The following is a 57,671-nucleotide window of genomic DNA, read 5'->3' on the forward strand; positions in this document are numbered from 1 at the left end:
CGTATGCTCACCATAAGCAATCCGCTCTCTTAATTTATCAAATTCATAGAAATGAGGATTTTGACTGTTTTTACAAGTAGAACAATTACAGGGGATTAACTTACTACACCTCAATCGGTTATAAGACTCATGGATCTTATCTAGTTCGTTAGTAACAATAGTCAACCAGTCTCGTTTATGTCTACCAGTAACTCTAATTTTAATTTCTGGCTGTTCGTAAGATTCAATTACTTCTGCTTTGGTGTTATCTTTGTTTAAAATAACACCACTTTTCCACACATATTGCTGCTGGTAAATCCACTTATGCATTACTACAATAAACCGAGTAATAATACCTTTCGGCATGAATTCATAGGTATAGCGGAGAATTAGATTGTCAGATTCATCCCAATCATACTTAGGTTGATTTAACGTTAGTAGTTGTGGCGCGATGTAGCTATCTTTCCTCCCAGGGATTAGATAGCAAAGTTGAAACTTGATCATCAATTGTAGCAGTTCATCCTGCATATAAGCATATTTTTCTTCCGACCAAATTTTTTCTAAATCAGCGCGGTTAAAGCAACCTAGATTGCGACTAACGTCATCGTTCTCCAGCACTTTATATACAGCATCAGTACCCCATTCCGGTTTGAGAATCACCGTTTTCTTTAACAGAGGGTCATCTTGAAAATGCAAACACACTCCCAGATCGTGTAGGTACCCGCTTAACTGTAATTTATCCTTGTATAAAGTAAACCCATTTTTTGAGCAGATCCTTAGATATTCCTCCAGACTGATGTGATTACGGCTATCTTCTTCTAAAGCTTCTCGGACTTGTTTCCATGTTCTAGGTAAAGCTGCTTCCTTGATGTGGGGGAGGTTGCTAATATCAAATTTAATTTGGGTAAGAATATCCTCTAAACCTCGGTTAGTCGCTAGGTTGGTTGCTAGGGTTTCTTTCAGATTGGTAAACTGTCCCCGTAAGGCGCACTCGTTTATTTCTCTATGACGATCTTGTTTCTCGTTCTTGATAATTAAGAGAGGACTGTTGTCGCTTAATAGTTCTACTATATTAAGCCAGTACTGGAAGTCTGTGTCTTCTTTCCTGGTATCTGCTACTAGGGTGTAAAGGGAACGTTTGGTCAGGAAGAATTGATGGGTGGCGTGATAAATTTCTTGTCCCCCAAAGTCCCAGATATTAACCCGAAATTCTCGACCGTTATCCAGTGGAAATTACCATTGGATAATGTCAATTCCTTCTGTAGATTTTTCGTTTTTCTGTAGTTGATAGTCTGGGTTTTCTATCTTTTTGGCTAGTGTTGTTTTTCCAGCACCTGGTTCACCGACAATCAGGAGTTTTGCTTCATAGATATAATCTTTTCCTTCTTTCAGCAGTTGTCGGAAATAAGCTCTGATTGCTTCAATACCATCTTCTGCAATTTCTATTGGTGGAGTTTCAAGGGGATTTCCGCTTAAATCAAGCTGGGTTAATTTGGTAAGCTTGGTGATGGAGTCTGGGACTGTTTTTAATTTATTATCGCTTAAATCAAGCTCGGTTAAGTTGGTAAGCTTGGTGAGGGATTCTGGGACTGTTGTTAATTTATTATCGCTTAAATCAAGCAGGTTTAAGTTGGTAAGCTTGGTGAGGGATTCTGGGACTGTTGTTAATTTATTATCGCTTAAATTAAGCTCGGTTAACCTAGATAGGTTTCCGATGGATTCTGGGACTGTTGTTAATTGATTATCGCTTAAATTAAGCTGGTTTAATTTGGTAAGCCTACTGATTGACTTTGGGACTGTTATTAATTTATTACTGCCCAAATCAAGCTGGGTTAAGTTAGTTAGCTTTCCGATGGATTCTGGAACTGTTGTTAATTGATTATCGCTTAAATCAAGCTGGGTTAATTTGGTAAGTTTAGTGATAGATTTTGGGACTGTTATTAATTGATTTTTACCAAAATCTAACTGGGTTAAGTTAGTTAGGTTTCCGATGGATTCTGGGACTGTTGTTAATTTATTATATTTTAAATTAAGCTGGGTTAAGTTAGTTAGGTTTCCGATGGATTCTGGGACTGTTGTTAATTTATTACCTGTTACATTAAATTGGGTTAAGTTAGTTAGGTTTCCGATGGATTCTGGGACTGTCGTTAATTTATTACCTGTTAAATTAAGCTGGGTTAAGTTAGTTAGGTTTCCAATGGATTCTGGGACTGTTGTTAAGTCATTAAAGCTTAAATTCAATACTTCCAACTGTGGTAAATTAAAAACTTCAGTTAGGATTTCAGTTAACTGTTCACCATCGTACGAAACCAAAGCCCTGCTTAAATCTAACTGTTTAAGCTGCTTCTCTTTTGCTTCTCTTATTCTATAAACAATATGTTTTGGTACAGCCATTTTTATCACTTATTAATTAGAAATTATAGCGGTTTTAAATAAATTATAGCGGTTTTAAATTAGGTGAGGTACAATTTTTTTTAAGAAACAGGGAGTAGGGAGCAGCGATGCAGCGCGGTCTTGGGGGTTTCCCCCATGAGCGACTGCATCAAGACGGGAGCAGGGAGCAGGTAAAAGGCAAGAGGCAAGAGGCAAGAGGCAAGAGGAACCCACCCCTAACCCCTCCCAGGAGGGGAAGGCAAGAGGCAAGAGGTAAAAAATCCTATGTACCTCATTAAAATAAAAACTGCTATACTTATCAAGTTCGTAGGGTGCGTTAGGGACGGGGGAGCGATGATTGTAGTGTTAGGATAATCCCTCCCGTAACGCACCATCCAAACGGCAAAAATGAGATGCACCCTTTCAAGAATACCAAATTTTAGCATATAACTAATGTCAGAAGTCACAATTAACTTACCTGAAGACGTTTTTAGTGCCCGTCGCCTTCCCCCAGAAGAATTTGTGCAGGAAATGCGGCTTGCTGCTGCTATCTACTGGTATCAAAAGCGGGAAATCTCGATGGAAAAAGCAGCCTCCGTCGCTGGGTTAAACCGTAGGGACTTTCTTGCCGCCCTAGCCCGGGAACAAATTGATGTCTTTGCTGTTGACTTTGACGATCTAGAGCGTGAGTTAAACCGTGGCTGAACTTCCTGCTATCAACACCTGCTCACAGATAAAAAAGTTATAATTTGGGCGTTGCGTCAGTCTTTGAATGAATAGGAGTAGAGTGGGCATCCTGCCCGCCCGAAAATAAGGAGGAAACTGGCAAGATGCCAGTTCTACACAAGATGCCAGTTCCACGTCTGATGCCCATTCCACCTGACTCTTAAAATCATTCCATTATTAAGCAACGCCATAATTTGAGTCGAGTAGTAACTCACTAAAACGAGATTTGTCTCTGAGTAATGCTGAGAACAAAATGTTGGTATCAACTATAACTGGTTGGTTTTGTCCAATCACAATTTACTACTTATCAAGTTTAGATTTCACCTTAGACCAAACCGTAGAGTCAATCTCATTAGCTAATTCAGCCGCCACCTCTTCTGTAAGTTGACTGCGCTGGCTGATTGACTTGAGTTCAAGATAGTTGAGGAGTTGGGTCAGTTGCTGATAATCAATTGCTGTCTTATCAATCTTGATGATGATCGTTTGGTCATCAACACTAAGATTGTAATAAGGATTGTTAGACATAAGTTATAATCCAATACAGTAGTATTGTAGTATATTCCATATAAGTAAGCATTAAGCTATCAGCTATCAGCTATCAGCTTATGCGCTAATTGAGGTACTTTGCGAACAGCTTTTGAATAAGCGATGCAGCAAGGGAACAGGTAAGCAAAAGTTTAATCTGAGTTACGTTACATCCATTAAGCCTGTGCCACAAAGCATCTCAAGTAGCGTGGCCTTTGGCCAAGGCCAAGGGTTTTCCCCAGACTTTCAATTTTATTTTAAGCTGAATGCTGATAGCTGATAGCTGAATGCTTACGCCGATTCAAACCGCTAAGAATTGCTGAATCACATCCTGGCTCAGTTCACTAGTCGCCCCTGATGCCACAATTCCACCCTTCTGCATGGCATAGTAGCGGTCAGCTTGTCGGACAAAATGTAGATGCTGCTCCACTAAGAGCACGGAAATCCCAGTGGTTTTAATAATCCGCCGCACAGCTGCTTCAATTTCTAAAATAATCGACGGTTGAATCCCTTCCGTGGGCTCGTCTAACACTAATAACTGAGGACGTCCCATTAATGCCCGTGCGATCGCTAATTGTTGCTGTTGTCCACCACTCAAGTCACCACCCATCCGGGACAACATTGATTTTAAGACTGGAAACAGCTCAAAGATACTGTCTAGGATGTCGTCTTCAGCCTTTCTACCCCCTCGACGTGCTTCTAAACCCAGCAACAAATTCTCTTTCACCGTTACCCGAGGGATAATCTCCCGCCCTTGGGGCACATAGCCAATCCCTAATCTGGCTCGTTTATCCGTCGATAGTTTGGTCAGCGGTTGACCAGCAAAGGTAATGGTGCCAGTGCGGGGTTTGAGTAATCCCATAATCGTTTTGAGTAGAGTAGTTTTGCCCACACCATTCCGTCCAATCAGGCAAACCATTTGTCCTGCTGGTACATTCAAATCTACATTTCTGAGAATGTGGCTTTCACCGTAGTAGACATTTAAATTGGAAATTTGCAGCATAAGAGTTTTTTAGAAGTTAGAAGTTAGAATTTAGAATTTAGAATTTAGAATTTAGAATTTAGAATTTAGAATTTAGAATTTAGAATTTAGAATTTAGAATTTAGAATCGGAAATCGGGAATCGGGAATCGGGAATCGGGAATCGCAAAAATCCCGATATAGTAGATTAACTCTTGCCTATTGCCTATTGCCTATTGCCTATTGCCTCTTGCCTCTTGCTTCTTGCCTCTTGCCTTCCCCTCCTGGGAGGGGTTAGGGGTGGGTTCCTCTTGCCTATTGCCTCTTGCCTCTTGCCTATTGCCTCTTGCCTTCCCCTCCTGGGAGGGGTTAGGGGTGGGTTCCTCTTGCCTATTGCCTCTTGCCTATTACCTATTGCCTTAAATGCTATAACACTTTACCCTTTACCCTTCTCCTACTTCTGCTTCCAAGCTTTTTACCACTTCTGCTGGCAGATCCAACAGCTGCACCAAGTTTTGGTAAGCCGCTGCTTCAGCATCGTTAATCTTTGGTTCGCTAGGTGTACGGGAACTTGATTTAATCACTTCATAAGCCAGCTTCACGATTAGTTTTCGTTCTTCAATAGTTTCTATTTCAGTAGTCAACTCTTCGATGGAAACATTAAGTGCTAAATAATTCTGTAACTCTTGTTGCAATTGTTGCTTTTGTTCTGCATCTGTAGCAAACACTTCGCTAAAGCGAGATATCATCACATCAATTTCTTCTGGTGCCATATTACCATCAGACCAAGCCATAGCAGACACAATCCGTAGCATTTTCATTTGCTCCGCTGTAATCGATGGCTTTTGTCCTAAATACACTTCAATCACGCGGGGGTCATTTTGGACTTGATCCATTGTGCCTTCACACAACACTGACCCCTGATGTAATACGGTTACTTGACTAGCAATCTGGCGCACAAATTCCATATCGTGTTCAATCACAATAATGGAATGACTCTTGGCTAGAGCTAACAGCAAATCTCCGACATTTTCTGTCTCTTCATCCGTTAAACCAGCCACCGGTTCATCTACTAGTAATAAATCCGGAGACTGAGCCACTAACATCCCAATTTCTAACCGCTGTTTTTCTCCATGGGAGAGTAACTCCGCCAGTAAATTCGCTTTTTCCACTAAACCAATGGTGTGCAGCAAACCTGCTACTGTCCGTTTTTCCCCGGGTAATGTACGTCCAAACAGGGTGGAAAACACATTCTTATCACGATTGCAGGCTAAATCTAAGTTTTCTCGAACCGTTAGATTTAGGTAGACTCGTGGTGTCTGAAATTTTCGACCAATGCCGAAGCGAGAGATTTGGTGTTCAGATAAGCCTCGCAAATCCTCTCCCTTAAACAACACCCGTCCCTCCGTTGGCTGTACTTTCCCAGTCACTACATCCAGAAACGTAGTTTTCCCAGCACCATTAGGACCAATCATCACTCGCAATTCCCCAGCATCCATACTAAAGTTAAACTGGTTAATTGCTTTGAAGCCATCAAAACTTACCGTTAGGTTATCAATTTCAAGAATTTTTGAGTTCATTTGTAGTTTGCTAATGGTTAATGACTTTAGAAGTTGTAAGCTATCAGCTATCAGCTATCAGCTATCAGCTATCAGCTATCAGCATATGCTTAGATGGGCTTTTCCCCAGACTTTCAATATCTCATGAATCTCGTATAAAATTCTCTCGTTTGCGTATCGGCGCACGCTACGCTGGGTTTATTTTAAGCTGTTCGCGTAGCGTGAGCTTTTAGCTCACGGCTGACAGCTGACAGCTGACGGCTGAATGCTCCCTGCTCCCTACTCCCTTGCTGTAATAACCATGCAATGGAAATCAAGACCAGCTTAATGACCAATCTCTTCTTTTTCCCGTTGGACTAGTGGGTCTTTTTCTAGGCTGGGATAAGTTGTTATCACTGGTTTTTCGGTACCAAAAAGCGATCGCATTTGTTCAATTCCCTCGTCTCGCAACCAGCCGACAATACCATTAGGCAGTACTGTCACTACAATTAGGAACAGCGCGCCCTGGAAAAATAGCCAAACTTCGGGAAATTGCTCACTCAACAAGGTTTGACCTAGTCGGACTAATAAAGTACCCAGAATTGCTCCGACTAGAGTTCCTCGTCCTCCCACAGCCACCCAAATCACCATCTCAATGGAAAACGCTACTTCCATATAGCTGGGGGTAACAATCCCTGATTGTACCGTATAAAGGGCTCCAGCCACTCCAGCGATTCCCCCAGAAACCGCAAATACCAGGACTTTGAATCCGGTAGGATCGTAGCCAGAGAAACGCACCCGATTCTCATCATCCCGTATGGCAATTAACAACCGACCAAAACGTCCACTGGTTAACCAACGGCACAATAAGTAGATCAGAACCACACACAGGATACTAATTTCGTAGAAAGCTAACTGAGCTTGTTTGGAACTTACTAACATCCCAAACAGGGTTTCTGTATCAGTTTTTAACCCATTAGTACCATTAATTAGCTTTTGCTGTCCATTGAAAAAATTGAATAAAACCAGCAGTGCGGCTTGGGTTAAAATCGAGAAATAAACCCCTTTAATCCGGTTACGAAATACCAGATAACCCAGCAATCCAGCCACGATACTGGGAATTAAAACAATAGCAATTAGGGTAAAAGGAAAGGAATAAAATGGTTGCCAGAAGAATGGCAGTTCCTTTACACCATAGAGGGTAAAGAATTCCGGTATTTCTCCTTCTGGTAATTGCAGTTTGAGGTGCATAGCAAAGGCATAGCCCCCCAACGCAAAAAATATACCATGTCCTAGACTCAGCAGTCCGGTATACCCCCAAATCAGGTCAATCCCAATCGCGACAATAGATAATGACAAAAAACGCCCCAACAGCTTGAGGCGAAAATCCGGCAAAATCACTGGCATTAATAACCCGAAAACTAGAGCAATTCCTACGATTGCTACTATTTCTATAATTAACTTTCGTCGCCGCTGCTTTTTAATGGCTTGTGTTCTAGATACATAGGTCATAATTTCTGAAAATAGCAACTATAGCATTTATCAATTTGGTGAGGTACTTTAGCAAAGGGAGTAGGGAACAGGGAATCGGGAGTAGGGAATCGGGAGTAGGGAATCGGGAGTAGGGAATCGGGAATAGGGAATCGGGGGAATAAAATTGACTGTACCTCATAAATGTTGAAAACGCTATAATTCCGCCGTGCGTCCTTTTTGTGGGAATATTCCTGAAGGTCTCACTTGTAAAAAAGTAATAATTAAAGCGAAGACCATAACTTTTGCCATACTGGTGGTCGCAAAGAAGGTAAAGAAGTCCGTTACCGGTTTAAGAAACTCTACTGGCATCAACATAAAGGCTATGCTTCCCGAACCAATAATATAGGTAAGTGTACCAATTGCTAGGGCGGCTATTATGCTTCCGAATAAGTTTCCGACACCGCCAACCACCACCACCATAAAGGTATCGACGATATAATTTTGACCAGTATTGGGACCGACAGAACCTAGTAATGTAATCGCACAACCTGCTACACCAGCTAAACCAGAACCTAGGGCAAATGTTAACGCATCTACCTTTTGTGTAGGGATACCTAAGCAAGCACTCATACTGCGATTTTGGGTAACAGCTCTAATTCGTAATCCCCAACTGGAGCGATTTAAGAACCAGTAGGTACCCAATAGACAAATAATCGTCAAAATAATGATAAAGATCCGGGCATAGGGCAATTGGAAGTTACCAATCGGAAATCCCCCTTGAAGCCATGCCGGTGCAGTCACGTCTACATTTCTGGCACTAAACCAAGGTCGAGTAATTCCCCGTTGACCCGTTTGTCCTAACAACACCCCAGTTACGATCGCAATTCCTAGAGATAAGAATACCATCAAAGCCATCGTCCAATTGCGAATTCTCTGCCAATCTAAACGACGGCTGAGAACCCACCTTGACCCAAAAAACAGCAGGCAAAATACCGCAATTCCAATCACCAATACCCAATTTACACTGCGGACAAACTGCCGCAATATCAAACTTACCCCCCAAGTAGCGAGAAGGGTTTCCAAGGGTCGCCCATATAGATAACGAATGACCCCCCTCTCCAATACCAGTCCTACCAACGCTGCCACCAGAAAAGCCATGGGCAGGGCAAATAAGATGTAGACATTAAACAACGAATCGCCAAAAAAGGCTTTAAAGGTATTTTGGACAACATACGTTGTATAAGCGCCCAACATCATTAACTCGCCATGAGCAAGATTAATCACGCCCATCAGTCCAAAGACAACAGCTAGTCCTAGGGCAGCGATCAGTAGCACGGAGCCAATACTAATCCCGTTAAAAATTCCTTCTAAAAGTGGCAGCACAATTGAATTAAATATGAATTATGAAGGATGAATTATGAAGGATGAATTATGAAGGATGAATTATGAAGGATGAATTATGAATGGTGAAAACTACTTGATTTTTATGTTTTTGAAGTTTATAGTAAGCACTCAATACTCAACTAACAAAACTCAATTTTAAATGCCTTAAGGCGCGCTTTCCAATGGCCGGGGAACCCGGCCTTGGGTCGCGCCTGTAGTTTACTTCATAGGTCATAATTCATCCTTGATCACTTATGCTTTCTCCTTTTTGTACTTCCCTCCCTTATTGGGATCGCTCCAGTCACACCCATACCCTTTCGTTTCTGCTACATATTGATTCCAGGGGATGGGAGGAACGGGTTTAGGTGTGGATGAGACAATTTTGAACTGACCATCGGCTTGGATTTCACCAATGCGCACTGTCTTAGAAATGTGATGATTTGGATACATCTCTACTGCTCCTTCTGGTGCGCCAAATTTTTGACCGATAGCAGCTTTGCGCACAGGCTCTAGGTCAGTAGTTCCAGCTTGCTCTACCGCCTGCTTCCATAGGTAAACCATAATGTAAGCCGCTTCCATGGGGTCGTTGGTTACCCGGTCTTCGCCATACTCGGCTTTGAAGGCTTCCACAAACTGCTTATTGTCGAGGCTATCAACAGATTGGAAGTAGTTCCAGGCGGCGTAGTGACCAATTAGAAATTCTGGACCAATCTGCCTGACTTCCTCTTCTGCAATACTCACCGACATCGTGGGATATTTGTCTGGAGTGAGTCCAGCACCCTTGAGTTGTTTAAAGAAGGCGACGTTACTATCCCCGTTGAGACTGTTGAAGATTACGCCACCATTTGGTAGGGCGGCTTTAATCTTAGAAATGATCGGGGTAACTTCTGTATTACCAAGGGGAAGGTAATCCTCGCCCACGGTCTCTCCACCAAGGGCTTTGAGTTGCTCCTTAATAATTGTGTTAGCGGTGCGAGGGAAAACATAATCCGAGCCCACTAAGAAAAACTTTTTGCCCTTGTTTTCCAGCAACCACTTTACCGCTGGCTCAATCTGCTGATTTGGTGCAGCACCTGTGTAGAAAATATTCTTGGAACACTCCTGCCCTTCGTACTGCACAGGATACCAAAGCATATGGTCTTTGGATTCAAACACTGGTAGCACAGCCTTACGGCTAGCCGATGTCCAGCAACCAAAAATAGTAACAACTTGATCCTTATCAATCAGTTTGGCAGCTTTCTCAGCAAAGGTTGGCCAGTCAGACGCACCATCCTCAACAATAGGCACAATTTTCTTGCCTAATACCCCCCCGGCTTCATTAATCTCCTTGATGGCAAGCTTTTCAGCTTCCACCACAGTGGTCTCACTAATTGCCATAGTACCGGTCAGGGAGTGGAGAATACCCACTTTGATCGTGTCTTCACCACTAGCATCTGAACTCTCGGTGGCTGTGGAGCAAGCCTTCAACAGAAGACTAGTTCCCAATGCCGCTGAGCTATAAAGCAGAAATTTACGTCGTCCTAATCCACTTACCATACTTTCGTACAATCCTCTACCAAATTTAGGCGTAGCCTCATTGAAAAAATTGCGAAGCTAGGGTGTGATATTAGACCTAGGATTGCAAGTAAACTGTTAATTAGGATACAAAAAAGCTAAACTTTCGATCAGTTCATGAAAACTTGACATTTTTTAACATTTTTTAACATTTTTTTGAATCAGATCTACCCATGCTGAGCACTATCTATTCACATTCTGTTAATGAACTCTTTACAGCCTGGATAAGCAAAACCTCCTTTACAAAAGCAAGAGAGAGCAGGCGAAGCCAGGACCGGTTACTATGGTTCAATAACCTCGAAAAAAGCCTATTTTTGCCTAAAAATATAATATTGCCGCCATTAGGCATCATCTATTCAAGCTTTATTGCTCAACTTCTAAACTTACGGTTGTCTTGTAACCTATTGTCTTGTAACTCAGTGTACAGATTGACCATAAGGTTGATGTATTAATAAACACTAACGACTCATGCGCTAACATTTGGCGAGATTTAAGCTTTGTCAGGGGAGGATTTCCAAGGATGTCACACTGGATGTCACCCGAACTCAGGGGCATCCAGAATCAACTGGATCAATCAATTCCTAGCCAGTGCGAGCATTCGGCAGAAAGTTTTTGTTGGCTATGCACTCTCCATTGGTTTGGCCATTTTGGGAACAACGACTGGATTAGGGATTGGCCAGCATTACCAAAAGTCAGCACTAGCTGAACTCACTCGTGCCCAAAAACAAGAACATCTGCTGAAGAATTTACAAATCGCGATTTTAGACCTACGTTCCTATCCCTACTTAGGTGCGCTTTCCGTGATGGCGAGCAATCCCTCGCCATCACGGGTCGCACCTCCTGTTGCTGTGCCCTTGGAAGACCTACAGCCGCTTCAAGAGAAAATTGACCAAGCTCAGCAACTGCTGTTGGAAGCGCAACGGTTTGTCAGAGAGTTTGATACCTGTTCTAAAACAAATACCAATCATTTACTGGATTTACTCAAGACCTACAGGATAATTATTGATTCCTACAACACTCTCATTCAATCCCTGTTGCCGGAAAGCGCACCTGATGATCAGCTTAAACTTGCCCAAAGGCAACTGTTGCCACAGAACAATCCTGAATTAACCACTGCCCTAGAACGCTTTTTTGAGCAGTCAGACCAGCTGATTAGAGCAGCTCAAGTCAAACAGCAGCAAGGGTTGAGCGCCCTTAACCGTGCTGATCAGTTGTGCTTTGGGATCATTGTCAGCAGTATGATCGCCTCAGTTGCGATCGCAATCCTATTAGCTATTCATACCAGTAATGCGATCGCACAGCGAATCAAAAGCCTGACTGAGATCACCGAACAGGTCAAACAGGAGTCTAACTTTACCCTGCAAGCACCAGTCACGACCCGAGATGAAGTGGGTGTGTTAGCCACTTCTCTCAATCAGCTGATTCACGGTATGGCTGACTACACCCAGGAACTCCAGCAAACGGAAATCCAGCTGATTCAAAACGAAAAAATGTCCAGTTTGGGTACTATGGTTGCTGGTATTGCCCATGAAATGAACAATCCGATTAACTTTATCTACGGCAATCTGTTCTTTGCCAGCGATTATATTGAGGATTTACTCTCTCTGGTGGAACTCTATCAGCAGTATTATCCCAACCCTGACCCAGAGATTAAAAATCGGCTCGAAGAGATTGATCTGGAATTTTTGGCCCAAGACTTGCCTAAAATCATCGCTTCCATGAAAGGCGGAGCTGAGCGCATTCGTGAAATTGTGCTTTCGATGAGGAATTTTTCCCGATTGGATGAAGCCGAGATCAAACCGGTTAACATCCATGAAGGAATTGACAATACCCTCGTTCTGCTCAGCAACCGCCTCAAGCCAGGGATTGAGGTGATCAAGCAGTATGGGGATTTACCTGTGGTGGATTGCTACCCAGCTCAACTGAATCAGGTATTTTTGAGTATCTTGGAAAATGCCCTTGATGCCATAGAACAGGATGCTACAGAACACAAGGCTATAGAACACAAGAGTGTCGAATCTTGCCCATCCCCAGTCTTCACCATTCGGATTCAAACGGAGCTAGTTGATCAAAACTGGGTAGTTATCCGAATCGCTGACAATGGCCCTGGGATTGCCGCAGCCATTAAAGACCGGATATTTGACCCATTTTTCACTACCAAAGACCCAGGCCAGGGAACTGGCTTGGGACTCGCCATTACCTACCAAATTATTACCCAGCATCGAGGAAAAATTGAGGTGGCTTCAGAACCAGGTCAGGGAGCCGAGTTTGTCATTAGTTTGCCAAGATAAAATCTGAAAACCTCAGGTGCGATTGACCCATTAAGAATTAAATTCGCCACAGGTCGCACCTTCTGCGACAAGGGTTAAGTAAAGGTAAGCTATCAGCTATCAGCCGTCAGCAGTCAGCTAATCAACGGTCGTAAACAAGAATCGGGGGTGCTGGTAGCACAGGCTTCTAGCTGGTGGCACAAGCTTCGACGCATCGGACCAAACCCATTAGCTGATAGCTGACGGCTGAATGCTTACAAGTAAAGAATTCCTATTACTTATAGGGTTTCGTGCGCAGTTGAGCCTAAGTCCTGACAGCGTACCATCAACAGTCAACTATATAAGTAATATTTTGTATCAAGGACTACAAACACCTGGTCAGAGGTTTGTTACTTTCATCCATTAGACTGATGACAGGTGTGAGTGAGAACAATGAATAAACAATTACGCGCGATGTTACTGATGAGTCCATTGATGTTGGTATCCCAATGGGCAGCATCCAAGGTCGCGATCGCACAAGAGGTTTCACCAAACCTTGACCCAGTAAACCTGGGGCAAATGCCTGCACAATCAAAGCAGGTGTCAGTTGATAAACTGATCAAACAGAGTAAACAAGAGTCAGCTTCCATGGGTCAAGTCACCAGTGTTTCCCAACTGCGTGATGTATCTCCTGGAGACTGGGCTTATGAAGCGCTACGGAGTTTGGTAGAGCGCTACGGTTGTATTGCAGGATATCCCAATCGCACCTTTCGCGGGAATCGCGCAACAACCCGGTATGAATTTGCCGCTGGTTTAAATGCTTGCTTGAACCAGATTGAGCGTTTAATTGCTGCGTCTACCGCCGATTTTATCACTCGTGAGGACTTAGAAACCCTGCAACGGCTGATTCAGGAGTTTGAATCAGAATTGGCTACTCTCGGTGCACGAGTGGATAACTTAGAAGGACGGGTGGCATTTTTAGAAGACCATCAGTTTTCTACCACCACCAAGCTAGAAGGGGAAGTGGTCTTCTCTATTGCCAACGCCTTTGGTGAAGACAGTGACAACCAAGTCGTGTTCCAAGACCGGGTACGTTTAGCGTTTGTCTCCAGCTTCACCGGTAAAGATGCCCTCTACACCCGTCTGGATGCCGGTAATGCAGCTACCTTTGATGGCACAGACCAAGGTGCCTTTACTTACAGCTTTGACAGCGGCAACGACCTGGGTATTGGTTGGCTAGCCTACTACTTCCCGATTGGGGATAATATTGATGTCTATCTGCCAGCTGCCTTTCCCCTTTGGCAAGATTTTGTCCCCACCATCAGCCCCTACCTGGATGACTTCACTGGCGCTAGCGGTGTTCTTTCCAGCTATGCTGAATCGAGCCCCATCTATAAAATTGGTTTAGGCGCAGGTGGTGGACTAGGCATCAACTTTAGCCTCGCCGATGCCGTAGTATTGAGTGCAGGTTACTTTGGTGGCAATTCCTTTGACCCCTCTGAAGGTCAGGGTTTATTCAACGGTGAGTTTTCTGCCTTAGGTCAGCTGACATTTTCCCCTAGCGACAGCTTTCAGTTAGCCTTCACTTACGTTCGTGCCTACTTCAATGACTTTGATGATGGCAACGCTATCTTTGATACGGGTGTTGGAACTGAAAACGCCAGGGCACCCTTTGGTGATGGAGGAGATGTCACAGCAAACACTAACTCCTACGGCGTAGAAGCCTCTTTTCAATTCTCTCCCAATTTAGTAATTAATGCCTATGGCGGCTACACCGATGCTGAACAAGCTTCTGGTGGCAACGGTGATGCTGAGATTTGGTACTACGGTCTAGGACTGGCATTACCAGACTTTGGCAAAGAAGGTAACTTACTTGGTATAGTTGCCGGTTCTGAGCCTTATGTTGGTGGTGATGATGATACCGCCATTCATGTTGAAGGCTTCTACAAGTATCAGGTAAATGATAATATCTCGATTACTCCCGGATTAATCTGGATTGCTGCTCCCTTTGGAGACAGTGATAACGAGGATGTCGTGATTGGTGCTCTTAGAACTACTTTCAAATTCTAAGACCTGATCCCAAGTCCGGTTAATCACTTATAATACTGTAGAACCCATGGCTTTTCATGACTTGAAAATTGAAAATTGAAAATTGTTAACTTTCAAGTCACGAAAAGCCAAAAATTATAAGAAGTTAACCGGGCTCGGTATTAGCAAATTATTAGTAATATCATGTCCGCTTGAATACTTATACTAGGGGCGAAAGCAAGGCATTTGGCATTTGGCACCCACCCCTAACCCCTCCCAGGAGGGGAATGGCAGAAGTAAAGGAGTAAGGTTTCAAGGGATAAAGTTTTTTATAACTAATTATCCGAACCTGATATAAGCATATGCTAATAGCTAATAACTGAGAGCTGATAGCTGATAGCTGATAGCTTACAATTATTGAGACGTCTTAAGATTTTTTTCAGTTTGTTTAAACTTGTTTAAGCCGCTTCAGCTAGCTAAAGATTGTCGCTATCGCGTGGATGAAATCGATTACTACTCCAGTCCCTCAGATATGTGGATAGCATTGCCAGTAATGATTTAGAAATTGCTGTCAATGCTTGATCTTATCGAATTATTTATTGTTAATTTGCTTGAATTATTGTAACTAATAAGGTAGTGAGCGCTCACTGTCTCAGGAATTGCGATCAGAAATTGCGATCGCTTCTTTGTCCTCTATGCATAATCCTGGTCATTTGTCAATCAATACCGGGTATTAAGCTTTTTTAAGATTTTTGTTCTTGCTGTTTAAGCTGGTTACCCTTGGTTCTACTATAAATTAATAACTTAAATCCAGATCGACCTTTCCCCCTCATCCCCACTAAGCCGACTTGGCTAGTGTAGTCATACCTGATTATGGTTAGGGGGAAAGGGTAAGTTTGTAGCAACATGATCACAATAAAAAAACCGAGCCAGCAATTAATGTTGGTTCAACTTAACAAAAATAAACAAATTAATTATATCAATTCTGAAATAACTTCCCAATCTAAAAGTTGGAAACAGCTTAGGTGGTTAGATAATAACCTAACCCAGACTAACCTGGTCTGGCGGTTGTGGGTTATTTTGATGATAGTAGTTACTCATCATTTAAGCAATCCTAGACAATTCCAATCCTAAGGCTGAACAACTTTTCGGAAGCTTCTAGCTTAGACCATTGATTGATTAGAAAAAAATTTTAATTTTAGTCCTGGTGAGTTGTTAGCTTTCCAGGATTGGCTGGTAACTCAATAACTATAGCTCCAGTCAATTTGTTCGTTAACCGGTGCTCATTCTCTAACCAACATAATTTTAACGTGAACTATACAGCAATTTAGTGGGACAATGATGGCTATATATCAAGACCGGGAAGCCTTTATCCCTTACCGTCGAACCGATTTGATCGAACTTTGTCTTGAAGATGGAAAACTTGACCCTACCAACTCCCAGAAGTTTCGGGATTTTTGCGAAATTCTGTCAGCCTATTATCATTTTAACTTCCATGAAACCCTGGAGAATTTAAAGGATAACTTTGCTCCCTTTAATCCTGATGCTGACACCAAGTCGATCAAGGAACTGACTCCAGATCAGAAGAGTGAGAGGGAAACTAAATTGATATCGACCTTGACAACTCTCCTGAAAAGTGCAAATTACTTTTCCTTACCTAAAAATATCCTGGAACAGGCTGTGTCAGAACACTCATTGATTGAACTAAAGACTGAGATAGATTTTGATGACTTTGAGGAACTAGTTTGCTGGGGGGGCGACATGAGAGCTAAAAAGTAGACTGTATAAGCTTCATAGCTCTCATACCTCGTAAATAATTATCGAGCTTATGACGACTTAAACGCATCAAAGCATAAACTAATTCCCAACATTTATNGCCCAATCAAATAACCACTCAGCATGATCCACAGCTACATTGACACAGCCATGACTTACTGGAGTACCAAACTTACGATGCCAGTATGCCCCATGGATAGCATAGCCCCGGTGGTAATACATGGCATAAGGTACATTAGCCAGATCGTAATCTGCACCACGCATTCTGTCCTTGCGACGCTTGGATTGAATAGTGAATGTACCAGGATGGGTAGGTGTTGAATCTTTACCAAAAAATTTGGGTAATCGCGCCCCGTCCTTATAGGACAGCTTTTTGTGAAATTAAGACTTGACGTTTTTTTCGCATCGTGTTAAAATAAAAGCCTAGCGAAAAAAAATAATGTTCTAGATAAACATGATCTTAAAATAAGTAGATAATGTAAAAAATAAGCTAAGAGATCAGCTTATTGCATAATCAAATCTAACGATTTGGATATCTACGAAAACATAAGATCAAGAAAAAGTTTATCTAACTTGTTAACTAGATTAGGTACGGTGGGGCACACCGAAACCTAGGTCATAGACCAAATACGCTTGTGGAGTGGAGACCTCTATTTTTCCTGGCTCCGGCCTGGTTAAACAAGTCACCCCGTTGAAGCAAGAATCCCCGTCCTTCCAGGGCGGGGAGTGTCAACAGTGGAGACAATTATTGCATAAACCGGTTGTCTACCTTCCCAAGCAATCAGCCTTTGATTGGTTAGGTCTATCTCAATCCAGCGTTCCTCTGAATCTTGCAGTTCCATCACTCTGGTAGCGATTTGCTCACTTACAGGATTGGTCAACGCTGGTGTTGTCCAGACAGCCAAGGCGATTAGCATCAGTGGGAAACTGGCAAACAAGCTTCTTAACGGATTTAGCCAGTGGAAAAACATATAACCTTAGCAGTCAATCAAACAAATCACCCATATCATAGCCTCAACTTAGAGAATCAGGGGCTAATCGTTGCTTTAGCTGTTTTGCTCGTTTTGCGATCGCATTCCAATTCCCCTCATCAATCAGGGATTTAGGAAACAAATTCCCAGAAAGACCCACAGCGATCGCTCCGATATTAATCAATTCCTGAGCATTGTCTATGGTAACACCACCAGTAGGGATTAAAGGGATGTGACCGAGTGGCCCAAGTAAAGCTTTGATGTAACTAACACCACCGACCGCCTGAATCGGAAACACCTTAACACAGCTAGCACCAGCATCCCAAGCTGTCACAATTTCTGTCGGAGAAAGTGCTCCGGGAACCACTGGCACGTTAGCAGCTACCGCTGCTTTAATAACTGCTGTATCTACATGGGGACTAAAGATAAACTGCGCTCCAACATCAATTGCCTGATGTAACTGAGATTGGTTTAAGATCGTGCCAGTACCAATGATACAGTTGGGTAATTCTCTATGGAGCTGACTAATCAGCTCAGGAGCATCAGCGCTATTCCAGGTAATTTCAATTAACCGTATACCCCCAGTGGCTACCGTCTTAGCCATCTGCTCGCCTAGGGATTTCGAGGATGCTCGAATCACAGCAATTACTCGCTGTTGTTGTAATAGGTTTAACCAGTTATCAGTCCTCAATTCTAGTTACCATTAGTTAAGCTCAACACCCTCGTGCGTTCCCGTAGCGTGACCTACGGTCAAATCGCATCTGCATAACTAGCAACTTGGGTTAATAAAATTTATATGACTTTCATAGAAAATGAAAATACAAGATTGAGACATTATTTAGCAAGACTACATCGACGCACTCTGTGCTACTCTAAATCTGAACAAGCGATGCAGCAAGGTCTTGGGGGTCTCTCCACACTCGCGCATTGCATCAATAAAATCTTGCATTTATCAATTAGGCTTCTTATTTATTATTTAAATTATCATAAAATTCCCCTTTATAGTTAAATCATTTCGATATTCAGCAACGCCCAATTTTGAGACAGTGTTTTTAAGTTCACTGAGCAATTGCGCTGTGAGGTAAGTTACGATGGTTTGATACTGGATTTAGGAAAGTTAATCTATGAGCCTCGTTTTGGAACGTGAGACACCACCTCTGCGAGAAGATGAAACCGGAGCGATTCGAGTTGGAAATTCAAGGGTTTTGCTAGAGACTGTTATTCGAGCGTTTCAAGATGGTGCATCCCCTGAGTCTATTGTGCATCGATACTCGACTCTATCTTTGTCCGATGTTTACAATACAATTGGCTACTACCTTCGACACCAAAATGCGGTAGAAACATACTTAAACCAGAGAGAGCAGTTAGCTGAATCAGTGCAGCAACGTTTGTCTAGTATCCAACCTGATCTCAGCTTAATTCGTACCCGTTTGCTATCTCAGCAGAATCAGTAGAAACGGTTATGCTGAGTTTGCTGAGCGATGAGAATTTCAACGGTGACATTGTTCGAGGGCTGTTTTTGCGTCAACCCAATCTTGACCTACTACGGATTCAAGATGTTGGCTTGCGAGAAGTAGATGATCCAGCGATTCTAGCTTGGGCAGCAATTAATGGACGTATCCTTATAACTCATGATCGTGCAACGATGCCAGATTTTGCCTACAACCGACTAGTTTCAGGAGAGTCGATGGCGGGCATCTTTGTCGTCAATGATCGAATGCCAATTCGACAGGCAATTGATGAATTACTACTACTGATCGATTGTAGTGAGCAAGCAGAATGGAAGGGTATTGTGCTGTATTTGCCTTTGTGACCAATAATTAGTCACTGTACAATACTGTACAATTTGCTAACTACTCGGAAATTTATGCTTAAAAGCCCGTGACGAGGATTGAACTCGTGACCTCACCCTTACCAAGGGTGTGCTCTACCACTGAGCCACACGGGCTAGATTTAAATGATTAGATTTACATTATTGGTTTGATTTAGCCTATTGTACTGTGGCAAAACCTAATCTGCCAACACTATAATTTCGCTTTTGATTTACCGACCTGCCAACCAGCTATTGTAATTAAACAATAATAGCAACCAGCAAATTTCATGCTGACTTATCAAAAGCATATTTAGGTTATATCCCAAACCATTGTGGTGGGCCGGGCTGGATTTGAACCAGCGTAGGCATAGCCAACGGATTTACAGTCCGCCCCCATTAACCACTCGGGCACCGACCCTTTTAGCTCACATTTATAAATGTTAGCACAGCTTTTAGGAATTGTCAATTTTTTAAGGAAATCGACCGGAATTAGCCAATGGTGTAAGCGTTGTGCAATGCCCACCAGATCAGAACGCTGATACTGCCCAAAACCAGAATTGCTGAAATAACAACGGCTGTGGGGCTATCAGCTCCTTTAAACTTCATGATGCCACGATTGAGGTCTGACATAGTTTGTCGCTCCTGTTTGAGTTATCAGGGATCTAACCAACAAGTCGATTATAGCCAGGGCTAAATCAGGGGGAAATTTACCGATTAACCTTGGTATACTCAGCTTTGAGCGGTTATACTCGGCTTTTAAAGTGATCTCACTACTGAAAACCTAGACAAAACTATAGGAAAAATTTATAAATTATATAGGATTTTCTTGTGAAAGTATTGCTATTAACCTTGGCAGTGCTAGTCAGTTCCTTGGTAGCCCTAGAGGTGGGTTTACGATGGCTGCTCGGCTTCGGTAATCCCCTTATTTATGTGGCAGATGAGGAAATTGGCTACTTGCTAGCCCCTAACCAAAGCACCAGACGGTTTGGCAACCGCATTGTCATTAATGAATATTCCATGCGCAGTGCCACCACTACTCCTAGCCCACCCCGATCCATGCTGCGGGTGTTCCTACTGGGGGATTCTGTTGCGAATGGGGCTTGGTGGACAGACCAAGACCAAACTATATCAGCACGGCTCCAATCTCAATTAGAACTATGGCTGACCAAAGACGTCTTACCAAGTCTAACCAAGGAGAAACCATTTGAAACAGTCGAAGTCCTTAATGCTTCTGCTAATTCTTGGGGACCACGAAATGAGTTAGCCTATCTACGACGCTTTGGCACCTTCAACGCCCATGTAGTGGTATTACTGATTAATACCGATGACTTGTTTGCTACAGCACCGACTTCTGTACAAGTGGGACGCGATCGCAATTATCCCAGCCAAAAACCCCTCTTAGCCATAGCCGAGATCTGGAGTCGCTATCTCCTGAGAGCACCAGCTATTCCTGAAATGGAAGCAGTCAGAGCAGAACCAGGAGACCGGGTTGGCTTTAATCTCAAGGCCATTGGGGAAATTAAGACCCTAACTGATGCTGCTGGAGCCAAGTTAGTGCTAGGGATGACCCCCCTACTCCGGGAAATTGGCACCAAAGGACCTCGTGACTATGAGTTAAAAGCCCGTAAACGCTTGAGTGACTTTACTCAAGAGCACAACATTACTTATCTTGATTTTTTAGAAGTATTCAATAACACCGAAACACCAGAAATACTTTACCGTGACCACATTCACCTTAGCCCCCAAGGAAATCAGAAAGTCAGTGAAGTTATATCAGCTCAGGTAGCTTCATCAGTGATCAAACTTTTCAGGTAAATGGAAAAAGGGACAGGGGAAAAGGTTGATAGCAAATCCAGATTAAAGACCCCCTGTTGAAGTCAGTCTGTCCAGGCCGACTTTGTACTCTTCCAGAAGGCTTGACCTACCTATAGCCGCGAGTTTTAGTTGTCAGGGCTAGAAGGGATTTATCAAAGCGGATTGGGCTGATTTGTTCCTTACCCCCTTAGGCTCTCCCTAATGTCGGTCAGTTACAAGTGCAACTGACCCCTACATCATCAACAACAAATCAACAACAAGTCACTAACACGGAACTGTCATGACGGAAGTATGGAGTTTATGATTCCCATTGTCTACGTTGTGCCAAACTTGACCATCAAGAGCCATCTGCTCAATCAAACTGGCCAAACGCAGTGCTTTTAGAGCTTGTTCACCTCCGACAGAAGGTTGATTACCACCCCGTACACAATTGACAAAGTGTTCTAACTCAGCATGGAGTGGTTCAATATTACTGGTATAAACCTTCTCAATCAAACCATCCTGTCGGTAAAGCACTTGACCATAGTCCGTCATATAATTGGCAGTGGTTTGCCGATGAATTAGAATCTCATTATTCAGGAAATCAGCTTCCGTCAGAGAATTTTTGCAATGGGCAGCGATGCGACGGATTTTTCGGTGTGTCACTTTACTTGCCGTGACCGTACCAACAATACCATTGGCAAACCCCAAGGTAGCAGTGACGTAATCTAAATACCCGGAATCAGAAGCACGGCTGCCACTAGCGGTTAACCTTGTCACAGGTGAGGCTACCAATTCTAGTAATAGATCTATATCATGAATCATGAGATCCAAAACCACCGAGACATCATTGGCTCGGTCAGAGTAAGGACTCATGCGATGAGCTTCCACAGCCAGCAATTGTTCTGTCTTCAGAACTTTGCTCAGTTCCTGGAAAGCTGGGTTAAAACGTTCAATATGTCCAACTTGGAGAATACATTGGGAATCTGCTGCTGCATTTACTAACGATTCTGCCTCAGCAATACTAGCGGCAATCGGTTTTTCAATTAAAATATGCACTCCAGCTTGTAGACAAGTCATCCCGACTTGATGATGTAGACGGGTCGGTACTGCAATGCAAACCGCCTCTACATAGGGAAGAAGATCGTGATAATCTTCAAAAAAGCGAACACGGTACTTACTGGCAATATTTAAACCACGCTCGACGTTAATGTCTGCCACACCCACAATTTCAACGTCTTTGAGAAGACTCAAAACTCGGGCATGATGTTGTCCCATATTGCCAACGCCAATCACACCGATTTTGATTGGCTGCGGTAAGTTGCGCTGGACTTGATGATCTCGATGTCTTTGATAAGTACTATTCTGCACTCTTTTTTGCTCCTCCACCACTGGTAATAAGTCGATTTACTTAATCTAAGTCGCCTTAAACCATCCAGATAGTACCACAGCAACTATAAATGTGAAGAATTTCAAAGCTTTGTCCATCCCACTCAGGCTAAAAGAACCTTTAAAACATGTGTTCTATACTTATTGTGGTTTGACGAAATATCGAACACTAACCCTATGTGTCAGTTTGTGGGTTGTCTGTTGACAGAGCAATGAAATTATTAATTGGTAGTTGTAGTAACAGTGCAAAACGTTTGATTAGGCATTATCCTGATGAGACTTGTGATATCTGGTTGGATCATGTCTAAGAAAGTAATTGTGTTGTTATCTGGAGGTTTAGACTCTGCTACAGTTTTGTATCAATCAGTAGGAGACGGTTATGAGTGTTATGCCCTTTCCTTTGATTATCAGCAGCGACATCGACGAGAACTCAAATCAGCCTACGCAATTGCTACTGCAGCAGGTGTTAAGGAACATCAGGTAGTCAGGTTTGACTTACGGCAGTGGGGAGGTTCAGCGTTAACCGATGATAACCTTGACCTACCCAAGGAGCGTAGTCTAGAGCAGATGTCTCAAGACATCCCCATAACCTATGTTCCAGCCCGTAACACGATTTTTCTGAGCTTTGGCTTATCCTATGCAGAAGCAATTGGTGCTGAGGGAGTCTATGTGGGTGTCAATGCCTTAGATTATTCTGGCTATCCAGATTGCCGTCCGGATTATATCCAAGCAATGCAGACAGCTTTTGATTTGGGGACGAAACAAGGTAGGGAGGGCAATGGAATTAAAATTGTCACTCCTCTGATTGACCTGAAAAAAACCGAAATTATCAAATTAGGCAATCAGCTGGGTGTTCCTTGGGAAAAAACCTGGTCATGCTACACAGGTAACGATCTAGCTTGTGGTGTTTGTGATGCTTGTCGGTTGCGATTGGCTGCCTTTGCTGAGTTGGGATTGGACGATCCACTTCCTTATCACAAAGGCTGAGTAAGCTGAGTAATCAGTGTGTTGCTAGAACAAGAGGGATTTTCATTCCTGTTGGATACTAGAAGAATTGATTTAGCCGATAGTTACGCCTGGCGTAGATACGGTAAACCCCTGTATCTGCCAGCAATAATTCTTGATCAATCACTAACTGGTAGCCTTTCCTTTGGAGTAAGTTTGTGATCTGCTTTAGTTTTATCCCTGCTGTAATCTGATCAACCTCCATGACAATTTGCTTAATTTTTTCCCAATCCTTCTCCTTGATGCCAGCCAAGATATCTAGCTGAGGTTGATCAGCATTAATTTTGAGTAAATCAATTTTTTCAATGTTCTGTTTATGAATAATACTAGATATAGTCTTTGAGTGCTTGGAAAGTCCAAAATTGAAGACTTTGGCATTCGAGCCATACAGTGATGCATTGATCTGCAACAGTTCAAAAACATCTGGTAAGGCTTCAAAGGAGAATAGTCTGGCATTTTTACAGATTTGCTGAGCAAACAGGGTGAACATACCGATGTTTGCCCCTATATCAAAAATACAATCCCCATCATGGATAGTTATGCCATGTTTAATGTAGGTCTGTTTTTCAAAAATTTTTTGATATAATTAATCAGTTTATTGTTCATTTTAATGAACAATAACTAAATTATTGAATAATTGGTAATCGTTATGATTAAATATAATAGCCTCGGCTTTAAGAATATCAAAATTGGTAGCTAAACCTAGGTTAGAGGGATTTGGTGATAATGGCTGATTGGCAGGAGATCTGATCCAGTCTTCAAAACTTGAGGAGATGACAGTACTCCCATTTTTAGGAGTAGATATTAGACTAGACTTATCAAATATTTGTTCAACATGTTGATTAGATTTTGATAAGTTTATTTTGGATGGAATATTTATATCTTCCATCCATAAGTTTAGAGATTTATTTAAAGGTTCTGCTGTCAGGGTAGCCGTTAGTTTAATAGTTATTTCAGATAGTTGATTTGCGTTTAATACCATAGGGATTTTCGTTAACTATATTGATTAAACTGCACAGTAAGATCACTAATTATGACTAGTTATCTCGACAGAGATATTACTGACTTACTTATATAGTAGTAAAGCACCCTGATTGAAATTTAGTTAATTATAGCAATTTTAAGCAATCTTAATTTAAATTTCATAAAAATTATAAAAATCAAGAAGACTCTGGCGATATTATTTACCCTGGATTTTATGTTAATCCTCTTCCGAATCTAATCATTTCGACATGAATTTATAGGGCAGTTTACTTAATAGTAAATAAACCTGTATCTATACAATATTGACTCATACATGTTAGTAATTGGTTGCCATTTTGGCAAAATTTTCGGTTATGAGGAAGGAGAGGCCGTGAGCCACGCTACGCGATTGACCTTAGGTCAAGCTAAGCGAACGGAGATTCTGGAGGAGCCAGAAAATCCCGATGACCAGCAATATGTGGATCAGTAAGGGTGAATAAAACGATAACGAATCATCATACTATGAAGATATTTACAGTAACTGGTTTAACTTTGAGTAGTTTTACAAAAATATGCGATCGCGTCCAATCAAAGCATGTCTTGTGAATCCAATGGTGTCCTTTAGCTCAACCTCCTCTGACCGAAATTAAAGTCAATCATTATGATTCCAAATACTGGGAGTGATTTTCGGGATACTCTGGGGGGTCAAACCGAGGTATATTTTATAACCTATAGGTTGCACTAAATTTAAGAGGTTGACGCTTGACGCTTGACGCTTGAGTGTCAGGGATAAACGGTCAAAAAAAATTAAACTAGTGACCTCAAACAATCCAAAACCGAACTAGATAAGGAACTAGATATAGTTAAGCATCTTCAATATCTCAATATCTCAATTGATTTAAAACTCCCGTTTAGGATACTTGTTTTATTTACCAATAAAGTATACAATAGTCAATGGAAATTAAGTCAATTTAAATTATAACTGTTGAAACTCTTCTTAATAACCAGGGTCACTGGTCTTTTCTTGCCACTAAACGTAACTAGTTGGTAACGAGTCAGCAGTCAGCTCTCGGCTGTGGAGCTTCTCAAGATAGGTGTCCACAATAGCTCATCTCTTCCTGCTCAGATAGGTACTACGGAATTATTCTGATCAGCAAATTCAGCACCATGTCACCCACAGAAGCGGTTGTCGGGCAAAAGCGATGCAGCGCAGCCATTGGGGAGCAAGTGCGGTCTTGGGGAGGCAGCGCGGTCTTGGGGAGGCAGCGCGGTCTTGGGGGTTTCCCCCATGAGCGACTGCCGTGGTCCCCCCGGAGACGAAACCTTAGACAGGCTCGCCTTTATGGTTGGTAGGTTATGCAAAAAAGGGTTAAAACTTGAGGCGCGACCCCGTAATTTAATTCGCCATAGGAAAGCGCGCCTCCATTGATTAAGGCGAGCCTGTCTTACGGTAACTTCAAACCATGAGCGACTGCCGTGGTTCCCTCTCTCGCGGTTTGCATCAACACAATGTCACCACAATCTAAGCAAAAATGTCACAAATAGTAATCATCAAGGGTACCGTCAAACATAAAACTTGCCACCATACTAGATATATCAGTAAGCCCACCTACAACAGTCTTTTTCCCCGAGCTAGACTGTTTTACCCATCAAGGTGTAAGCTTAGCGGGAACTGGCAAGGGGTTCAGTCATTCATGTATAAAAGGTACAATAATCCCGCCGATGGCGGAGTATAACGACGAGTAAAGTAGAAAAAGACACAATAAATGCAGATTTTCTTTCTGATCTGGTTGGGACAGCTAGTATCCCTTCTGGGGTCTAATCTTACCGAATTTGCTCTGGGCGTTTGGGCTTACCAGACTACTGGTTCAATCACCCAATTTGCCCTAATTTCTTTATTTATTCACCTACCCAATATTATTATCTCACCCATAGCTGGTACATTCGTAGACCGGTGGAATAGACGCTGGGCGATGATTCTCAGCGACTCCGTGGCAGGGGCTAGCACACTGGTGGTTATGGCTCTGGTGTTCTCGGGCAGGTTAGACATCTGGCACATTTACCTAGTCGTAGCAATCAGTTCAACGTTTAAGGCTTTCCAGTTGCCAGCCTATACAGCAGCTACGACTCAGCTGATGCCTCAAGAACATCTTAGCCGTGCTAATGGCATGATGCAAGCCTCTAGGGCAACTGCCAAGATTCTTGGACCGACCTTGGCGGGTGTGCTGCTGGAGACCATTCACTTGCAGGGAATTCTATTAATAGACTTCATCACATTCATCTTTGCCCTAGCGACATTGCTAAGCGTTCAGATTCCCCATCTCCAGTCTAGCCATCACACTCATCAAAAGCAAGCCCACTTCTCCCAACTGCGCCAAGATCTAGTATCAGGCTGGCGTTACATTGCCAAACGGCAAGGACTGCAAGGGTTGCTGATGTTCTTTGCCGTGGTCTACTTCACTATGGGTATTCTTCAGGTGTTGTTCTGGCCACTGGTGTTAAGCTTTGCCTCCAGTGCTGAACTTGGGGTCATTTTATCTATTGGCGGTTGTGGGATGCTTATTGGTAGCTTGGTCATGACTACCTGGGGAGGACCCAAGCCCAGGATATACGGTATTTTTAGCTTTGTAATCCTGCAAGGCTTGTTCTTACTTTTAGGTGGGTGCCGCGCTTCTGTGAACTTAGCTGCTCTTGGAGCGTTTGGTGTTTTATTTGCTCAACCCATTATCGTTAGCTGTAATCAAACTATCTGGCAGAACAAAGTCCCAGCTAATCTGCAAGGACGGGTCTTCGCCTTACAACTGGCCATCGAAAACTCCTTATTGATCCTTGCCCACATGCTAACCGGACCGTTAGTCGATCATGTTTTAGAACCGATGATGGCTACCGATGGACTGTTAGCAGGTAGTATTGGGCATATCATTGGAGTTGGTCCAGGGCGTGGGATGGGCTTGCTGTTGCTGTTGATGGGATTGCTGAACATCCTGGCAAGCTTTATCGCTTATCGATATCCACCCATACGGCGAGTGGAAAAGGAACTGCCGGATGCGATTCACCCTAACCTAGGTTTAACTACTTCGACTAGTGTTTGATCCCAAATTCGCTCCAAAAACCCCCGTTATGATTCCAGCATTCTTTCTCCTGTTCTCCTGAAGCTCCTGAAGCTCCTGAAGCTCCTCATGCTTTTTGCTTAAAAAGGGGGTAATTAACCCGGATTTGGTATGAAACGTTTCCTAACTCCTGGGATGGGCGAAGTATTTACATACAGATACTGATCATGGTTCAGGGGAAGATGGGGAAGATAGAGAAGATAGAATTGTTGTGCTCTTCCTCAATTCCCTCTCCTGATCACATTTGCCTTACCTGTTCTGACATGATTTATGCAACAATTGGGACGCATCGTCAATGCTTTGCCCCTAAAAATTAAACACGCTCTGAGTGGGATAATTCTATTCACCTATGAAAATTGCTATTATCACCTCTGGATTCTTGCCTGTCATTGATGGCGTAACAGTTAGTGGATTATCTAGGCTACAACGACTGAGTCAGTGGGGACACCAGGTGTTGTTATTTTGTCCTGAGTACAGTGCTTTAGAACATGTCTATCCCAATTGGCGAGATTATACTGGTCAAATCCTGCCTGGAGTGAGAATCATCAATTTACCGAGTACCTCATTCATGGACTTGGACTTTGAGCGTCAGGTGCGCAGGAGTTCCTATTCAATCCTCCTCCAGGAATTAAAAAAATTCCAGCCCGATATTATTCATGTTGATGAACCAGAAAGACTGTTTTTTGGATTTTTTCGAGTGCCTGGGGTGGCTTTTGCCAAAAAAGCTGGTATTCCCTGTGTGAGTTTTTTTAGGACTAATTTTATTGACTATGCCGAAGATTACTTTTCTCTACCGTCTCTGGTCGTCGCTGGAATTAAATTTATTTTTAAAACCATATTGATTTCAGTGTATAATTCTTATGATGTCACCCTAGTTTCTAGTCGGATTACCCATAAAAAAATTATCAATCTGGGCATTAAAAACACCCTACATGCCAATTTAGTTGGCTTTGATGCTAGTAAATTCTATCCTGGTTTACGGGAAGAACAGTTTTTCGAAAAGAACTATGATATTCCAGAGGTTGAGGGGAAAGTTAAGTTAATTTTTCTAGGTCGGTTAACTCCAGATAAGGGGTGGGAATTTACCCTAAATGCCTTTTCACGAGTTGTACAAGAGGTCAACAGTGACAAAATCGCACTGATCATTGCTGGTGATGGTTCGATGCGGGATGAGATTGCTACCCGCTTAAGCAAGTTAACACCTAATAGTTACTTACTGGGTAGAGTGCCACCGGAAAATGTTCCAGCTCTTTTGGTCAACAGTGATATTCATATCACAGCATCAGAAAAGGAGACTAGAGGGCTAACTATATTAGAAGCCTTCGCAGCTGGAATTCCTGTGCTCGCTCCTGAAGCAGGTGGGGTAGTGGAGAATATCCAAGACGGATGGAATGGTTTTTTGTTCACTCCCCAGAATCAGGAAGATTTCTGCGACAAGCTCAAAGTATTAATTGAGAACCCAGCGTTGCGACAGGAAATGGGTCGCAACGGTAGGGAGTGTGTTTCCCAGTATGGTTGGGATGAAAGGGTTCAGAATTTAGTTGGTATTTGGGAAAAGCAGATTGCCAAGAAAACCCACTGATATCAAGTCCAGTTAATTACTCAAGAGAATAGCCTATCGCTTTTTGGTAATGGGTAATGGGTAATGGGTAATGGATAATTGGTAATTGCCTATTACCAGCTAACGGATAGGATGAGTACTCCCATGGACTTGATCGGATTCAGTGGGGTTCTGTGTGTTTAAGGTTTAATAGTAGTCGGTTTCTGGCTGCGGCATTGGTACCATCTCAAAGTTGGATGGATCACGAAGATAACGAATGGCATCTTCTTCTAAGCGGTAGGTTATATAGGATTCAAGGGTATTTGTGTGTTTGAGGGCAGAAAGATAGCCATCGATATATAGCCGCAATTCATCGAAGCTATAACCTCGATTCCACAAATCGACTAGGGAGTCAGTAAGTTTTTGATAGCAGCGTATAGCTTGAGGATCTTGCAGCATAGTCTTAAGAAATTTTGAGTATCAACAGTAGCGGTATTGGCTCACTCAGTAGAAACTCGGATACGCCAACTTAACTTCAGTTTAGCAAAAGTAGCAAGTCCTCAATACTTTTCTCAATTATTTGTTATGTTACCTAGACTAAATTGCATCTTATATGCTATAATCTAAAATGGTCAGTTAAAATTAATGGTAAATTGAAATTTTACTATTGTCCTTATTGTCCCTCTGACCTGGTCCATTTGCTGCCACTAGGAAGTCGTATTGGAAGAACGCAAGCCAATATCGGGATCATAAGTAGCAGTTGTTACAGAATGTTGACCTGACCTTTGCTATGATTAAATCCCAACGGCTAAGGCTAAGAGGACTTTAATGTGCCGTGGGCTCAGTTAGAATTCAGATTATTGAAGGAAACCCTCATTTGCGATCGCTTCTAGGGTCGCACCTGAAGAAATCCGGTTATGGGGTGTACCAATCACAAAATCTTGAGCAAGCCAAGGAAGACTTTCACCATCGCCAACCCACTCTGGTTATCCTAGACTCTGATTTACCAGACAGCGATGGGGTTGAATTTTGCTGCTGGCTTCAGCAGCAGCGAAAATCTCTAATTTTAATGTTGTCTGCTCGTAATAGTGAAAGAGATATCGTCACTGGTCTTAAAGCTGGGGCAGACGATTACCTCACCAAGCCCTTTGGTATACAGGAATTTATGGCACGGGTGGAAGCCCTAATTCGTCGCCTCCGCATTACGGTAGCTCCCCTGTCTCTGGACTACGGTGATCTCAAAATTGATTTAGTCCAGCGTCGTGTCCGCTTCAAAGAAGAGTTTATTGACCTGACTCCACAAGAATTTAGTTTGCTCTATGTACTCGCCCAAGCAGAGGGAATGCCTTTGAGTCGCTCTGAATTATTGCGCCGCGCTTGGCCCAATGCTATTGACAATCCGCGCACCATCGATACCCACGTCCTTGCCCTACGCAAAAAAATAGAAACTGATCCTCGACAACCCAACATTATTCAAACGGTTCGCAATGTTGGCTATCGGTTTAATCAAGGCATAAACGAGAATAATCCAAAACTTGGGACAGAACTGGCAGCCCAAAAGATTTATTAATGGTTAATTAACCATTAACCATTAACCCTTAACCCTTAACCATTAAATCCTGATCAACCAGCGTCGCCGATACATCCCATAGAGAATCAACCACCACAACAGTACATTGACTATGGCAAAGATCAAAGAACCATTCATGGCTCCAGCCCACGACCGAAACAGATTTTCATAAATCCAAGTATAGGTACTCACAGCATTATCACCTGTCCCTACCTTAGTTCGATATAGGATGCGAACTACTAAACCAGATGCGACAAACAGAAAAATCGCATTTAACCCCATTACTTCTAACGGCCATCCCCATCTGCGAAATCCCCGCACTTCAATTAACTCATAACAAGCAGCTAGTAACAGCATCGACCAACCAGCAGAAAAGACTACATAGGAACTTGTCCATAACTGCTTGTTAATTGGGAACCAGAAATCCCAAACCCAGCCTAAACCAAGACAACCTACACCAAATAGTACTAATCCCAAACTAGTGCGGGACGGTATCGGTTGATGGCGTAGCCAGTCCCCAACGAAATAGCCAGCCAAGACAGTTACTACCGCTGGGAAGGTGCTAAACAGTCCTTCTGGATCAAATTGAGCTTGTTTATACAAATGGTTTGTTCCCAATACCATACGGTCGATATAGGCAGCAAAATTCCCTTCCGGTGTCAGATTACCAGCACCATAATCAGGAACTGGTACTAAAGACATCGCTGCCCAGTACCCTAGCAAAACTATTCCGGTCAGTACCCACAAACCCCGTCGTCTTAGATTTAGCACTGCTACAGCACTAAGGAAATAGGCAAGACTAATGCGCTGCAAGACACCCATAATCCGAATAGTATCCCAGTTGTAAGTCGGAAAACCATTGAGCAGTAAGCCTAGGGCAAATAGAATGGCACATCGCCTGCCAATACGCCAATACCCCTGGGATACGGATTGGTTGTTATTGGTGTACTTGACTAAGGAAAAAGCCATTGCTACACCAGCAATAAATAAAAAGGCAGGAAATACTAAGTCTGTGGGTGTAAAACCATGCCACTTAGCGTGAAGTAAGGGGGGATAGACATAAGACCAACTTCCGGGATTGTTGACTAGAATCATGCTAGCCATGGCAATACCTCGAAAGACATCAAGAGAGGTTAGACGCATGATAGGCAAGAGGCAATAGGCAATAGACAAGAGGCAATAGGCAATAGACAAGAGGCAATAGGCAATAGACAAGAGGCAATAGGCAAAATTAAAATAACCGTCAACTGTCAACAAATGATTAAGCCCACTCTTGAGATGCTTTAGCTTCTGCTTGTACTAATCTCTCTCGTAATTGTTGCCAATTAATCTGCTCAGCTGGACTGTCTTGGAGTAACTGAGTATCTTGCAAATACAATAGTCGATTACAAAATAACTCAGCCATATCTAGCTGGTGATTGACCATCAAAATTGTGATCTGCTCCTTTCGGGCTAAATCGGTAAATACCCTGATCACCTGAGAGGCTATACCAGCATCTAAGGCTGAGGTGGGCTCATCAAGTAACACTATCCTTGGTTGGACAACTAGTGCTCGTGCGATCGCAACCAATTGCCGTTGTCCCAAAGACAGTTGTAACTCTGTACGCTCTAACCACTCCGCTGGGATGCGCAGTCTCTCTCGAATCTCTTGTGTCCGTTGTGCGTTCGCGTAGCGTGGCCTACGGCCAATCGCTTTTTTTGGCAGCTGTTGCAATACCAACGGATAAGCTAGAGCCTCCTGAACGGTCATTCCTAACAATTTTGGTTCTTGAGGAACCAGCATGATCTGTCGCCGCAATTCTAGGACAGGGATATTCCGGATGTTCTGATTATCTAGGTAAATTGTTCCCTGGGTGGACTCACTTAATCGGTTCAACAGCCGCAACAGAGAGGTTTTACCAGCACCAGATGGTCCAATCACGCTGATGCGATCGCATGGGCTGACCTCGAAAGAAATATCAGTTAATATAGGTATTCCAGCTGCTTTAGCCCTGGTTGAGAGGGTCAGGCTTACCTGCTTTAGCTGCAACAGGGGATTAGTCAATCGCTTTGCTCCAATTAAAAATTATCAATGTTTTAGCTGAGAGCTCTCAGCTAATGGGCTACAGATGGTGCTACAGATAGTGCTTTTATAGCGCTACGCCCAAGTCAGCAAGGTTATTGCGTCAGAAGTCAAAAGTAAGGGATTACTTACGTTTCGGAGTTTAGGAATGTCAAACATCTTAATGGGTAGTGCTATAGTACCTCAAGTACCGTGCGCGTAGCCCATTAGCTGAGAGCTGAGAGCTGATAGCTGAATGCTTACATCAAACCCTGATTGATAGCTGTGGTTATGGTCCAGGCATCTACAAGTAATAGCAAGAGGGTGAATCCGAACAAAATTAGATACATCCAAGGCTGGGCTAGGGGACGAATATCGGTAGTATCTATCCCGGTATAGTTTTGTACTAACTTAACTAAGCGATTAAATCCCACTACTCGCATTGGCAGCAAGTAAGCTTGGTCATAAGACTGGCTAACGAAATAGTAAACAAGCCCTCCTTGACCTGTGGTGCGCATTTTTAAGTCTTTCACCTCTTTCCAGTGTAATTGCCAACCTTTGCGGAAGAATCGGGGCACCCAATTGGGATAAGCTACCTGAATTTTTTCGTCATCTACAATCACCTGTTCGCTTAAGGCACCATAGAGGGCGATAAATCCTAAGCTAATTCCTATCCACAGGATTATTGGCGATACCGGAGTCGATGATACTTTAGCTAAAAACGGTAATGGTATCAACAGCGCCCAATAAAATGTGATTAGGGTAATCCGAATTATAGGAGAGATGCGAAATACAGAAGGGCTATACTGTTTATTTTCAGGGTTATTTTCAGGTTTAGTTTCAGATGCTTTTTTTTGATTTGGTGACATAATGAAAATGGTTTAATCAGGGAATAGGTAATAGGGAGTAGGGAGTAGTAAAAAGGGCAGAAAAATTTTCAGAATTAATTTATTATACCTCAAGGTTTAATCCCTTAGCGACCATTCAAAAATTTTCAACGTCTTCTTTAGTTAAACCAGTTGTTGCCACGATTAAATCCAAATCAATCCCTCTTGCTTTCATAGCTTGGGCTATTTCTATAGCTTTCTCTGCTCTCCCCTGTAATTTTCCAGCTGCTTCTGCTCCTGCCAACAGGCTAATTTCATACCGTTTATTTTCCAGATATTTCTGATAAGCAACCCTTTCTGGTAATGGTAAATTATCAATCCTGAGCTTATCCTTGGCCTCGGCTAATCCTCTGGCTTGGAACTCTTCCTTGATTTCACTATTCTTTAGGAAATAGATCCATTCATCTAAATTGTTTCTAGTTACATTATCAAACTGGTTGACTCTCAAGATATAATATTCGGGAAATATCTGGTATACTTTCTCTAGTTTGAACAACTCTTTCTGGAGACTGGATAACCCTAAGGAGTCTTGATGATGACGACCTCGTAAATCTAGTTTCCCTTCATAGATGTAATCTTGTCCTTGCCCCAGGGTAAAGTAAACAATATTAATGGAGTAGACTTTTTTGAGTTTACTATAGGGCTCTCCTTTATCTAGATATTGCGTGAGCAGTGTGGAGACGCCAAATAGCATCCGGTGAAAGTAATCATTTTCGGAACTATTTTGGACTTCCACTAGCAGTAACTCTCCAGCACTATTGAGCGCTAGAATATCAACCCGATTCAGTTTATTGTCTTCGGTGAGCCGATTACTTTCGCCTTCTAAAATAGATTCAATAGTAATCTCTTCTCCTAGTAATTCGGTGATCAAGCCTTCTAGGACAACATAATTAGCTTTATCCCTCAGCAGTTTTTTGATCGCCCAGTCAAAGCGGATGTGTGTCTTGGCCATGATTAGTAGGGAGTAGGGAGTAGGGAGTAGGGAGTAGGGATTAGTATAGTTAACAAGCAGTGTTAACTCAAAAATTAATTGATTTTATTATAGGTGGAATTTACTTTATTGATTTTCCTAGTAACTCTACCGGTAACGCTAGTTGCTGCTTGGTTTAATAATCTTATCTACTGATCATGGGTAAATTTACTCTACCGATCAGATCAGCTCTGTTATTGATTTCCCCAGTAACTCTACCGGTAACGCTAGTTGCTGGTTGGTTTAATAATCTTATCTACTGATCATGGGTAAATTTACTCTACCGGTAACCTTAGGTATATTGCTGATTTACTCAGTAACTCTAGGAATAAGTATAGCTGTCGGTTAGTTTAATAATACACTCTACTGCTCATGGGTAAATTTACTCTACCGGTAACGTCAGGTCTGTTATTGATTTCCCTAGTAACTCTACTAGTAACGCTATTTGTCGATTGCTTTAATCATGCACATTAATTATAATTTAAAATTACCAATTAACATAAGCATTCAGCCGTTTTCCAAAGGCCAATGGCTGAATTAACCTCAAGTAGAGTGCCCATAGGGAATCAGATGATAGCTGATAGCACCTCAAGTAGCACCTCAAGTAGCGCATTATCTGAATGCTTACCAATTAACAATTAACAATTAACAATTACTAAAATAGCTATTAGGCACTAGAAGGATTAACCTAACACCTAACTCAGGGAGATGTGGAATTCACGGATATCATTTCCTCCGTAACCTGATAAAAATTCCGTAATTCTCTCTAGGCAATAACCACATCAATCAAGCAATCCTAGATCACAAGAGTAGTTTAATTAGGAGGAAAATCGGATGCGTTCGCGTAGCGTGACCTAGGGTCAATCGCTTATCTGAGTGCTCAGTACTGAAAGCTGAGTTATTTGTTATTAATGATTAGGGCTCTACCGAACTGATTGTATGCATAAAACCGCGCTTATTGCCCACTAAGTCTGATCGGGCGGGTAATTTATTAAAAATTATTCTTTCAAAAACTAAAACTCCTGCCATATCATGATTATCATAATTATTTTATAAACGTTTTACATAGCAACTTTCCTAGAGCCACGATTAGTTATTTATTCGGTGTTGCTGAACTAACTAATTTACTAACTAATTTATTGATATCAAGACTAGTTGGGTCAGTTACCAATTAGCTTTTCTCTTTAATTCATTCTGGCCAGTTATGAAGTCTTTATTCAATTATCTCCAAGGAATCAGATACCATTCCTCAGACTCTTCTGGAGCATCTGAGGTAAATTCTGATTGGCAGCCTTTAGGCTTTAACCTGATGGGCATAACTAACCTAGCTAAGGCTACTTTCCCGATCCTAGTGACAGGTTCTGCTTTGCTGGTGTCTACTCCTACTGAAGTAGCAGGGCAGGTTGGTATTGATGCGTCACTCGCCACAGGGCCAAGGCCATTTAGTTTGCGTTACAGCGCCCACGTGCCCGGTAATACCTGGTTAGGGTTTTCTGGTCGTTTGCCAAAGATTGATTCAATATTCGCCACCAGGCTACATGGCTCCTGAACAAGCCAAGGGTTATCCTAACCTCAGTAGTGATATATACGCAGTGGGAATGATTGGAATCCAAGCACTTACAGGAGAACTGCCCAACACCCTACAATGGGATGAAAATAACAAAATAATCTGGCGTAATAACCAAGTCAAGGTCAGTGATGAACTAGCAGCAGTTTTAGATAAAATGGTACACTACAATTATTCTGAGCCTTACTCCGGTGCAACTCAGGCACTAGAAGCACTTAAGGAGGTTAAAGAAAAACTACAGTCAACCATAATTAAGTCTCCTCCAAGGAATATACAAGCTTCACCGTTTAAATTTTCGGCAATTCAGATTGTTGGCGTTGGCATAGTTTTTATCTCTTCATTCTACGTGATTTTTTTTAATAATGTTAATTATTTTTTCTTAAAAAACCTAATTTGTCCTATTATGCCATCCGTGTCCAAGTGCGAGTTTTTGTAACACAAAGTATCCAATATGTCTCTATATTTGATTATTCATTCGTTTGAAGAGCCAGAAAAAAATTGGCGTTGCATAAATGCGGGATGATTTTATTTTAATAGTTTTGTGGAACGGGCATCTGGCTGTGGAACGGGCATCTTGATGGAACGGGCATCTTGATGGAATGGGCATCTGGCTGTGAAACGGGCATCTTGCCCGTTACAATTCCCAGGCGGGCAGGATGCCCACCCCACTGATATTTATCCTGCCCCTCAGCAATGCCATAAATTTGACATAACAACGGCTAATCGCTAATTTTCACCTATGATGTCTAATTACTAATTCCCAGCTTCACAGGACTTAATCAGTTTATTGAAATCTTCAGGAGGTTCCGCACCACCAGTAATTTCTAGACCAATACTTAGAAACTCTTCATAGGGGTATTTTTCTTGAATTTTATCAATGGTACACTGACAAAAAGCCTGAGCCTCTGAGCCCTTACTCCCAACACATTGCCCCATGTAAAAATTGACAAACTCTGGTGTATAGCCAATCTCAGAGTTTTGGAGGATAGTCTCAGCCTCTTCAGGGATAGTCAAGGGTTTTTGAGGAATAGTCTCAGCTTCTTCAGAAATAGTTCCAGGTTTTTGGAGGATAGTCTCAGGTTCTTGGGAATAACCCACGGTTGGGCTGACGAGAGCAAACAAACAGGCACTGATAATTGATAGCTGGTATCGTTTGATGTTCATGCTTTTTAACCTCTACAGAAATTAGCCCATTCGGACTATTTTAACGATTGCACACTATTAGGTTTCCCATCTTTTCTCTGAAAGAAACATTAGGCAAAAATATTGCAGGGAACATGCAAAACGGAACCATGTCACCTTTGTACATGTCACCTTTGTAATTATGTATATAGATCCCCCCTAACCCCCCTTAACAAGGGGGGAATTAGATTCAAAATTTACCCTTACTAAGGGAGATTGAGATTCAAAAGTCCCCCTTACTAAGGGGGATTTAGGGGGTTCTGAATCAGGGATTAACAAAACTGACATGCTCCCAGACAAAACAGATAATCAACAATTAACTGTTAGCAATTTCCAAAGGAATAAAAGACTAGCCAAGAAACACAATACCAGTTTTTAGCTTGTAGGGTAGGTCTAGATTAGATTATCTCAGTTGCTAGTTATCAGTGAGTAATTATCAAAAATTACCTCAAAATCCCTTCCACACACCAAATAGTAGTATTCCTAGATACTCAATTTTCGATTATTGGTATCAAAAGCTAAAAGTTATCAGGATAACGTAAGCTATCAGCTATCAGCGTGTCGCGTATCAGCTATCAGCCATTCGCGTAGCGTGGCCAACGGCCAAGGCCAACGGCTGAATGCTTACCTTTCAGCTTTTGAATAAAATAAGCTGACGGCTGACCGCTGACTGCTGAATGCTCACGGAATAACTAGCAACTTTCCTGAGATTACTTCGCCCACCCTACTTTAATTGGTATTTTTTTTAGATGCAAGTCCCTAATGACTACCAATAATCATCCCGACCAGTAGCACAAAGCCAATCCAGACATTTTGGCGAAAAATCTCTCCATAGACAGATGTGGGATGATTGGGCTTTCGTAGTCTAGTATAGTGCCAAATCCAGACTACTGTCGCTATCACTAGCGCTAACCAAAAGCCCAGTTGAAGATCCATGACAACTCCCAGGCCAGCAAGCAAGCTAGCAGTACCAGCAAAGAACACACCTACGGCATCAGCAGCATACTTACCGAAAAACAAGGCACTAGAGCGCACCCCAATCCTCTGGTCATCCTCCCGGTCTGGCATGGCATAGACTGTGTCAAATCCCAATGCCCACAGTACCGTTGCTCCCCAGAGTAACCAGGTAGCTGGTTCTAGAGTAGTAGTAATGGCACTCCAACTAATCAGTACAGCAAAACCCCAAGCAATGGCCATAACCAGTTGCGGTACAGGAAACACTCGCTTGGCAGATGGGTAAAACACAATTACTGGTACAGCGGCCACGCAAAGCCCAAAGGTGAAAGCATTAAGATACAGGGCAATCACCCCAGCGCAGACCATAGCAACTAAGGCAACTACTACACCAACTTTGACCGATAGGGCTTTGGATGCCAAAGGGCGTGAGCGAGTTCGCGCCACTTGGGAATCAATATTGTGATCCCAAACGTCATTAATTACACAGCCAGCAGCACTGGTGGCTAAGGTTCCAAGAATAATCACGCTAACCAGGGGAATCGGTGGTTTCCCTTGGGCTGCTAAAAAAACTGCCCACAGTGCTGGCACCATTAAAATCAATCGTCCAGTTGGCTTGTCCCATCGCAACAGTCGCATAATGGCTAGCCAGGTGGGTATGGGATTGGGGTTTGGCTGGGTAAGCATAGCAGGAATGGTGACTCGTTTGTTGGTAATTTTGTTTGTAGGTAATTTTCCGGATTGTTTCCTCGAATCAGAGGAATTTCACAATAGGAGATAGTGCCTATTTTTTGTTAGTCTCCTTAAAGATATCGTTATTGATAGGTTTCGGGTTGATATCTGTAAGCAGGATACATCAATATGGTTAACTCACTGACCCAAGACATTTTCCTACATGTTTCCACTCCTGACAAAGAGCAAGAGCGCATTATTGCTGCCATCGATATTGGTACCAATTCCATTCACATGGTGGTAGTGCGAATTGATCCCAAACTCCCGGCATTCACGATTATTGGTAAAGAAAAGGACACGGTCAGGTTAGGAAATTGCAACCCCCGGACCGGTGAGTTGACCCCCGAAGCCATGAACAGAGCGATCGCAACTCTACAACGCTGCAAGGAACTGGCAGCCAGCCTCAATGCTGAAAACATCGTTGCTGTAGCAACCAGTGCTGTGCGGGAAGCTCGGAATGGCCAGGCTTTTTTACAGCAGGTATATACAGAATTGGGTTTATTGGTCAACCTAATTTCTGGTCAGGAGGAAGCACGACGCATCTACCTAGGTGTGTTGTCGGCTATGGAATTCAACAACCAGCCCCATATCATTATTGATATTGGCGGTGGTTCAACGGAATTGATCCTCGGGGATAGTCACAACCCCCGTTCCCTAAGTAGCACAAAAATAGGAGCCGTTCGTCTTACAAAGGAGTTTGTAACTACAGACCCCATCAGCCAAAGTGAGTTTCTCTATTTGCAAGCCTATATCAGGGGAATGTTAGAGCGAGCTGTTGACGACATCCAGGGTAACTTGAAACTCAGTGAACAGCCTCGTTTAGTGGGGACATCTGGCACTATTGAGACCCTAGCCAAGATGCACGCCTATGAACATCTGGGTATGTTACCTAATCCCCTAACGGGTTATGAGCTGACTCGTCAAGATTTGGAAAAAATGCTCAAGCGCTTAGCTGCTATGAGTTTGGCTGAACGCTCAACCCTGCCAGAGATGTCCGAGAGGCGTTCAGAAATTATTGTTGCTGGCACAATCATTTTATTAGAAGCCATGAAGCTTCTGGGAATGGAGTCGATCATAATTTGTGGACGATCACTCCGGGAAGGCTTAATCGTTGACTGGATGCTTACCCATGGATTGATTGAAGACCGGCTACGCTACCAAGATGAGGTCAGGGAAAGGAGTGTAATCGCAGTGGCTGGGAAATATCAGGTCAACCTGGATTATAGTCAGCGGGTGGCTAACTTTGCCCTGAGCTTATTTGACCAAACCCAAGGAAAACTCCACAATTGGGGAACACAGGCACGGGAATTACTTTGGGCAGCAGCAGTTTTACACAACTGTGGCGTGTATATTAGTCATTCGTCCCACCACAAGCATTCTTATTACTTAATTCGCAATGCTGAACTGTTGGGCTTTCTGGAGCCAGAAATTGAAATCATTGCTAATCTGGCTCGTTACCATCGCAAGAGTCCTCCCAAGAAAAAGCATGAGAATTACAACAATCTGGCCAATCAAGAGCATCGGCTGTTGGTGAGTCAGCTCAGTGCTTTGTTACGGTTAGCTGTTGCTTTAGACCGTAGACATATTGGAGCAATTCGGCATGTTAAGTCGGATTATCGCTCCGATGATAAGGCACTTTATCTAGATCTAGTTCCCGCTTTGACCAATGATGATTGTGCTTTGGAACTGTGGAATTTGGATTATAAAAAATCGGTATTTGAAGAGGAATTTGGAGTTAAAGTGGTTGCGAGGTTAGCATCCAAGAGTAGTCAGCATTATTAAGCTATTAGCTCTCAGCCATTGAGACATTATCAATACATTATCAATAGGGTAAGCATTCAGCTATCAGCCTTGGCCTTGGCCTTTGGGTGATAGCTGAATGCTTACAACGCTATAATACCAATTGATATATAATAACAGACGTAATAACTAAATCCAATATAACTGTGTCCAAAAACTCATGTACTCGCATTCTTGATTGCTTGTATATCAGCACCTATAAAAATACCTTACCAATGCGTGTTGACATCTGGAACCAACTGAAATTGTCAACAGACCGCTTGCAATCTCTTCACGCCTGTGGCCAGGATATCTCCACCTTAAAGGAAAAAATTGCAGCTGGGTTCAAAATTCTCGAACCCATCGAACTCTACTGGAAATTTCCAGGGATAAATGCATTTCGACGATTGCAGCAGCACTTTGAGCGCCAGGAATATTCCCGACTTTCCTGGGAAGTGACTCAAATTATACGTTTGATGTCTAGCCGTGCTGAACTGTATGCCCAAGCATACATGGATCAGATTTTTGCAAGCGAACAGAAAGATGGACAGCAAATTATATCGGTCGATAAGTACAATCAAAACTCTAATCAACTCGATTTTACCGTCTTATTTTTCGAAGACGACATGACACCGGAAAAAGAAAAAGAATTACGCCAAAAACTGGCAGAAATAGCCTCGAAAACAGACAATTTTATTTATCAGCTCATCGTCATTTCTAACTTTGAGGATGCCCTAACAGCTTTGATGTTGAATCACAGCATTCAATGCTGTGTTATCGGCTACGACTTTCCCCTGCGTTCAAACAACTGTTTGTCACTGCTCGAAACATACATGAGTGGGTTAGAACAAGCTGAATTAGCTGGGGAATATTACCAACCGAGAGGTCTTACTTTAGGTGCGATTATACATAAGTTACGTCCAGAGTTGGATTTATACTTGTTGAGCGATGTATCCGTGGTTGATGTGGATGCTGATACGAATCAGAATTTCCGCCGCGTTTTCTACAATCAGGAAGACTATCTTGAAGTACACTTAAGTATTATTCAAGGCATCGAAAAACGTTACGAAACCCCTTTCTTCGATGCCTTAAGAAATTACAGCAAAGAACCCACAGGGGTATTTCATGCCATGCCCATTTCCCGGGGAAATTCCATCTTTAAGTCTGATTGGATTCAGGATATGGGAGAGTTCTACGGTCAAAATCTATTTTTAGCAGAAACTTCAGCAACCAGTGGAGGATTAGACTCATTACTACATCCTACTGGTCCCCTAAAGGAGGCTCAAAATTTAGCAGCGAAAAGCTTTGGTTCTAGGCAAACTTTTTTCGTGACTAATGGGACTTCAACTGCCAATAAAATTGTTTTGCAAGCAATTGTAAGCCCAGGTGATATTGTCTTGGTTGACCAGAATTGCCACAAATCTCACCATTACGGCATCGTCTTAGTAGGTGCTCAACCCCTTTACCTCAATGCCTATTCCCTCAAAGAATATAGTATCTATGGTGCTGTGCCTTTAAAGGAAATCAAGCAACAATTGCTCAAGTTCAAGCGGGAGGGGCAATTGGAGCAGGTGAAGATGCTGTTACTCACAAACTGTACCTTTGATGGCATTGTTTACAACGTTAAGGGAGTCATGGAAGAAATACTGGCAATCAAGCCAGATCTGGTTTTCCTCTGGGACGAAGCCTGGTTTGCCTTTGCTGGTTGCACCTCAACCTATCGAGAACGTACAGCAATGCAAGCTGCCACTGACCTTCATACTCGCTATCACAGTCCCCAATACCGAAAGGAGTATGCAGCCTTTAAGGAACAATTTGATCGGCTTGACCCAGAGGATGATGACACCTGGCTGAACCAGCACCTCTTACCCGATCCAGATCAAGTCAAGATTCGGGTGTACTCAACCCAATCAACACATAAATCTCTGTCTGGCATGCGTCAATCATCCATGATTCACATCTGGGACGAGGAGTTCAACCGTAGGTCGGAAATTGATTTTCTAGAGGCTTACATGACCCACACCACCACCTCCCCCAATTACCAAATTCTGGCTTCTCTGGATTTAGCGCGGCGACAAGTTGATTTGGAAGGCTTCAAATTGGTTCATTCCCAGATTGATATGGCAATGATAGTGCGGGAGAAGGTTAACACTCATCCATTGCTAGGAAAATACTTCAAGATACTTACTCCTGAAGAGTTGATTCCGGAAACCTATCGCCCATCAGGTCTGAAAAGTTACCAAACTCAGGAAGATCCAGAAGTAGAGTTCCAGTGTATCGAGCAAGCCTGGGAGGATGATGAATTTGTTCTCGACCCCACGCGGCTGACTTTGTACATTGGCAAGACAGGCATCGATGGCTATACTTTCCAAAATTCTGTACTGATGGAACAGTTTAATATTCAGGTTAACAAGGTTTCCCTCAATACGGTTTTATTAATGACTAATATCGGGACAACCTGGGGTTCGGTAACATATTTGCTTGATTGCCTGCATAAAATTGCTGAGGGGTTGGAGCAGGAATTGTGCCAATACAATCAAGTGGAAATCAAATTATTTGAAAACAAGCTGCAACAGCTAACACTGAATTTGCCTTCTTTGCCTCATTTCAGCGAGTTTTACTCCGGCTTCCGTTCTCACCCGGCAACTGGGCAAGGGAACCTACGGAGCGCCTACTTCCTGGGTTTGGACGAAGAAAAAATAGAATACCTCAAGCTAGACAATGAAATAGATGAGATAATGGCGTCTGGGCGAGAACTGGTTTCATCTACATTCATTATTCCTACCCCACCGGGTTGCCCGATTTTAGTTCCTGGTCAAGTTGTAACTGGGGCGATAGTCTTCCTAATGAAGCAGCTTGCTCCTGATGCCATTCACGGTTATCGACCTGACTTTGGATTGCCCGTGTTTGCTCAATATGTTTTGGACAGTCTCAATAAAACTACAGAATCTGCAATGACTAAAACAACAGCCTTCACTCATTTAGCTATAGCTGTTACGAACCTTAATGCCAGTATTGCTTTCTACGCTAAGTATGGTCAGATGTCAGTAGTGCGCTTGCGCGTAGAACCAGGGACAGTTTGGATGTCCGACAACATTAGACCCTTTGCCCTAGCTCTACTTGAGGAAGAAGAGGCCAAGCCGATCTTGCCCCCGAGTCATATTGGTATTGCTTGTGTCAGTTGCGAACAAGTGGATCAGCTCTGCAAACTTGCTCGCAAAGAGGGTTGTTTACTTGACGGACCTAAGGATTATGGTCCTCCAACTGGTTACGCAGCCTATCTAAGGGATCCTGATGGACACCATGTAGAAATTTCCTACGGTCAAGAGGCCGCTTTTGACATCCTCCCATCGTTAAATCAAAGATTATAACGTTCGCGTAGCGGCTCCAAAGGAGCTGGGATTCCTAAACCTCACGATTTGGTTTGGTGCTTCAATGCAACAGCCTCCACCCTAAGCGGGGTTTTATGGTCTTACGTTCGCGACCCAGACTATCCCCGCAAGTCCTGCGGTTCTCATGTGTCGAGTTTCAAGAAAAGTCTTGATGTAATGCATGATTCGAGGGTTGGCCTTCCATTGCCCTGTCATCTTTTCCCTAGAGACGAAACCTTAGGATAGTGGAGTCTTAATTAATAAATTTTTACCCTTCTCTGCATAACCTGCCAACCATAAAGACTCCACTATCCTTACGGTAACTTCAAAGTCTACCGATTTTGCTGCGCCGCCAGTTTACTGGACTTCGCTCGTATAGGCGCATCTGTTTCCAATCGGCAAAGCCGACGCTACGCGAACGTCTCGGGTGGGTCATTGACCACCCTCAATAAGCGCACATCTATCGTTAAAGACGCAATTCCTCTCTCGCTAACCCTACGGGTATAACGAGAGAGGAATTGCTCTTAAGGATGAGTCTAGATATACTCCGATACTTTTTAGCTACCAAAATCTACCAAAGGCAAATTCTGGCTCGCCAATGCAAGATGCTTTCACATCCAGGGGGTATCTCCCAAAGCTCTGACGGAATATCCCGCGAGCGCCATAAAAATGTCAACCCCAAAGTTGGTTCCACCGGGATAGAGAGCGCAACTATTAAACCCTTGGTTTTCGGCTTTAATTTAAGTTACATAATAATCCCTGTCGGTGTTACCCTAATTTAATTATAACAAATAATAAGAGTTTTTGCTGAGGGGGTGACATGAGCCCCAAAAAGCTTACTATATAAGGCTTTGATGCCAATGGTATCATGGAAGATACAGTCGGAAATTAACCCTCAATTCATTTTCTGGAAGCTCAAACCCTTATAACTACGTCCAATGTTTGCCCAAAACAGAATGTATATTTTTGTGAATTATCGGCTGAAATTTTTACCCAGTAAGGATTTCAGCTTGCATGTCACCCCCCCAGGAGTTTTTGGTAGACTCTGCGACATTTTCTCTAGCTGTTTACTAACCCTATACCGAGCTAGCTTAAGCAGCCACTTATATCATGTCCGGTTGAATACTTACACGCTTGCCCGAATCGAAGGCAGAGGGCAGAAGGCAGAAGGTAGAAGTAAAGGAGTAAGGTTTAATCGGTAATGGTGTTTTATCACTAATTATCCGGACATGATATTACAAAATATCATATTCCATCTTACCTTAAATCTAAGTGGTAATAGCTGAATGCTTATAAAAAGATTGACAGGTCAAGTCTTCCACTAGAAAGTTTACTGTCAATCTTTATGAATTTTATTTACACCGCTGGGGTTTGACGAAATCGTGTAAGCATTCAGCTATCAGCGTGTCGCGTATCAGCTAATGAGCTAAATCTCAGCGTCGAAGCCTGTGCCACGCACGCTAGGCGAACAGCTTTTGAAAAAAACAGGTAAGCATTGGAATAATGCTGAGTTACTTGGACTTTTAGCTGACGGCTGACGGCTGAGTGCTGAATGCTTACGAAATCGTTAGCCATAAAAATCCGCTGATCAAACCAGCAATTTATCGACTAACTGAACTAGGCTATTAACCCCAACACTAATTGAGATTAACTTTAAAGACTTTTTGCTTTTCTGATTCTGCTTTGGGCAAACTCAGGCTCAAGATGCCGTTATTGTAATCAGCTTTAACCTGATCGTGTTGAACCCGTGTTGGTAAGGGAATCACCCGCTGAAAGTTACCATAACGGAATTCTGAACGTGTCATCCCATTTTCTTCAGTACTAGTTTCAGACCGACGCTCACCACTAATAGACACGGCTTGCTCTGTCACCTGAATATCGAGATCTTTAGAATCTATCCCAGGAATCTCAAGCTTTAATTCCAGGGTTTCTGCTGTCTCCTGCAGTTCCGCCGCTGGCATAAAACTTGTTCCCTTCAGACCACGATCTTCAAATGGGGTGAATTCATCAAATAGCCGATTCATTTCCCGTTGTAAGTTAGTGAATTCTCGGAAAGGGTCCCAACGAATAAGTGCCATAATCGTTTGCCTCCGTCTAGTGACATATCCTTACGGTTTAGATCCACTTTTTTCACCCATACTGAGGATTGTTAACGGTTAGCGAAACGTCACCGCTTGGATGATTTGATTTAACCTGTTATCAATCTATCAACCCCGAAAAGGTCTTTGAGTTCGGTTCCCTTCCTAAACCACTAGGCTAATTCCCGTACAGATATAAATAATAGATAATTTGAATCTCAACCATATCCCCAATACCTCAGGGGAGTTTGAACAAATTTGAGTACGATTGTCCTTAGTTATCATTCAGGTTGTGGTAGCGGGCGCAGGCGTAGAGATCAAATAATGCTCCAACTAGGCTACAGGTAAAGGCAATCACTAATACTCCCTGAATGGGGGATCCACTACCAAAAATAGTCAGAAATTTCAATAGCTCAGTTGTGGCAGTAAGACCAAACCCTGTTAAGCCCGGAATGTATCCTATTATACCAAAACCGGCCAGTAAACCAATAACTAGTGCCACTGGAGCCATAAAGCTCAGAAGGATTGTTATTACCAAAGAACGGAGAAAGTTTGGCAAAATGCTCATAAAATTTAACCACATAAGCAGGTGAGTTAAAAGCCAGAGCCAAAGTATGACTTGGCACTTTCTACCTTAGGCGAAATCCCTGTCGATAACCGAAAATGTCAAAAATCTTAAATTTTCATTAAAAATCTTGGTAAAGGTCTGTGAATCTGGATCATAAAGCCGGGTTGTTGGTGGCTTGTTAAGGGCTACCGGTAGTCGGTTAAATTGATCGGCCTCAAGGTCCCTGGCTTGATATATCAGTGATTTCGGCTCAGTGACAGGGGACTTCCAACCCTAAAAGACCCTACCCAATTCCTGAGAAGCTGTGGATCAAAAGTTATCATTCCTGTTAAGATTCTTCGTTGATTGCGGACAGGTTAACTCGTCCCAGGACTCAAGTACGTGGGATGAGCTAGTACGTAACTCCCTTTCTTAATAACAAATCACTAATGACTAACGGCGATCGAATCAGTTACCAATTCCCAGACAACTTCATATGGGGAGTAGCCACCGCTTCCTATCAGATTGAAGGAGCAGTAAGTGAAGGAGGACGCAAACCTAGTGTGTGGGATACCTTCAGTGGTACCCCTGGAAAAATACTTAACGGTGATACCGGTGCTGTCGCTTGTGACCACTACCATCGCTACAAAGAAGATATAGAGCTGATGGTCAAACTAGGGATCAAGGATTATCGCTTTAGCATTGCTTGGCCTCGGATTATTCCTGACGGGCGTGGCAAAGTCAATCAGGAAGGGGTTGATTTCTATAAGCGCTTGGTGGATTGCTTGTTAGATCATGGCATTACTCCCCATGCCACTCTATTTCATTGGGACTCTCCCCAAGCCCTAGAAGACAAATACAAGTCTTGGCTTTCTCGCCAGATGGCGTTTGACTTTGCGGATTATGTTACCGCTGTGGTCACTCAATTAGGCGATCGCATTACCAATTGGATGACCATTAATGAGATCATGTGTTTTACTCACTTAGGCTATGGGGTTGACCAGGACCCGATCCATGCTCCCGGTAGGCGTGTTAAATCCATCAAACAGGTATGGCAAACCTCTCATCATGCCCTTTTAGCTCATGGTTTGGGCTGTCAAGCCATCCGTAGTGCTTCCCGGGTTCCCTGTTCTATCGCCTTTGTGGATAACTTGTCCGTCACGGTGCCAATCAATGAGTCACCGTACCATGTGGCAGCAGCAAAAAAGGCCTTCCCTTTATGTGGGCAAAATGGCGGTATCATTATCCCTGCTCTGACTGGTGCTTATAGTCCTGAATTACTGGAAGTGTTAGGAGACAATGCACCAGACATCGGACCATGTGACCTACAAATCATTCATCAGCCTCTGGATGGGATTTGTCTTAATATTTACACTGGTACCTATGTCCGGGCTGCTGACAATCCACAGGGGTACGAGTTCCTTGGTATGCCCAAAGGCTACCCTCGCATGCATCTGCCTTGGCTGAATATCCTACCAGATTCCCTTTATTGGGGGGTTCGTCATGTCAGTGAAACCCTGGGGCGTTCAGATTTGCCGATGTTTATCACTGAGAATGGCTGTGCAGCACAGGATGAATTGACTGCTAAGGGTGAGGTGATTGATACGGACAGGATTCTGTACCTCCGAGAGTACTTTAAAGCAGCCCATCGCGCTGTTAGTGAAGGGTATCCTCTTAATGGTTATTTCCTCTGGAGTCTGATGGATAACTTTGAGTGGTATTGGGGATATGATCGGCGCTTTGGGATTACTTATATTGATTACCCAACCCAACAGCGTATTCCTAAGGCGAGTTTTGAGTGGTATTCCGAGTGTATTCAAAATAATCGGGTGGTTTGATCATTAATCGGAAAAACCCGATAAAACCCAATGGGTATATTGGTAATCCGTTACTTTAACCCTAGCTATAGGGTTAAGGGGTAAGTCCTAGTCGCGATCGCGAAGCGTGACCATTCGCGTAGCGTGGCCAATAGGCCAAGGTCAATCGCATTTGATCTGGTAGCGATCGCTATTTTTGTTTGCCTATTTTTGTTTTCTATTAACAGAATATTAGAATTTTGTCAAGATTTATTTAATATAAGTTTTACTTATTTACATTATTTAATAACCTGACGGCAAATTACTCCGAAAACCCTTTACAAAACTTAGTATATTGCTTAATATAAATACATGAAGGCGCAAACAAGCCGGACGAACCTCGATAACTTCATATTCATACCCGCAATCATAAGAACATGACTACTGTATTACAACAGAGCAACACCTCTGTGTGGTCTCAGTTCTGCAATTGGGTCACCTCCACCAACAACCGCCTCTATGTAGGTTGGTTTGGTGTGTTAATGATCCCAACCCTGCTAGCTGCTACCACCTGCTTCATCATTGCTTTCATCGCTGCTCCTCCTGTGGACATCGATGGTATCCGTGAGCCGGTTGCTGGCTCCCTGATGTATGGCAACAACATCATCTCTGGTGCTGTTGTTCCTTCTTCTAACGCCATTGGCTTACACTTCTACCCAATCTGGGAAGCTGCTTCTCTAGATGAGTGGCTCTACAACGGTGGTCCTTACCAGCTAGTAGTGTTCCACTTCCTGATTGGTGTATTTGCCTACATGGGTCGTGAGTGGGAACTGAGCTACCGCTTAGGTATGCGTCCTTGGATCTGCGTCGCTTACAGCGCACCGGTTGCAGCTGCTAGCGCCGTATTCCTGATCTACCCGATCGGACAAGGTTCTTTCTCCGATGGTATGCCTCTCGGTATCAGCGGAACCTTCAACTTCATGTTCGTGTTCCAAGCTGAGCACAACATCCTGATGCACCCCTTCCACATGCTAGGTGTAGCCGGTGTATTCGGTGGTTCTTTGTTCTCTGCGATGCACGGTTCTTTGGTGACCTCCTCCTTAGTGCGTGAGACCACCGAAACCGAGTCTCAGAACTATGGTTACAAGTTCGGTCAAGAGGAAGAAACTTACAACATCGTGGCAGCTCATGGCTACTTCGGTCGTTTAATCTTCCAATACGCTTCCTTCAACAACAGCCGTTCCTTGCACTTCTTCTTAGGTGCATGGCCTGTAATCGGCATCTGGTTTACTGCACTGGGCATCAGCACCATGGCATTTAACCTCAATGGCTTCAACTTCAACCAGAGCATCATCGACTCACAAGGTCACGTGATCAACACCTGGGCTGACGTACTCAACCGTGCCAACCTAGGTTTCGAGGTAATGCACGAGCGTAACGCTCACAACTTCCCTCTAGACCTAGCTGCGGCTGAAGCTACTCCCGTAGCTTTGACTGCTCCAGTCATCAACGGTTAATCTCAACTTGGCTTAATCTACTTGATTAAAAAAAAGCGCTCTCCAGATGGGGAGCGCTTTTTTGTTTTCGAAGTGCTAGATAATTTATGGTTAGCTGATCAAATTTGCTACTGACATCTCCTACACGGACATGACTGACTAAAAAAGGCCATCTTNTTACCTATTACCTATTACCTATTACCTATTACCCATGTTCCTTTCATTAACAGGGAAACTAACCCATCAAAACCTTAGGTAATTACAGTGGGAACCTCCCGCTCTGTAAACTTGCGAATCTGGGCAATCTCATGGGCAAGGGAAATCAGTGGTTCCAATGCTTGTTGAGTATCCACGTCATGCTTAGTGGAATCTGGCTCATAGCTCTCTAAATAGAGGCGTAGGGTTGCCCCTTTTGTGCCAGTACCAGATAGGCGGAATACAATCCGAGAGCCATCAGTAAAGCCAATCCGAATCCCCTGCTTCTGGCTGACGCTCCCATCTACTGGGTCAGTGTAACTAAAGTCATCACCATACTCTACCTGGTAAGAGCCAAATTGCTGTCCTTTCAGGTCTGGCACACTTGAACGCAGACGCTCCATCAATTCCTGAGCTCGTACCCCATCTACCTCTTCATAGTCATGGCGGGAATAGAAATTACGACCATAGGTTTGCCAGTGGCTACGGACAATCTGCTCCACTGATTCACCCCGCACAGCCAGGATATTGAGCCAGAATAGCACTGCCCAAAGCCCATCTTTTTCCCGTACATGGTTAGAACCAGTGCCGAAACTTTCTTCACCGCACAAAGTGGCTTTACCTGCATCCAATAAATTGCCAAAAAACTTCCAACCTGTTGGGGTCTCATAGCAATCAATACCCAACTGAGCCGCCACTCGGTCTACAGCAGCACTGGTTGGCATGGAACGAGCGACCCCTGCTAAACCTTGACTATAACCAGGTACCAGATGGGCATTGGCGGTTAACACAGCGATGCTATCACTGGGGGTAACGAAGAACGAGCTTCCCAGGATCATATTGCGATCGCCATCCCCATCGGAAGCAGCCCCAAAGTCCGGTGCATTATCACCATAGAGAATATCCACCAAGTCCTTAGCATAGACTAAATTGGGGTCAGGATGACCACCACCAAAATCTTCTAACGGTATACCATTAAGTACTGTACCTTCTGGTGCCCCTAGGCGTTGTTCAAAAATAGCATGGGCATAGGGACCAGTTACCGCATGTAATGAGTCCATACACATGCGGAATTTCCCAGAGGTTAGTAGCTGGTGAATGCGGTCAAAATCAAACAGGGACTCCATCAATTGAGTATAAGGCTCAACTGGGTCAATCACCTCAACGCTCAAGGTTCCCAGGGTAAATGCACCTGGTCGGTCTAGATTCACATCCGCAGCCTCCAGGATTTTGTAACTATCAATGACTTTACTCCGAGCATAGATAGCTTCCGTCACCTTTTCCGGTGCTGGTCCACCATTACTGGTGTTATACTTGACACCGAAGTCACCCTTTGGACCCCCAGGATTGTGGCTAGCCGAGAGGATAATGCCACCTAATGCCTTATGCTTGCGAATAACACAAGATGCTGCTGGGGTAGACAGAATACCACCACAACCGACTAACAACCGACCTAACCCATTGGCGGCTGCCATTTTGAGAATGGTCTGAATTGCTTGCCGATTGTAGTAGCGACCATCACCCCCTACAACTAGGGTTTGACCTTCACAGCCTTCTAGGGAGTCAAAGATAGACTGGATAAAGTTTTCCAGGTAATGGGGCTCTTGAAAAACGGTGACCGACTTACGGAGTCCGGAAGTACCGGGCTTTTGGTCTGTAAAGGGCTTAGTAGAGACAGTGCGTATGTTCATTACAAGCTAGCTACAGGTTTTACTGCTAATTCTTTATTGTTAACTGTTACCTGTTAATTGTTAATGAAAAATTCAAAAGTCTTTGATAAATGACTGATCACTTTAGTGAGCCCTGGTCTAACCAAGCGCGATGTTCCGTTCGCCCAGCGTCGGGCTTTGCCCGAAAGCAACCGCTTTGCGATTGACCGTAGGTCACGCTACGCGAACGCACTATCAATCCTGACCTACGCACATTTTTGTAGATTTGTCAATGCTTTACCTTAATCTATGTCCGTGGGGAATATATCGCTATATTTTTGTTTAGGGAAGCTCAAAATTAACCCTCTTTATTTAGAAATTTATTTTTTATAAATATTAATCAGGTAAAAGCGATTAGCTAACCCTATGGAAAGCTAATCGCTCATTAAGAACTAAATTGTCATCTGACTGCTCAACTTATAATCCAACACCACATGACTAGCTGTTCACTTAGCGTGCGCGTAGCGCATTAGCTGATAGCACCTCAAGTAGCGTGCGCGTAGCGCATTAGCTGATAGCTGACGGCTGGATCCTTACACTAAATTTCTCGGTCAAAGCCATATTTTTCGCGGATATGGGTATTAAAATACTGACCGATAGAAGGATTATCTTTCAAACCCTTGTAGATCTCCTCTGGTACATCCCGATACTTGTAGATACTACCATTATTGAATTGAACCCGAAGAATTTTTTTTTCTACATCGTAGTCGAAGGATTTAATCACAGCGCTGGTACTTTTCAGCAATGGGAAAGCAATCACATCCCGAATACTAGCTGAATCAGTGAGTAGCATCACTAAACGGTCAATACCAATACCTAAACCACCAGTGGGAGGCATACCGTACTCCAGAGCAGCGAGAAAGTCTTCATCAACATCTTGAGCTTCCAAATCTCCTGCTGCTTTCCTGGCTGCTTGAGCTTCTAGTCGTTGCCGTTGATCTATAGGATCAGTTAACTCAGAATAACTGTTTGCTGTTTCTCTTCCCACTATAAACAATTCAAACCGTTCTACTAAACCAGATTTTGAGCGATGGGGCTTAGTGAGGGGAGAGATTTCCACAGGATAATCCAGAACGAAAGTCGGTTGGATTAACGTTTCTTCTACCTTCTGCTCAAAAGCTTCATTGAGCAATTTACCAATAGAATAGCAATCATTGGGAACCTCCACACCAGCATCTTTTGCTGCTGCTTTTGCCTGCTCAATGTTGGTAAACTTATCAAAATCTAAACCAATTTGGTCTTTGACTAACTCTTGCATCGTTACTTTACGCCAAGGGGGAGTTAGATCAATTACTTCACCTTGGTAGTTAATGGTTAGTGTACCTAACACTTCCTTAGCAGCATTACTAATCAGATTTTCCGTCAACACCATCATCTGATTATAATCGGCGTAAGCCTGATAGATTTCAATCATGGTGAATTCCGGATTGTGACGAGTCGAAATTCCTTCATTGCGGAAAACACGCCCCAACTCATACACCTTTTCAAAACCACCAACAATTAGTCGCTTCAGATGTAACTCGGTAGCAATACGCAGATACAAGTCCATTTGTAAGGTATTGTGGTAGGTGATAAAAGGACGCGCATCTGCACCACCAGCCTCACTCTGAAGTACCGGAGTTTCAATTTCAATAAAATCCTGTTGGTTTAAATAGTGCCGAATAGAAGCAGTTATTTTGGCACGACGACGAAAGGTTTCCCGGACATCAGGATTAACAATTAGGTCAACATAACGTTGACGATAGCGCTTTTCTGTATCCGTCAAACCATGCCATTTATCTGGTAAAGGCAACAAAGATTTAGTCAGGATATCATACTCCTTGACATAGATCGATAGTTCCCCTTTCTCCGTGCGCTTGATGGTTCCTTTTGCCCCAATAATATCTCCAGTATCAGTGAGTTTTTTGAGAATATTGAAAGCATTGGGAAGGTCTGCCATTTTAGCAGTGATTCTCTTTTTATCCAGGTAAAGCTGAATTGTACCAGTCTCATCCTGAATGTTGAAGAAAGCTAATTTACCAAAGACACGACGAGCTATAATCCGACCAGCAACAGCCACTTCCACATCTACTTCTTCGCCATTGCCTAGGTCAGCATAGTTTTGCTGCAATTCGGCAGCCTGAGCTGTAGATTCCCAATTATAGGCATAGGGAATTAATCCTTCTGCTTTCAGTTGTTCAACTTTTTCAAGCCGTGTGGTGCGAATTTCTTCTAGAGTTGAAGTGCTTTGTGCTTCTGGACGGGATTGGTCTGACATAATTTATAGCGACAATCTAGTGGACACATAGTGGATCAACTGTGAGTTAGTGCTGCCTGGTGATCCCTTAGTATATAGCAATTATAAGTTAAACGTTAACATCCTGGTTAAAATAGGTAACGGGTAACATAAGGGAAGTATAACTTCTTATTAATAATCAGTTAGCACTGCTCTATAACTATAATTATAGCTGATTTTTAAAAGCTTATCAACTATAAATAACTTGATAGATATTTTTAATAATTGCTAATTCGTGGTAAGGGATTTTCAGTAATTTATTGCAAATATTATTACAGTACTCTTACGTAGTAAATGCTCGAAATTTACCTTTATTTTTTTGTTTAATTTGTGATGTAATTGTGCTAGATAATCTGCTATATTTTTATCTATAATTTTAGCTTTATGTCCTAATCATTATAACCATTACTATCACAATCAGCAATTACCCATTCCCGATTACCCATTCCCGATTACCATGGTAAATAACTGACTTTAATGACAGGCTTGGGAAATGAGCAAAAAACCAAAAATTATTGTACTTGATGATGACCCTACTGGCTCCCAGACAGTTCACAGCTGCTTGTTGCTGATGCACTGGGATGTGGATACATTGCGGCTGGGACTAAGGGATAACTCCCCAATCTTTTTTATTCTTACTAATACCAGAGCTCTTAACCCAGAGCAAGCAGCAACTGTGACTCGGGAAGTTTGCCATAACCTCAAAATGGCCATAGACGCTGAAGGAATTAAAGATTTTATGGTAGTCAGTCGCTCTGACTCCACCTTGCGGGGGCATTATCCTGTCGAAATTGATGTAATCGCCCAAGAAGTCGGACCATTTGATGCCCATTTCTTAGTCCCCGCATTCTTTGAGGGCGGACGAGTCACTCTCGATAGTGTCCATTACCTAATCATTGATGGTATTAGAACGCCAGTGCATGAAACCGAGTTTGCCCGTGACTCGGTATTTGGATATCGCCATAGTTATTTACCCGATTATGTCCAAGAAAAGACCAAAGGTCAGATCAAGGCTGATGCAGTAGAGCGGTTTTTACTAGCAGATATTCGTAACAGTAGCTTGGAGCGTCTTCTCAAACTTACCAATAACCAGTGTGGCGTTGTGGATGGGGAAACCCAAGGGGATTTAGATCAATTTGCGGCAGATGTCCTAAGGGCTGCTGCCCAAGGGAAACGCTTTCTGTTTCGTTCTGCTGCTAGTATTTTAACCTCCCTTGCTAGTCTTGGCTTCCAACCGGTAGCCCCTATGAATATGGCTCAGTATGTCCGACAGGGGAAACCAGGAGTTGTGATTGTGGGTTCCCACGTTAAAAAGACTACTCAACAGCTGGAGCAGCTATTGGGAGCATCTGGGATTGAGGGGATTGAGGTAAATGTAGCCAATTTACTGGATGAATCCGAACAGCAACGGGCAAAACTTTTGGCAAGTATTCTCGAGCGCGTTCAGGAAATTCACAGTGCTGGTAAGACACCGGTGGTTTATACCTCTCGTCAGGAATTGGTTTTTGAGGATGTGCAGAAACGGCTGGCGTTTGGAGCAGTAGTTTCAGGCTTATTGATGGATATCGTGAGGGGATTGCCTAAAGATATTGGGTTTTTAATCAGTAAAGGGGGTATTACCTCCAATGATGTCTTAAGTACTGGCCTGGCTTTGAGGTCAGCACGACTATTGGGTCAGATCCTTCCTGGATGCTCAATGGTGCTAACCTCTGCTGACCATCCCCAGTTTCCTAATTTACCTGTAGTGCTATTTCCTGGCAATGTGGGAGATGTGAATGGCTTGGTGACCGTTTACCGTCGATTGAGTGCAGAGTAAGAATGTTTGACAGGATATCGGTTGTGGGTGTGGGGTAACAGAGCAATAGTATTCTTAAGTATCTTGCCCTTTTGCTCCCTACCACCATTAGCTACAATTCTCAACAGTTATCCACCAGAACTTGCTGAAGAAGGTATGATCACGGAAGAATCTATCTTCGGTGCGTTAACCAATCTGGCTCCTTGTTGCATGACTTCTGATTCTGCCCAACCATCACCAGTTTCAACGGTTTCCAACGACCGCAACTCGGTAGTTAACTGCCTTGGGCAAGTTCGCTTAAAAAGTGAGGGGAAACGGCTGTTGTTGATCTTGCCACCAGCCACTAAAAACCCTAGTACTGTCAATTGGTCGGACCTATGGGAACAATTCAAGCATCGCCTCAATGCTGGAGAGCGCTTTTGGCAGCCTGAATCCAGTGTCCATCTGATGGCTGGGGATCAATTGCTGGATGGGATGAAGCTACAAGCGATCGCTGATGCCCTTGGGGCAGTCCAGTTAAGGCTAAAGCGAGTTTACACCACGCGCCGACAAACCGCTGTGGCTGCAGCAGCTGCTGGGTACTCAGTAGAACAAGAAACTCCTAAGTACTCTTTGAATCAAAAGATTGATCAACCTACTGAATTACTCGCAGAACCTCTGTACTTACAAATGACAGTACGTTCGGGTATAGAGATTCGTCACCCTGGCACTATTGTTATAATAGGGGACTTGAACCCTGGTGGTGCATTGATTGCAGCTGGGGATATCTTCGTTTGGGGGCATCTACGAGGCATTGCCCACGCCGGTGCGAATGGTAATCGAAAATGTCGGATTATGGCATTAAAAATGGAACCCACCCAGTTGCGGATTGCTGATGCTGTAGCTAGGGCACCGGAGACACCGCCACTTCAGTACTATCCTGAAGTAGCTTACGTGACATCCGTTGGGATTCGTATTGCTAGAGCTGCTGATGTTGCTAAAACCCACTTGTCGTTGAATTCATGAGTCGAATTATTGTTGTCACCTCTGGCAAAGGAGGGGTGGGGAAAACTACCATTACCGCCAATCTAGGTTTAGCCCTAGCTCGTTTGGGTCGTCGAGTTGCTTTAGTGGATGCAGATTTTGGTTTGAGAAACTTAGACCTGCTGTTGGGACTAGAAAATCGGGTAGTCTACACGGCTATTGAAGTCTTAACAGGTCAGTGCCGCTTAGACCAGGCTTTGGTCAAAGACAAACGGCAGGAAGGACTAGTCCTGTTACCTGCAGCCCAAAGTCGTAACAAAGAAGCCGTTAACCCCAACCAAATGAAAAAGTTGTTGGGGGTGTTAGCCAAGAATTACGAGTACATCTTGGTGGACTCTCCAGCAGGAATCGAAAGCGGGTTTAAAAATGCGGTTACGGCAGCTACTGAAGCCCTAATCGTTGCTACACCAGAGATTACCTCAGTGCGGGATGCTGACCGAGTTATTGGCTTACTGGAAGCGGAAGGAATCAAGCAGACCCGCCTAATTGTCAACCGCCTGAAAGCGACAATGGTAAAAGCGGATCAGATGATGTCAGTTCAAGATGTCCAAGAAA

54 protein-coding genes, 2 tRNA genes and 2 pseudogenes (1 of these 58 running past the window's edge) are annotated in these 57,671 nt (G+C 43.2%); 25 read left to right on the plus strand and 33 right to left on the minus strand.

Features of this window, described 5'->3' with window-relative positions:
- From F6K37_RS01730 to F6K37_RS01740, 3 genes are all read right to left on the minus strand, one after another.
- On the minus strand, positions 1–1,206 hold a 1,206-nt coding region (locus F6K37_RS01730; RefSeq protein ID WP_287247841.1), incomplete at its 3' end, for a COR domain-containing protein.
- 6 nt (positions 1,207–1,212) lie between these two features.
- On the minus strand, positions 1,213–2,373 hold the full coding sequence (locus F6K37_RS01735; protein ID WP_287247759.1) for a leucine-rich repeat domain-containing protein: 1,161 nt from the start codon (positions 2,371–2,373) through the stop codon (positions 1,213–1,215).
- A gap of 54 nt (positions 2,374–2,427) precedes the next feature.
- Complete coding sequence (locus F6K37_RS01740) at positions 2,428–2,622, minus strand: hypothetical protein (RefSeq protein WP_287247761.1); 195 nt, start codon at positions 2,620–2,622, stop codon at positions 2,428–2,430.
- A 183-nt stretch (positions 2,623–2,805) separates the two neighbouring features.
- On the opposite strand from F6K37_RS01740, the gene F6K37_RS01745 reads away from it, so the two are divergent.
- Positions 2,806–3,057: a UPF0175 family protein gene (locus F6K37_RS01745; protein ID WP_071104102.1), complete on the plus strand. Its 252-nt coding sequence runs from the start codon at positions 2,806–2,808 to the stop codon at positions 3,055–3,057.
- On the opposite strand, the gene F6K37_RS01750 is transcribed toward F6K37_RS01745, so the two are convergent.
- The 3 genes from F6K37_RS01750 to urtE all read right to left on the minus strand — a co-directional run bounded on the left by F6K37_RS01750 (position 3,043) and on the right by urtE (position 4,606).
- Positions 3,043–3,231 (minus strand): hypothetical protein, encoded by a 189-nt coding sequence (locus F6K37_RS01750; protein ID WP_287247764.1) that lies wholly within the window; start codon positions 3,229–3,231, stop codon positions 3,043–3,045. The two genes, F6K37_RS01745 and F6K37_RS01750, sit on opposite strands and share 15 nt — an antisense overlap.
- Positions 3,232–3,378: 147 nt before the next feature.
- Complete coding sequence (locus tag F6K37_RS01755; protein WP_287247766.1) at positions 3,379–3,603, minus strand: hypothetical protein; 225 nt, start codon at positions 3,601–3,603, stop codon at positions 3,379–3,381.
- Positions 3,604–3,904: 301 nt separating this feature from the next.
- Positions 3,905–4,606 carry an urea ABC transporter ATP-binding subunit UrtE gene (urtE, locus tag F6K37_RS01760; RefSeq protein WP_287247768.1) on the minus strand — a complete coding sequence of 234 codons (702 nt, stop codon included), beginning with the start codon at positions 4,604–4,606 and terminating at the stop codon, positions 3,905–3,907.
- Positions 4,607–4,785: 179 nt separating this feature from the next.
- On the opposite strand from urtE, the gene F6K37_RS01765 reads away from it, so the two are divergent.
- On the plus strand, positions 4,786–4,986 hold the full coding sequence (locus F6K37_RS01765; protein WP_287247770.1) for a hypothetical protein: 201 nt from the start codon (positions 4,786–4,788) through the stop codon (positions 4,984–4,986).
- 20 nt (positions 4,987–5,006) lie between these two features.
- On the opposite strand, the gene urtD is transcribed toward F6K37_RS01765, so the two are convergent.
- From urtD to urtA, 6 genes are all read right to left on the minus strand, one after another.
- Entirely contained in the window at positions 5,007–6,143 is a 1,137-nt protein-coding gene (gene urtD, locus F6K37_RS45305) for an urea ABC transporter ATP-binding protein UrtD (protein ID WP_502887724.1), read from the minus strand.
- 182 nt (positions 6,144–6,325) lie between these two features.
- The gene (locus F6K37_RS01775; protein ID WP_267872103.1) at positions 6,326–6,457 is read right to left on the minus strand and encodes a hypothetical protein; all 132 of its coding nucleotides are present in this window, start codon (positions 6,455–6,457) and stop codon (positions 6,326–6,328) included.
- Positions 6,447–7,613 (minus strand): urea ABC transporter permease subunit UrtC, encoded by a 1,167-nt coding sequence (gene urtC, locus F6K37_RS01780; RefSeq protein WP_287247773.1) that lies wholly within the window; start codon positions 7,611–7,613, stop codon positions 6,447–6,449. The genes F6K37_RS01775 and urtC overlap by 11 nt, the downstream gene beginning before the upstream one ends.
- Positions 7,597–7,773 (minus strand): hypothetical protein, encoded by a 177-nt coding sequence (locus F6K37_RS01785; RefSeq protein WP_287247775.1) that lies wholly within the window; start codon positions 7,771–7,773, stop codon positions 7,597–7,599. The genes urtC and F6K37_RS01785 overlap by 17 nt, the downstream gene beginning before the upstream one ends.
- Positions 7,774–7,787: 14 nt before the next feature.
- Entirely contained in the window at positions 7,788–8,957 is a 1,170-nt protein-coding gene (locus tag F6K37_RS01790) for an ABC transporter permease subunit (protein WP_287247777.1), read from the minus strand.
- A gap of 252 nt (positions 8,958–9,209) precedes the next feature.
- A complete protein-coding gene (gene urtA / locus F6K37_RS01795; RefSeq protein ID WP_287247778.1) occupies positions 9,210–10,493 on the minus strand; it encodes an urea ABC transporter substrate-binding protein in 1,284 nt (427 codons plus the stop codon).
- Positions 10,494–11,008: 515 nt separating this feature from the next.
- Between urtA and F6K37_RS01800 the strand changes: the two genes are divergently transcribed.
- The 3 genes from F6K37_RS01800 to F6K37_RS01810 all read left to right on the plus strand — a co-directional run bounded on the left by F6K37_RS01800 (position 11,009) and on the right by F6K37_RS01810 (position 16,567).
- A complete protein-coding gene (locus F6K37_RS01800) occupies positions 11,009–12,802 on the plus strand; it encodes a sensor histidine kinase (protein WP_008188598.1) in 1,794 nt (597 codons plus the stop codon).
- Positions 12,803–13,213: 411 nt separating this feature from the next.
- Positions 13,214–14,830, plus strand: coding sequence for an iron uptake porin (locus F6K37_RS01805; RefSeq protein ID WP_287247781.1), 1,617 nt, complete (start codon positions 13,214–13,216; stop codon positions 14,828–14,830).
- A 1,296-nt stretch (positions 14,831–16,126) separates the two neighbouring features.
- Positions 16,127–16,567, plus strand: coding sequence for a hypothetical protein (locus tag F6K37_RS01810; protein WP_287247847.1), 441 nt, complete (start codon positions 16,127–16,129; stop codon positions 16,565–16,567).
- Between the two features lie 78 nt (positions 16,568–16,645).
- Here the strand turns inward: F6K37_RS01810 and F6K37_RS01820 are convergent.
- From F6K37_RS01820 to F6K37_RS01830, 3 genes and pseudogenes are all read right to left on the minus strand, one after another.
- Positions 16,646–16,894 (minus strand): annotated as a pseudogene (locus F6K37_RS01820) (L,D-transpeptidase); the annotation flags it as partial.
- 353 nt (positions 16,895–17,247) lie between these two features.
- The gene (locus tag F6K37_RS01825; protein ID WP_131827226.1) at positions 17,248–17,481 is read right to left on the minus strand and encodes a L,D-transpeptidase; all 234 of its coding nucleotides are present in this window, start codon (positions 17,479–17,481) and stop codon (positions 17,248–17,250) included.
- Between the two features lie 97 nt (positions 17,482–17,578).
- Positions 17,579–18,226: a bifunctional 4-hydroxy-2-oxoglutarate aldolase/2-dehydro-3-deoxy-phosphogluconate aldolase gene (locus F6K37_RS01830; protein ID WP_287247783.1), complete on the minus strand. Its 648-nt coding sequence runs from the start codon at positions 18,224–18,226 to the stop codon at positions 17,579–17,581.
- 90 nt (positions 18,227–18,316) lie between these two features.
- On the opposite strand from F6K37_RS01830, the pseudogene F6K37_RS01835 reads away from it, so the two are divergent.
- From F6K37_RS01835 to F6K37_RS01845, 3 genes and pseudogenes are all read left to right on the plus strand, one after another.
- A pseudogene (locus F6K37_RS01835) lies at positions 18,317–18,544 on the plus strand (IS1 family transposase); the annotation flags it as partial.
- A gap of 115 nt (positions 18,545–18,659) precedes the next feature.
- Positions 18,660–18,989 (plus strand): DUF433 domain-containing protein, encoded by a 330-nt coding sequence (locus F6K37_RS01840; RefSeq protein ID WP_071105970.1) that lies wholly within the window; start codon positions 18,660–18,662, stop codon positions 18,987–18,989.
- A gap of 8 nt (positions 18,990–18,997) precedes the next feature.
- On the plus strand, positions 18,998–19,348 hold the full coding sequence (locus tag F6K37_RS01845) for a DUF5615 family PIN-like protein (protein WP_287247787.1): 351 nt from the start codon (positions 18,998–19,000) through the stop codon (positions 19,346–19,348).
- A 63-nt stretch (positions 19,349–19,411) separates the two neighbouring features.
- Here the strand turns inward: F6K37_RS01845 and F6K37_RS01850 are convergent.
- The 3 genes from F6K37_RS01850 to F6K37_RS01860 all read right to left on the minus strand — a co-directional run bounded on the left by F6K37_RS01850 (position 19,412) and on the right by F6K37_RS01860 (position 19,978).
- Positions 19,412–19,483, minus strand: a tRNA-Thr gene (locus F6K37_RS01850).
- Positions 19,484–19,681: 198 nt separating this feature from the next.
- Positions 19,682–19,766: transfer RNA gene (locus tag F6K37_RS01855), tRNA-Tyr, on the minus strand.
- Between the two features lie 71 nt (positions 19,767–19,837).
- Positions 19,838–19,978: a hypothetical protein gene (locus F6K37_RS01860; protein ID WP_168166531.1), complete on the minus strand. Its 141-nt coding sequence runs from the start codon at positions 19,976–19,978 to the stop codon at positions 19,838–19,840.
- Positions 19,979–20,176: 198 nt separating this feature from the next.
- Between F6K37_RS01860 and F6K37_RS01865 the strand changes: the two genes are divergently transcribed.
- On the plus strand, positions 20,177–21,163 hold the full coding sequence (locus F6K37_RS01865) for an SGNH/GDSL hydrolase family protein (protein ID WP_287247791.1): 987 nt from the start codon (positions 20,177–20,179) through the stop codon (positions 21,161–21,163).
- 264 nt (positions 21,164–21,427) lie between these two features.
- Here the strand turns inward: F6K37_RS01865 and F6K37_RS01870 are convergent, their stop codons facing one another.
- Positions 21,428–22,513: a Gfo/Idh/MocA family protein gene (locus tag F6K37_RS01870; protein WP_287247793.1), complete on the minus strand. Its 1,086-nt coding sequence runs from the start codon at positions 22,511–22,513 to the stop codon at positions 21,428–21,430.
- Positions 22,514–22,831: 318 nt separating this feature from the next.
- On the opposite strand from F6K37_RS01870, the gene queC reads away from it, so the two are divergent.
- Positions 22,832–23,518, plus strand: a complete 687-nt coding sequence (gene queC / locus F6K37_RS01875) for a 7-cyano-7-deazaguanine synthase QueC (protein ID WP_287247795.1) — start codon at positions 22,832–22,834, stop codon at positions 23,516–23,518.
- A 58-nt stretch (positions 23,519–23,576) separates the two neighbouring features.
- Here the strand turns inward: queC and F6K37_RS01880 are convergent, their stop codons facing one another.
- Positions 23,577–24,110 carry an FkbM family methyltransferase gene (locus F6K37_RS01880; protein WP_353736738.1) on the minus strand — a complete coding sequence of 178 codons (534 nt, stop codon included), beginning with the start codon at positions 24,108–24,110 and terminating at the stop codon, positions 23,577–23,579.
- 33 nt (positions 24,111–24,143) lie between these two features.
- Positions 24,144–24,518, minus strand: coding sequence for a hypothetical protein (locus tag F6K37_RS01885; protein WP_287247796.1), 375 nt, complete (start codon positions 24,516–24,518; stop codon positions 24,144–24,146).
- Positions 24,519–24,833: 315 nt separating this feature from the next.
- Here F6K37_RS01885 and F6K37_RS01890 point away from each other — a divergent pair, with 315 nt between their 5' ends.
- The 4 genes from F6K37_RS01890 (at position 24,834) to F6K37_RS01905 (ending at position 29,191) form a co-directional block, all read left to right on the plus strand.
- Positions 24,834–24,989 carry a hypothetical protein gene (locus F6K37_RS01890; protein ID WP_287247798.1) on the plus strand — a complete coding sequence of 52 codons (156 nt, stop codon included), beginning with the start codon at positions 24,834–24,836 and terminating at the stop codon, positions 24,987–24,989.
- 677 nt (positions 24,990–25,666) lie between these two features.
- Positions 25,667–25,852, plus strand: a complete 186-nt coding sequence (locus F6K37_RS01895; RefSeq protein WP_287247799.1) for a hypothetical protein — start codon at positions 25,667–25,669, stop codon at positions 25,850–25,852.
- Positions 25,853–26,265: 413 nt separating this feature from the next.
- Positions 26,266–27,591: an MFS transporter gene (locus F6K37_RS01900; protein ID WP_287247801.1), complete on the plus strand. Its 1,326-nt coding sequence runs from the start codon at positions 26,266–26,268 to the stop codon at positions 27,589–27,591.
- Between the two features lie 367 nt (positions 27,592–27,958).
- Positions 27,959–29,191, plus strand: coding sequence for a glycosyltransferase (locus F6K37_RS01905; RefSeq protein WP_008187789.1), 1,233 nt, complete (start codon positions 27,959–27,961; stop codon positions 29,189–29,191).
- A 165-nt stretch (positions 29,192–29,356) separates the two neighbouring features.
- Here the strand turns inward: F6K37_RS01905 and F6K37_RS01910 are convergent, their stop codons facing one another.
- Positions 29,357–29,608, minus strand: a complete 252-nt coding sequence (locus F6K37_RS01910; RefSeq protein ID WP_008187787.1) for a DUF6761 family protein — start codon at positions 29,606–29,608, stop codon at positions 29,357–29,359.
- A 376-nt stretch (positions 29,609–29,984) separates the two neighbouring features.
- Here F6K37_RS01910 and F6K37_RS01915 point away from each other — a divergent pair, with 376 nt between their 5' ends.
- Positions 29,985–30,719, plus strand: coding sequence for a response regulator transcription factor (locus tag F6K37_RS01915; RefSeq protein ID WP_008187786.1), 735 nt, complete (start codon positions 29,985–29,987; stop codon positions 30,717–30,719).
- A gap of 42 nt (positions 30,720–30,761) precedes the next feature.
- Here the strand turns inward: F6K37_RS01915 and F6K37_RS01920 are convergent, their stop codons facing one another.
- From F6K37_RS01920 to F6K37_RS01935, 4 genes are all read right to left on the minus strand, one after another.
- Positions 30,762–31,862 carry an acyltransferase family protein gene (locus F6K37_RS01920; protein ID WP_008187785.1) on the minus strand — a complete coding sequence of 367 codons (1,101 nt, stop codon included), beginning with the start codon at positions 31,860–31,862 and terminating at the stop codon, positions 30,762–30,764.
- A 118-nt stretch (positions 31,863–31,980) separates the two neighbouring features.
- A complete protein-coding gene (locus F6K37_RS01925) occupies positions 31,981–32,763 on the minus strand; it encodes an ABC transporter ATP-binding protein (RefSeq protein ID WP_008187784.1) in 783 nt (260 codons plus the stop codon).
- A gap of 257 nt (positions 32,764–33,020) precedes the next feature.
- A complete protein-coding gene (locus tag F6K37_RS01930; protein ID WP_008187783.1) occupies positions 33,021–33,629 on the minus strand; it encodes a hypothetical protein in 609 nt (202 codons plus the stop codon).
- 115 nt (positions 33,630–33,744) lie between these two features.
- The gene (locus F6K37_RS01935) at positions 33,745–34,599 is read right to left on the minus strand and encodes an Rpn family recombination-promoting nuclease/putative transposase (protein WP_008187782.1); all 855 of its coding nucleotides are present in this window, start codon (positions 34,597–34,599) and stop codon (positions 33,745–33,747) included.
- 1,222 nt (positions 34,600–35,821) lie between these two features.
- Here F6K37_RS01935 and F6K37_RS01940 point away from each other — a divergent pair.
- On the plus strand, positions 35,822–36,166 hold the full coding sequence (locus F6K37_RS01940) for a hypothetical protein (RefSeq protein ID WP_287247803.1): 345 nt from the start codon (positions 35,822–35,824) through the stop codon (positions 36,164–36,166).
- Complete coding sequence (locus tag F6K37_RS01945; RefSeq protein WP_287247805.1) at positions 36,156–36,620, plus strand: hypothetical protein; 465 nt, start codon at positions 36,156–36,158, stop codon at positions 36,618–36,620. The genes F6K37_RS01940 and F6K37_RS01945 overlap by 11 nt, the downstream gene beginning before the upstream one ends.
- A gap of 94 nt (positions 36,621–36,714) precedes the next feature.
- Here F6K37_RS01945 and F6K37_RS01950 read toward each other — a convergent pair whose 3' ends face one another.
- Together F6K37_RS01950 and F6K37_RS01955 are read right to left on the minus strand one after the other, a co-directional pair.
- Positions 36,715–36,900, minus strand: a complete 186-nt coding sequence (locus F6K37_RS01950; RefSeq protein WP_287247806.1) for a hypothetical protein — start codon at positions 36,898–36,900, stop codon at positions 36,715–36,717.
- 37 nt (positions 36,901–36,937) lie between these two features.
- Positions 36,938–37,348 carry a hypothetical protein gene (locus F6K37_RS01955; protein ID WP_287247808.1) on the minus strand — a complete coding sequence of 137 codons (411 nt, stop codon included), beginning with the start codon at positions 37,346–37,348 and terminating at the stop codon, positions 36,938–36,940.
- 523 nt (positions 37,349–37,871) lie between these two features.
- Here F6K37_RS01955 and F6K37_RS01960 point away from each other — a divergent pair.
- Positions 37,872–38,012 (plus strand): hypothetical protein, encoded by a 141-nt coding sequence (locus tag F6K37_RS01960; protein ID WP_287247810.1) that lies wholly within the window; start codon positions 37,872–37,874, stop codon positions 38,010–38,012.
- A gap of 113 nt (positions 38,013–38,125) precedes the next feature.
- Here the strand turns inward: F6K37_RS01960 and F6K37_RS01965 are convergent, their stop codons facing one another.
- Positions 38,126–39,007 (minus strand): 4-hydroxybenzoate solanesyltransferase, encoded by an 882-nt coding sequence (locus F6K37_RS01965; protein WP_287247812.1) that lies wholly within the window; start codon positions 39,005–39,007, stop codon positions 38,126–38,128.
- Between the two features lie 174 nt (positions 39,008–39,181).
- Between F6K37_RS01965 and F6K37_RS01970 the strand changes: the two genes are divergently transcribed.
- Entirely contained in the window at positions 39,182–40,834 is a 1,653-nt protein-coding gene (locus tag F6K37_RS01970) for a Ppx/GppA phosphatase family protein (RefSeq protein WP_287247814.1), read from the plus strand.
- Positions 40,835–40,998: 164 nt separating this feature from the next.
- The gene (locus tag F6K37_RS01975; RefSeq protein WP_287247816.1) at positions 40,999–44,202 is read left to right on the plus strand and encodes an aminotransferase class I/II-fold pyridoxal phosphate-dependent enzyme; all 3,204 of its coding nucleotides are present in this window, start codon (positions 40,999–41,001) and stop codon (positions 44,200–44,202) included.
- Positions 44,203–45,839: 1,637 nt separating this feature from the next.
- Here the strand turns inward: F6K37_RS01975 and F6K37_RS01980 are convergent.
- Entirely contained in the window at positions 45,840–46,280 is a 441-nt protein-coding gene (locus F6K37_RS01980) for an Hsp20/alpha crystallin family protein (RefSeq protein ID WP_008183559.1), read from the minus strand.
- Between the two features lie 274 nt (positions 46,281–46,554).
- A complete protein-coding gene (locus F6K37_RS01985; protein WP_044492964.1) occupies positions 46,555–46,848 on the minus strand; it encodes a hypothetical protein in 294 nt (97 codons plus the stop codon).
- Positions 46,849–47,276: 428 nt separating this feature from the next.
- On the opposite strand from F6K37_RS01985, the gene F6K37_RS01990 reads away from it, so the two are divergent.
- Positions 47,277–48,665 (plus strand): GH1 family beta-glucosidase, encoded by a 1,389-nt coding sequence (locus F6K37_RS01990; protein WP_287247822.1) that lies wholly within the window; start codon positions 47,277–47,279, stop codon positions 48,663–48,665.
- Positions 48,666–49,060: 395 nt separating this feature from the next.
- Positions 49,061–50,140, plus strand: coding sequence for a photosystem II q(b) protein (psbA, locus tag F6K37_RS01995; RefSeq protein ID WP_271968296.1), 1,080 nt, complete (start codon positions 49,061–49,063; stop codon positions 50,138–50,140).
- Between the two features lie 230 nt (positions 50,141–50,370).
- Here the strand turns inward: psbA and F6K37_RS02000 are convergent, their stop codons facing one another.
- Together F6K37_RS02000 and lysS are read right to left on the minus strand one after the other, a co-directional pair.
- On the minus strand, positions 50,371–52,005 hold the full coding sequence (locus F6K37_RS02000) for an alpha-D-glucose phosphate-specific phosphoglucomutase (RefSeq protein WP_287247826.1): 1,635 nt from the start codon (positions 52,003–52,005) through the stop codon (positions 50,371–50,373).
- A 556-nt stretch (positions 52,006–52,561) separates the two neighbouring features.
- Complete coding sequence (gene lysS / locus F6K37_RS02005) at positions 52,562–54,280, minus strand: lysine--tRNA ligase (protein WP_008183060.1); 1,719 nt, start codon at positions 54,278–54,280, stop codon at positions 52,562–52,564.
- A gap of 511 nt (positions 54,281–54,791) precedes the next feature.
- Here lysS and F6K37_RS02010 point away from each other — a divergent pair.
- The 3 genes from F6K37_RS02010 to minD all read left to right on the plus strand — a co-directional run.
- Positions 54,792–56,114 carry a four-carbon acid sugar kinase family protein gene (locus tag F6K37_RS02010; protein WP_287247828.1) on the plus strand — a complete coding sequence of 441 codons (1,323 nt, stop codon included), beginning with the start codon at positions 54,792–54,794 and terminating at the stop codon, positions 56,112–56,114.
- Positions 56,115–56,303: 189 nt separating this feature from the next.
- Positions 56,304–57,098, plus strand: a complete 795-nt coding sequence (gene minC, locus F6K37_RS02015) for a septum site-determining protein MinC (RefSeq protein ID WP_044492862.1) — start codon at positions 56,304–56,306, stop codon at positions 57,096–57,098.
- On the plus strand, positions 57,095–57,671 hold the 5' portion of the coding sequence (gene minD / locus F6K37_RS02020; RefSeq protein WP_008183054.1) for a septum site-determining protein MinD. 218 nt of this gene lie beyond the right edge of the window; only the first 577 of its 795 coding nucleotides appear in the window; its start codon is at positions 57,095–57,097; its stop codon lies beyond the right edge, outside the window. The genes minC and minD overlap by 4 nt, the downstream gene beginning before the upstream one ends.

This window comes from Moorena sp. SIO4E2 (genome assembly GCF_010671945.1).
GTDB classification, from domain to species: domain Bacteria; phylum Cyanobacteriota; class Cyanobacteriia; order Cyanobacteriales; family Coleofasciculaceae; genus Moorena; species Moorena producens.

Excerpts from the sequence above, each read along its gene's own strand:
- lysS (WP_008183060.1), bottom strand. The coding sequence starts at position 54,280 with ATGTCAGACCAATCCCGTCCAGAAGCACAAAGCACTTCAACTCTAGAA.
- F6K37_RS01940 (WP_287247803.1), top strand. The coding sequence starts at position 35,822 with ATGAAGTCTTTATTCAATTATCTCCAAGGAATCAGATACCATTCCTCA.
- F6K37_RS02000 (WP_287247826.1), bottom strand. The coding sequence starts at position 52,005 with ATGAACATACGCACTGTCTCTACTAAGCCCTTTACAGACCAAAAGCCC.
- F6K37_RS01900 (WP_287247801.1), top strand. The coding sequence starts at position 26,266 with ATGCAGATTTTCTTTCTGATCTGGTTGGGACAGCTAGTATCCCTTCTG.
- F6K37_RS02010 (WP_287247828.1), top strand. The coding sequence starts at position 54,792 with ATGAGCAAAAAACCAAAAATTATTGTACTTGATGATGACCCTACTGGC.
- F6K37_RS01825 (WP_131827226.1), bottom strand. The coding sequence starts at position 17,481 with ATGCTAATCGCCTTGGCTGTCTGGACAACACCAGCGTTGACCAATCCT.
- urtC (WP_287247773.1), bottom strand. The coding sequence starts at position 7,613 with ATGACCTATGTATCTAGAACACAAGCCATTAAAAAGCAGCGGCGACGA.
- F6K37_RS01980 (WP_008183559.1), bottom strand. The coding sequence starts at position 46,280 with ATGGCACTTATTCGTTGGGACCCTTTCCGAGAATTCACTAACTTACAA.
- F6K37_RS01990 (WP_287247822.1), top strand. The coding sequence starts at position 47,277 with ATGACTAACGGCGATCGAATCAGTTACCAATTCCCAGACAACTTCATA.
- F6K37_RS01785 (WP_287247775.1), bottom strand. The coding sequence starts at position 7,773 with ATGAGGTACAGTCAATTTTATTCCCCCGATTCCCTATTCCCGATTCCC.
- F6K37_RS01810 (WP_287247847.1), top strand. The coding sequence starts at position 16,127 with ATGATGGCTATATATCAAGACCGGGAAGCCTTTATCCCTTACCGTCGA.
- F6K37_RS01895 (WP_287247799.1), top strand. The coding sequence starts at position 25,667 with ATGTCACCCACAGAAGCGGTTGTCGGGCAAAAGCGATGCAGCGCAGCC.
- urtE (WP_287247768.1), bottom strand. The coding sequence starts at position 4,606 with ATGCTGCAAATTTCCAATTTAAATGTCTACTACGGTGAAAGCCACATT.
- F6K37_RS01970 (WP_287247814.1), top strand. The coding sequence starts at position 39,182 with ATGGTTAACTCACTGACCCAAGACATTTTCCTACATGTTTCCACTCCT.
- F6K37_RS01985 (WP_044492964.1), bottom strand. The coding sequence starts at position 46,848 with ATGAGCATTTTGCCAAACTTTCTCCGTTCTTTGGTAATAACAATCCTT.
- F6K37_RS01840 (WP_071105970.1), top strand. The coding sequence starts at position 18,660 with ATGAGCCTCGTTTTGGAACGTGAGACACCACCTCTGCGAGAAGATGAA.
- F6K37_RS01885 (WP_287247796.1), bottom strand. The coding sequence starts at position 24,518 with ATGGTATTAAACGCAAATCAACTATCTGAAATAACTATTAAACTAACG.
- F6K37_RS01935 (WP_008187782.1), bottom strand. The coding sequence starts at position 34,599 with ATGGCCAAGACACACATCCGCTTTGACTGGGCGATCAAAAAACTGCTG.
- queC (WP_287247795.1), top strand. The coding sequence starts at position 22,832 with ATGTCTAAGAAAGTAATTGTGTTGTTATCTGGAGGTTTAGACTCTGCT.
- F6K37_RS01845 (WP_287247787.1), top strand. The coding sequence starts at position 18,998 with ATGCTGAGTTTGCTGAGCGATGAGAATTTCAACGGTGACATTGTTCGA.
- F6K37_RS01955 (WP_287247808.1), bottom strand. The coding sequence starts at position 37,348 with ATGAACATCAAACGATACCAGCTATCAATTATCAGTGCCTGTTTGTTT.
- F6K37_RS01755 (WP_287247766.1), bottom strand. The coding sequence starts at position 3,603 with ATGTCTAACAATCCTTATTACAATCTTAGTGTTGATGACCAAACGATC.
- F6K37_RS01890 (WP_287247798.1), top strand. The coding sequence starts at position 24,834 with ATGTTAGTAATTGGTTGCCATTTTGGCAAAATTTTCGGTTATGAGGAA.
- F6K37_RS01805 (WP_287247781.1), top strand. The coding sequence starts at position 13,214 with ATGAATAAACAATTACGCGCGATGTTACTGATGAGTCCATTGATGTTG.
- minC (WP_044492862.1), top strand. The coding sequence starts at position 56,304 with ATGACTTCTGATTCTGCCCAACCATCACCAGTTTCAACGGTTTCCAAC.
- F6K37_RS01745 (WP_071104102.1), top strand. The coding sequence starts at position 2,806 with ATGTCAGAAGTCACAATTAACTTACCTGAAGACGTTTTTAGTGCCCGT.
- F6K37_RS01735 (WP_287247759.1), bottom strand. The coding sequence starts at position 2,373 with ATGGCTGTACCAAAACATATTGTTTATAGAATAAGAGAAGCAAAAGAG.
- F6K37_RS01965 (WP_287247812.1), bottom strand. The coding sequence starts at position 39,007 with ATGCTTACCCAGCCAAACCCCAATCCCATACCCACCTGGCTAGCCATT.
- psbA (WP_271968296.1), top strand. The coding sequence starts at position 49,061 with ATGACTACTGTATTACAACAGAGCAACACCTCTGTGTGGTCTCAGTTC.
- F6K37_RS01945 (WP_287247805.1), top strand. The coding sequence starts at position 36,156 with ATGGCTCCTGAACAAGCCAAGGGTTATCCTAACCTCAGTAGTGATATA.
- F6K37_RS01905 (WP_008187789.1), top strand. The coding sequence starts at position 27,959 with ATGAAAATTGCTATTATCACCTCTGGATTCTTGCCTGTCATTGATGGC.
- F6K37_RS01930 (WP_008187783.1), bottom strand. The coding sequence starts at position 33,629 with ATGTCACCAAATCAAAAAAAAGCATCTGAAACTAAACCTGAAAATAAC.
- urtD (WP_502887724.1), bottom strand. The coding sequence starts at position 6,143 with ATGAACTCAAAAATTCTTGAAATTGATAACCTAACGGTAAGTTTTGAT.
- F6K37_RS01920 (WP_008187785.1), bottom strand. The coding sequence starts at position 31,862 with ATGCGTCTAACCTCTCTTGATGTCTTTCGAGGTATTGCCATGGCTAGC.
- urtA (WP_287247778.1), bottom strand. The coding sequence starts at position 10,493 with ATGGTAAGTGGATTAGGACGACGTAAATTTCTGCTTTATAGCTCAGCG.
- F6K37_RS01860 (WP_168166531.1), bottom strand. The coding sequence starts at position 19,978 with ATGTCAGACCTCAATCGTGGCATCATGAAGTTTAAAGGAGCTGATAGC.
- F6K37_RS01910 (WP_008187787.1), bottom strand. The coding sequence starts at position 29,608 with ATGCTGCAAGATCCTCAAGCTATACGCTGCTATCAAAAACTTACTGAC.